Origin of the sequence: Streptomyces sp. NPDC057424, from assembly GCF_042803315.1 — a bacterium.
Classification (GTDB): Bacteria; Actinomycetota; Actinomycetes; order Streptomycetales; family Streptomycetaceae; genus Streptomyces.
In genome coordinates this window covers 9,607-52,917 of record NZ_JBHVCP010000052.1, presented here as the reverse complement: position 1 = coordinate 52,917, position 43,311 = coordinate 9,607, and the positions used below count along the sequence as shown (strand labels likewise).

38 protein-coding genes and 1 pseudogene are annotated in these 43,311 nt (G+C 71.1%); 16 read left to right on the top strand and 23 right to left on the bottom strand.

From position 1 onward, the window contains the following. Positions 1 to 15: 15 nt before the first annotated feature. The 3 genes from ACFU3E_RS30630 to ACFU3E_RS30620 are packed head-to-tail and all read right to left on the bottom strand — an operon-like array spanning position 16 to position 2,721. Positions 16 to 789: an amino acid ABC transporter ATP-binding protein gene (locus tag ACFU3E_RS30630; RefSeq protein WP_384165383.1), complete on the bottom strand. Its 774-nt coding sequence runs from the start codon at positions 787 to 789 to the stop codon at positions 16 to 18. Continuing rightward, positions 786 to 1,724 carry an amino acid ABC transporter permease gene (locus tag ACFU3E_RS30625; protein ID WP_384165379.1) on the bottom strand — a complete coding sequence of 313 codons (939 nt, stop codon included), beginning with the start codon at positions 1,722 to 1,724 and terminating at the stop codon, positions 786 to 788. Before ACFU3E_RS30625 ends, ACFU3E_RS30630 begins: the two co-directional genes overlap by 4 nt. Before the next feature lie 37 nt (positions 1,725 to 1,761). Beyond that, positions 1,762 to 2,721 carry an ABC transporter substrate-binding protein gene (locus tag ACFU3E_RS30620; protein ID WP_384165375.1) on the bottom strand — a complete coding sequence of 320 codons (960 nt, stop codon included), beginning with the start codon at positions 2,719 to 2,721 and terminating at the stop codon, positions 1,762 to 1,764. 625 nt (positions 2,722 to 3,346) lie between these two features. Between ACFU3E_RS30620 and ACFU3E_RS30615 the strand changes: the two genes are divergently transcribed. The 4 genes from ACFU3E_RS30615 to ACFU3E_RS30600 all read left to right on the top strand — a co-directional run bounded on the left by ACFU3E_RS30615 (position 3,347) and on the right by ACFU3E_RS30600 (position 6,740). After that, on the top strand, positions 3,347 to 4,579 hold the full coding sequence (locus ACFU3E_RS30615) for an NADP-dependent malic enzyme (RefSeq protein WP_384165372.1): 1,233 nt from the start codon (positions 3,347 to 3,349) through the stop codon (positions 4,577 to 4,579). A gap of 312 nt (positions 4,580 to 4,891) precedes the next feature. Continuing rightward, entirely contained in the window at positions 4,892 to 5,857 is a 966-nt protein-coding gene (locus ACFU3E_RS30610) for a zinc-binding dehydrogenase (RefSeq protein WP_384165369.1), read from the top strand. Positions 5,858 to 5,958: 101 nt separating this feature from the next. Further along, positions 5,959 to 6,168, top strand: coding sequence for an HTH domain-containing protein (locus ACFU3E_RS30605; protein WP_003992902.1), 210 nt, complete (start codon positions 5,959 to 5,961; stop codon positions 6,166 to 6,168). Beyond that, positions 6,168 to 6,740, top strand: a complete 573-nt coding sequence (locus ACFU3E_RS30600; protein ID WP_384165366.1) for a Clp protease N-terminal domain-containing protein — start codon at positions 6,168 to 6,170, stop codon at positions 6,738 to 6,740. The genes ACFU3E_RS30605 and ACFU3E_RS30600 overlap by 1 nt, the downstream gene beginning before the upstream one ends. An 11-nt stretch (positions 6,741 to 6,751) precedes the next feature. Here the strand turns inward: ACFU3E_RS30600 and ACFU3E_RS30595 are convergent, their stop codons facing one another. Both ACFU3E_RS30595 and ACFU3E_RS30590 read right to left on the bottom strand, forming a co-directional pair. After that, positions 6,752 to 7,819 carry a helix-turn-helix transcriptional regulator gene (locus ACFU3E_RS30595; RefSeq protein ID WP_384165363.1) on the bottom strand — a complete coding sequence of 356 codons (1,068 nt, stop codon included), beginning with the start codon at positions 7,817 to 7,819 and terminating at the stop codon, positions 6,752 to 6,754. Between the two features lies 1 nt (position 7,820). Further along, entirely contained in the window at positions 7,821 to 8,792 is a 972-nt protein-coding gene (locus tag ACFU3E_RS30590; RefSeq protein WP_384165401.1) for a DUF4097 domain-containing protein, read from the bottom strand. 148 nt (positions 8,793 to 8,940) lie between these two features. Here ACFU3E_RS30590 and ACFU3E_RS30585 point away from each other — a divergent pair, with 148 nt between their 5' ends. Continuing rightward, positions 8,941 to 9,771 carry a hypothetical protein gene (locus ACFU3E_RS30585; RefSeq protein ID WP_384165360.1) on the top strand — a complete coding sequence of 277 codons (831 nt, stop codon included), beginning with the start codon at positions 8,941 to 8,943 and terminating at the stop codon, positions 9,769 to 9,771. A gap of 40 nt (positions 9,772 to 9,811) precedes the next feature. On the opposite strand, the gene ACFU3E_RS30580 is transcribed toward ACFU3E_RS30585, so the two are convergent. The 5 genes from ACFU3E_RS30580 to ACFU3E_RS30560 form a co-directional block, all read right to left on the bottom strand. Further along, a complete protein-coding gene (locus ACFU3E_RS30580) occupies positions 9,812 to 9,991 on the bottom strand; it encodes a DUF6104 family protein (RefSeq protein ID WP_003992906.1) in 180 nt (59 codons plus the stop codon). Between the two features lie 87 nt (positions 9,992 to 10,078). Then, positions 10,079 to 13,888 carry a multifunctional oxoglutarate decarboxylase/oxoglutarate dehydrogenase thiamine pyrophosphate-binding subunit/dihydrolipoyllysine-residue succinyltransferase subunit gene (locus ACFU3E_RS30575; protein ID WP_384165357.1) on the bottom strand — a complete coding sequence of 1,270 codons (3,810 nt, stop codon included), beginning with the start codon at positions 13,886 to 13,888 and terminating at the stop codon, positions 10,079 to 10,081. Between the two features lie 281 nt (positions 13,889 to 14,169). Continuing rightward, positions 14,170 to 15,282, bottom strand: coding sequence for an ATP-binding protein (locus ACFU3E_RS30570; RefSeq protein ID WP_384165354.1), 1,113 nt, complete (start codon positions 15,280 to 15,282; stop codon positions 14,170 to 14,172). Then, positions 15,279 to 16,019 carry a response regulator transcription factor gene (locus ACFU3E_RS30565; RefSeq protein ID WP_030851757.1) on the bottom strand — a complete coding sequence of 247 codons (741 nt, stop codon included), beginning with the start codon at positions 16,017 to 16,019 and terminating at the stop codon, positions 15,279 to 15,281. Before ACFU3E_RS30565 ends, ACFU3E_RS30570 begins: the two co-directional genes overlap by 4 nt. A 135-nt stretch (positions 16,020 to 16,154) precedes the next feature. After that, positions 16,155 to 16,832 carry a spermidine synthase gene (locus ACFU3E_RS30560; protein WP_384165351.1) on the bottom strand — a complete coding sequence of 226 codons (678 nt, stop codon included), beginning with the start codon at positions 16,830 to 16,832 and terminating at the stop codon, positions 16,155 to 16,157. Positions 16,833 to 17,003: 171 nt separating this feature from the next. On the opposite strand from ACFU3E_RS30560, the gene ACFU3E_RS30555 reads away from it, so the two are divergent. The 3 genes from ACFU3E_RS30555 (at position 17,004) to ACFU3E_RS30545 (ending at position 21,111) form a co-directional block, all read left to right on the top strand. Next, positions 17,004 to 17,813 (top strand): rhomboid-like protein, encoded by an 810-nt coding sequence (locus ACFU3E_RS30555; RefSeq protein WP_384165398.1) that lies wholly within the window; start codon positions 17,004 to 17,006, stop codon positions 17,811 to 17,813. Positions 17,814 to 17,921: 108 nt separating this feature from the next. After that, positions 17,922 to 20,426, top strand: a complete 2,505-nt coding sequence (lon, locus tag ACFU3E_RS30550) for an endopeptidase La (RefSeq protein WP_384165348.1) — start codon at positions 17,922 to 17,924, stop codon at positions 20,424 to 20,426. A 193-nt stretch (positions 20,427 to 20,619) separates the two neighbouring features. Beyond that, entirely contained in the window at positions 20,620 to 21,111 is a 492-nt protein-coding gene (locus tag ACFU3E_RS30545; RefSeq protein WP_384165395.1) for a MarR family winged helix-turn-helix transcriptional regulator, read from the top strand. 100 nt (positions 21,112 to 21,211) lie between these two features. Here the strand turns inward: ACFU3E_RS30545 and ACFU3E_RS30540 are convergent, their stop codons facing one another. After that, entirely contained in the window at positions 21,212 to 21,997 is a 786-nt protein-coding gene (locus ACFU3E_RS30540) for a protein phosphatase 2C domain-containing protein (protein ID WP_384165345.1), read from the bottom strand. 368 nt (positions 21,998 to 22,365) lie between these two features. Between ACFU3E_RS30540 and ACFU3E_RS30535 the strand changes: the two genes are divergently transcribed. The 5 genes from ACFU3E_RS30535 to ACFU3E_RS30515 are packed head-to-tail and all read left to right on the top strand — an operon-like array spanning position 22,366 to position 28,374. Next, complete coding sequence (locus tag ACFU3E_RS30535) at positions 22,366 to 25,533, top strand: nitrate- and nitrite sensing domain-containing protein (protein ID WP_384165342.1); 3,168 nt, start codon at positions 22,366 to 22,368, stop codon at positions 25,531 to 25,533. After that, on the top strand, positions 25,530 to 26,054 hold the full coding sequence (locus ACFU3E_RS30530) for a roadblock/LC7 domain-containing protein (RefSeq protein WP_384165339.1): 525 nt from the start codon (positions 25,530 to 25,532) through the stop codon (positions 26,052 to 26,054). The genes ACFU3E_RS30535 and ACFU3E_RS30530 overlap by 4 nt, the downstream gene beginning before the upstream one ends. Further along, positions 26,051 to 26,470 (top strand): DUF742 domain-containing protein, encoded by a 420-nt coding sequence (locus ACFU3E_RS30525; protein ID WP_384165335.1) that lies wholly within the window; start codon positions 26,051 to 26,053, stop codon positions 26,468 to 26,470. Before ACFU3E_RS30530 ends, ACFU3E_RS30525 begins: the two co-directional genes overlap by 4 nt. Then, a complete protein-coding gene (locus tag ACFU3E_RS30520; protein ID WP_361301969.1) occupies positions 26,451 to 27,098 on the top strand; it encodes an ATP/GTP-binding protein in 648 nt (215 codons plus the stop codon). Before ACFU3E_RS30525 ends, ACFU3E_RS30520 begins: the two co-directional genes overlap by 20 nt. 13 nt (positions 27,099 to 27,111) lie before the next feature. After that, positions 27,112 to 28,374, top strand: a complete 1,263-nt coding sequence (locus tag ACFU3E_RS30515) for a styrene monooxygenase/indole monooxygenase family protein (protein ID WP_384165332.1) — start codon at positions 27,112 to 27,114, stop codon at positions 28,372 to 28,374. Here ACFU3E_RS30515 and ACFU3E_RS30510 read toward each other — a convergent pair. The 4 genes from ACFU3E_RS30510 to ACFU3E_RS30495 form a co-directional block, all read right to left on the bottom strand. Then, positions 28,338 to 29,594: an NlpC/P60 family protein gene (locus ACFU3E_RS30510; RefSeq protein WP_384165329.1), complete on the bottom strand. Its 1,257-nt coding sequence runs from the start codon at positions 29,592 to 29,594 to the stop codon at positions 28,338 to 28,340. The two genes, ACFU3E_RS30515 and ACFU3E_RS30510, sit on opposite strands and share 37 nt — an antisense overlap. Before the next feature lie 106 nt (positions 29,595 to 29,700). After that, positions 29,701 to 30,024, bottom strand: coding sequence for a hypothetical protein (locus tag ACFU3E_RS30505; protein WP_384165326.1), 324 nt, complete (start codon positions 30,022 to 30,024; stop codon positions 29,701 to 29,703). A gap of 10 nt (positions 30,025 to 30,034) precedes the next feature. Beyond that, complete coding sequence (locus tag ACFU3E_RS30500) at positions 30,035 to 30,688, bottom strand: TetR/AcrR family transcriptional regulator (RefSeq protein ID WP_384165323.1); 654 nt, start codon at positions 30,686 to 30,688, stop codon at positions 30,035 to 30,037. Between the two features lie 314 nt (positions 30,689 to 31,002). After that, positions 31,003 to 31,941, bottom strand: coding sequence for a diiron oxygenase (locus tag ACFU3E_RS30495; RefSeq protein ID WP_384165320.1), 939 nt, complete (start codon positions 31,939 to 31,941; stop codon positions 31,003 to 31,005). A 121-nt stretch (positions 31,942 to 32,062) separates the two neighbouring features. On the opposite strand from ACFU3E_RS30495, the gene ACFU3E_RS30490 reads away from it, so the two are divergent. Then, on the top strand, positions 32,063 to 33,175 hold the full coding sequence (locus ACFU3E_RS30490; protein WP_384165317.1) for a ferritin-like domain-containing protein: 1,113 nt from the start codon (positions 32,063 to 32,065) through the stop codon (positions 33,173 to 33,175). A 7-nt stretch (positions 33,176 to 33,182) separates the two neighbouring features. On the opposite strand, the pseudogene ACFU3E_RS30485 reads toward ACFU3E_RS30490, so the two are convergent. From ACFU3E_RS30485 to ACFU3E_RS30455, 7 genes and pseudogenes are all read right to left on the bottom strand, one after another. Next, positions 33,183 to 33,720: pseudogene (locus ACFU3E_RS30485) on the bottom strand (DUF3291 domain-containing protein). Positions 33,721 to 33,781: 61 nt separating this feature from the next. Next, on the bottom strand, positions 33,782 to 35,242 hold the full coding sequence (locus ACFU3E_RS30480) for a penicillin-binding transpeptidase domain-containing protein (RefSeq protein WP_384165314.1): 1,461 nt from the start codon (positions 35,240 to 35,242) through the stop codon (positions 33,782 to 33,784). Beyond that, positions 35,239 to 36,603 carry an FtsW/RodA/SpoVE family cell cycle protein gene (locus tag ACFU3E_RS30475; protein WP_384165311.1) on the bottom strand — a complete coding sequence of 455 codons (1,365 nt, stop codon included), beginning with the start codon at positions 36,601 to 36,603 and terminating at the stop codon, positions 35,239 to 35,241. The genes ACFU3E_RS30480 and ACFU3E_RS30475 overlap by 4 nt, the downstream gene beginning before the upstream one ends. 52 nt (positions 36,604 to 36,655) lie before the next feature. Beyond that, positions 36,656 to 37,036 (bottom strand): SH3 domain-containing protein, encoded by a 381-nt coding sequence (locus ACFU3E_RS30470; protein WP_384165308.1) that lies wholly within the window; start codon positions 37,034 to 37,036, stop codon positions 36,656 to 36,658. A gap of 111 nt (positions 37,037 to 37,147) precedes the next feature. After that, the gene (locus tag ACFU3E_RS30465) at positions 37,148 to 38,395 is read right to left on the bottom strand and encodes an ATP-binding protein (protein WP_384165306.1); all 1,248 of its coding nucleotides are present in this window, start codon (positions 38,393 to 38,395) and stop codon (positions 37,148 to 37,150) included. After that, on the bottom strand, positions 38,392 to 39,177 hold the full coding sequence (locus tag ACFU3E_RS30460; RefSeq protein ID WP_384165303.1) for a hypothetical protein: 786 nt from the start codon (positions 39,175 to 39,177) through the stop codon (positions 38,392 to 38,394). Before ACFU3E_RS30460 ends, ACFU3E_RS30465 begins: the two co-directional genes overlap by 4 nt. A gap of 208 nt (positions 39,178 to 39,385) precedes the next feature. After that, positions 39,386 to 39,889 carry a dual specificity protein phosphatase family protein gene (locus tag ACFU3E_RS30455; protein ID WP_384165300.1) on the bottom strand — a complete coding sequence of 168 codons (504 nt, stop codon included), beginning with the start codon at positions 39,887 to 39,889 and terminating at the stop codon, positions 39,386 to 39,388. Between the two features lie 119 nt (positions 39,890 to 40,008). Between ACFU3E_RS30455 and ACFU3E_RS30450 the strand changes: the two genes are divergently transcribed. Next, positions 40,009 to 40,812, top strand: coding sequence for a nuclease-related domain-containing protein (locus ACFU3E_RS30450; protein ID WP_384165297.1), 804 nt, complete (start codon positions 40,009 to 40,011; stop codon positions 40,810 to 40,812). Between the two features lie 380 nt (positions 40,813 to 41,192). Here the strand turns inward: ACFU3E_RS30450 and ligD are convergent, their stop codons facing one another. Beyond that, positions 41,193 to 42,074, bottom strand: coding sequence for a non-homologous end-joining DNA ligase (gene ligD, locus ACFU3E_RS30445; RefSeq protein WP_384165294.1), 882 nt, complete (start codon positions 42,072 to 42,074; stop codon positions 41,193 to 41,195). Between the two features lie 54 nt (positions 42,075 to 42,128). Between ligD and ACFU3E_RS30440 the strand changes: the two genes are divergently transcribed. After that, positions 42,129 to 43,157 carry a Ku protein gene (locus ACFU3E_RS30440; protein ID WP_384165392.1) on the top strand — a complete coding sequence of 343 codons (1,029 nt, stop codon included), beginning with the start codon at positions 42,129 to 42,131 and terminating at the stop codon, positions 43,155 to 43,157. The last annotated feature ends 154 nt before the right edge of the window (positions 43,158 to 43,311 follow it).

The window sequence follows — 43,311 nt, the reverse complement described above, 5'->3', positions numbered from 1 at the left end:
GGCCCGAACCGTGTTTCAGAGCACCTTGGACAGGAATGCCTTCGTGCGCTCGTGCTGCGGTTCGGTCAGTACGTCGCGTGGGTGGCCCGATTCGACCACCACACCACCGTCCATGAAGACCAGACTGTCGCCCACTTCGCGGGCGAAGCCCATCTCATGAGTGACGACGACCATCGTCATGCCGGACTCGGCGAGGTCGCGCATGACGTCCAGGACGTCACCCACGAGCTCCGGGTCGAGCGCCGAGGTCGGCTCGTCGAACAGCATCAGCTTCGGCTCCATGGCGAGGGCCCGCGCGATGGCGACGCGCTGCTGCTGGCCGCCGGAGAGCTGCGAGGGGTAGCTGCCCGCCTTGTCGGCCAGGCCGACCCGGTCCAGCAGCTCCAGCGCGCGCTGCCGGGCCTGGCCCTTGTTCACGCCCTTGACCTGGACCGGCGCCTCCATGATGTTGTCGACGGCCGTCATGTGCGGGAACAGGTTGAAGCGCTGGAAGACCATGCCGATGTCCCGGCGCTTGCGGGCGACCTCGCTGTCCTTCAGCTCGTAGAGCTTGTCGCCCTTCTGACGGTAGCCGACCAGCTCGCCGTCGACGTACAGGCGGCCGGCATTGATCTTCTCCAGGTGATTGATGCACCGTAGGAAGGTCGACTTGCCGGAACCGGAGGGGCCGATTAGGCAGAAGACCTCACCCTGTTTGACCTCCAGGTCGATGCCCCTGAGGACGTCGACGTGGCCGAAGGACTTGTGGACCCCCTCTGCCTTGACCATGACGGGGGAGGACTGTGTCATGCCGTGACTCCCTTCGGGCGGCGCGTAGGCAGGACGGTCGCCTTGAAGCGCTGCAGCGGCGTCGGCGGCAGGGTGCGGCTGGAGCCACGCGCGTAGTACCGCTCGATGTAGTACTGCCCGACGCTCAAGATCGAGGTCATGATCAGGTACCAGGCGGCGGCGAGGAAGTACATCTCAACCGTCGAGCCCGCGCCTTGTCCGATGTCCTGGGCCTGCTTGAAGAGGTCGTAGAACTGCACCGCCGAGACCAGCGAGGTGGTCTTCAGCATGTTGATGACCTCGTTGCCCGTGGGGGGCACGATCACACGCATCGCCTGCGGGATCACGATCCGGCGCAGCGTCTTGGCGTGGCTCATACCGAGGGCGTGCGAGGCCTCCGTCTGGCCTTCATCCACCGATAGCAGGCCGGCGCGGCAGATCTCGGCCATATACGCGGCCTCATTGAGGCCGAGGCCGAGAAGCGCCGTCAGCAGCGGCGTCATGAAGGACGACCAGTAGTCCTTGTAGATCGGCCCCAGATTGATGTATTCGAACACAAGTCCGAGGTTGAACCAGACGAAAAGCTGGACCAGAACCGGGGTGCCGCGGAAGAACCAGATGTAGAACCATGCGATGGACGAGGTCACAGGGTTCTTCGACAGGCGCATCACGGCGAGTAGGATGCCGCCTGCAATGCCGATCACCATCGACAGCACGGTGAGTAGCAGCGTGTTCAAGACGCCGTCGAGGATGCGGTCGTCGAAGAAGTACTCGGGGATCGCGCCCCAGTTGATCTTGCCTTGCGCGAAGGCGTAGACGACCCCGCCGAGGATGGCGAGTGCGACGGCTGCGGACACGTACCGCCCCGGGTGCCGGACCGGGATGGCCTTGATGGCCTCCGGCCCGGCGGGGGGTGCCGCGTCGGGACCGTCCATCTTGTTGACGTCAACAGTCACGGGTGGAGCCTTTCAGAGCCGAATCGAACGGGGCGGTTCAGGAGCCACCGTTGATCTTGGCTTCGGTGACCGCACCGTCCGCGACGCCCCACTTCTCGACGATCTTCTTGTATTCGCCGTTGTCGATGATGGCCTGGAGCGCCGCCTGCAGTGCGTCGCGCAGCTCGGTGTTGTCCTTGGCGACGGCGATGCCGTACGGGCCCGCCTCGACCTGGTCTCCGACGATCTCGAAATACTTGCCGCCTCCAGAGTTCTTCACGGAGTACGCGGCGATCGGGAAGTCGGCAGAGACGACGTCCGCGCCCTTGGAGCGCATGCGGGTCTCGGCCTCGGGGTTGGTCCCGAAGTCCTCGATCTTCAGGCTCTTCTTGCCGTCCTTCTTGCACTTCTTCGCCTGGTCGTTGGCGAGGTCGTGGGAGAAGGTGTTGCGCTGCACGGCGATGGTCTTGCCGCACAGGTCGTCCCAGGTCTTGATGTCCTGGTCATCGCCCTTGTTGGTGTAGAGCGAGACGCCTGCGGTGAAGTAGTCGACGAAGTCGACGCCCGCTCCGACCTTCTTGCCGGTCTCAGCGTCGATGCCCTCCTGGCGATCCTTGGTGTCGGTCATGGCCGACATCGCGATGTCGTATCGCTTGGAGGCGAGGCCGCCGATGAGGGTGTCGAAAGTGGCGTTCTGGAACTCGAACGTCACCCCCAGCTGCTTGCCCATGGCGGCGGCGAGGTCCGGGTCGATACCGACCGTCTTGCCTGCTTTGTCCTTGAACTCGACAGGCGCGTACGCGATGTCGGAACCGACCTTGATGACCCCCTTGTCATGGATGGCCTTCGGCAGCTTGTCGGCGAGCGGGGCCGAGGCCGTGGTGTCGCTCTCCGAGCCGCTGTCCTTGGTCTGGTCACCGCATCCGGTGAGTATCAGCGCGCCTGCGACCGCGATCGCACCGACCGCTGCTAGCCGGGAACGAGCGGCGGTCGTACGACGGGTGGAGCTTGCGGTCATGGTGGGTTCCTCCGGCGGATGGGTGGAGTTGCCGATGGGGCGGGCCGCAGCCGATGGGTTCGGTGCGGCCGTGGCACGCCGAAGGGCTCGGCCGTGCCGTGGGTTGACGAGAGCACACCTCTTCGAGTGTCGCGACCTCGTGTGATGACGGCATCTTGCCATTCGGACTGCGCCATTCTGGGCGCCAGTCATGTCAAAATCGGATAACGGGCGACCCCCGAACCGCATCACTCCGGTACATCACGGCCGGACCTTCTATGGGAATCACCCCTTCCGGCCGGAAGATCTTCGGAAAATCCCGGGATTTCGATACGGGAGCCGCGAGCTTTGCGGCTGATTGAGTGGTTGTGGCTGGTCTGTCCAGGCATTGTCCCGATTTTGGACGAAGAGTCAGGGTCTCGTCATGTGACCTTCGCGTTATGGACTCGTCGTCGATGCCGTCCGTCCGGTAAGAAGGGTCCTTACACCCCTCATCCGGGGCTCAGGGCGCGTGTGCGGCGCGCCCGTCGCGTACGCGCCCGTACGTATACACGTACAAGCACGACATGGGCCTGCGCGGTGCCCGCCCACCCCTCACCAGGAGTGGCCACCCTCAAAACAATGAAGATTTAAGGGGTAAAACGAAGTGGCAGCGGAGATCGTCAATCCTCGCAGCGAGAGCAAGACCGGCGATACGGACCCCGAGGGCAGTGCGGAGCCCCTCGACTCCTTCGACCCGGCCTTCGCGCTGCACCGCGGCGGCAAGATGGCTGTGCAGGCCACCGTGCCGGTCCGTGACAAGGACGACCTGTCCCTGGCGTACACGCCCGGCGTCGCGAAGGTGTGCAGCGCGATCGCGGAGCAGCCGGAGCTCGTGCACGACTACACGTGGAAGTCATCGGTCGTGGCCGTCGTGACGGACGGTACGGCCGTGCTGGGGCTCGGTGACATCGGGCCCGAGGCCTCCCTCCCGGTGATGGAGGGCAAGGCGATCCTGTTCAAGCAGTTCGGTGGCGTGGACGCCGTTCCGATCGCCCTGGACTGCACGGACGTCGACGAGATCGTCGAGACCGTGGTGCGGCTCGCGCCGTCGTTCGGCGGGGTCAACCTGGAGGACATCTCGGCGCCCCGGTGCTTCGAGGTCGAGCGGAAGCTGCAGGAGCGGCTGGACATTCCGGTCTTCCACGACGACCAGCACGGTACGGCCGTGGTGACGCTGGCGGCACTGCGGAACGCCGCGCGACTGAGCGGGCGGGCGCTGGGGGAGCTGCGGGCCGTCATCTCCGGCGCCGGTGCGGCCGGTGTCGCCATCGCGAAGATGCTGGTCGAGGCCGGGATCGGCGATGTCGCGGTGGCCGACCGCAAGGGTGTCGTGTCGGCGGACCGTGACGACCTGACGCCGGTGAAGCAGGAGCTGGCCGGTTTCACGAACAAGGCCGCGATCACCGGGTCGCTGGAGGCGGCCCTGGACGGCGCCGATGTGTTCATCGGTGTGTCCGGGGGGACGGTTCCGGAGTCCGCGGTGGCGACGATGGCCAAGGGCGCGTTCGTTTTCGCCATGGCGAATCCGAATCCCGAGGTGCACCCCGAGGTCGCGCACCAGTACGCGGCGGTCGTCGCGACCGGGCGGTCGGACTTCCCGAACCAGATCAACAACGTGCTGGCGTTCCCGGGGATCTTCGCGGGGGCGCTGCAGGTGCGGGCGTCCCGGATCACCGAGGGCATGAAGCTGGCTGCCGCGGAGGCGCTGGCCGCTGTGGTCGGGGACGATCTCGCGGCCGACTACGTCATCCCGTCGCCGTTCGACGAGCGGGTCGCGCCGGCGGTCACGGCCGCGGTGGCTGCGGCTGCCCGGGCCGAGGGAGTGGCCCGGCGCTGACCTCGACCCTGACGCTGGTGTGATGTGGCCCCGCCCGGGTTCGGGCGGGGCCACTCCATTTCCTCGCGCCGGATGTGGCTGTTCGGGTGGTGCTGACGGTGCCTCCGACGGTGGGGGTGCGGGTCTGCGCCTCCTCGCCGGGTGTGGGGCGGGGCCGTGCCGGGAGTGCGCGTGCGGGTGCCTTGGGGGTGGGCCGCCGGGCTGCGGGCCCCCGCCGGGCTGCCCAGCAACACGCCGCGCACCTGGCAAGAGGGCATGTCTCACAGGGCCGGATGGTTCCTTCGGCCCCTCGCGGAACCTATCGTCAAGGTCATGTTCGCTGTCTACGCCGCCCGAATCGACCGCGACCAGCCGCTGTCCGGCCTGGAGTTGGGGGAGCGTCCGGCTCCCGAGGCCCGCCCCGGCTGGAGTACCGTCACGGTCAAGGCCGCCTCCCTCAACCACCACGACCTCTGGTCCCTGCGTGGCGTGGGCCTCGCAGAGGACAAGCTGCCGATGATCCTCGGCTGTGACGCCGCCGGTGTCGACGAGGACGGCAACGAGGTCGTCCTGCACTCCGTGATCGGGCAGAGTGGGCACGGGGTCGGCCCGAAGGAACCTCGATCCATTCTCACGGAGCGCTACCAGGGCACCTTCGCCGAGCAGGTCTCCGTGCCGACCTGGAACCTCCTGCCCAAGCCCAGGGAGCTCTCCTTCGAGGAGGCTGCCTGTCTGCCCACGGCGTGGCTGACCGCGTACCGGATGCTGTTCACCAACGCGGGTGTTCGCCCCGGCGACTCCGTGCTGGTGCAGGGCGCCGGTGGTGGTGTCGCCACGGCCGCCATCGTGCTGGGCAGGGCCGCCGGGCTCCGGGTCTTCGCCACCAGCCGGGACGAGGCCAAGCGGAAGCGGGCCGTGGAGCTCGGGGCCGTCGATGCGCTGGAGTCCGGGGCGCGGCTGCCGGAGCGGGTCGACGCCGTGATCGAGACCGTCGGGGCCGCCACCTGGTCGCATTCCGTGAAGTCGCTGAAGCCCGGCGGCACGCTGGTCATCTCCGGTGCCACCAGTGGCGACCGGCCCTCGCACGCCGAACTGACCCGGATCTTCTTCCTCGAGCTCAAGGTCGTCGGGTCCACCATGGGTACCAAGGACGAACTGGAGGACCTGCTCGCGTTCTGCGCCGCCACCGGGGTGCGGCCCGTCATCGACGAGGTCATGCCGATGGGCCGCGCGCGTGAGGGCTTCGAACGGCTGGCCTCGGGCGAACAGTTCGGGAAGGTTGTGCTGACGAACACCTGACTCCTCTCAAGAGTGCGTCGACGGCCGGTCCGGGGTGGGCCGGCCGTTTTCGTATGTCAACTGTGGTTGACGTGGATGCGGCGTCAACGTAGGTTGACATCATGACGGAAGCAACCGATCTGGCCGAGCGTGCGGGTGACCGTGATCCACGGGTCGGCCTGCGGGCCGTCGCCGCGCTGCGTCGGCTGCTGGAGCAGCTGGAAGCCGTACAGGTGCGCAATGCGCGCAACCAGGGCTGGTCGTGGCAGGAGATCGCCACCGAACTCGGTGTGAGCAGGCAGGCCGTGCACAAGAAGTACGGGAGGCATTGATGTTCGAGCGGTTCACTAAGGACGCCCGGGACGTGGTGAAGAGCGCGTACGAGTATGTCGACGGGAGTGAGGGGGGCGGGCAGTGTGTGGAGCCGGAGCATCTGCTGCTGGCACTGCTCGACCGGGAGGGTGGTCGTGGCTCCTTCGCGCTCAGGGCCCTCGGGCTCGGGGAGCGGGGGGAGTCCGTGCGGGAAGCCCTGAGCGAGGCGCGGCGGCGGGCCGGACTGACGCAGGCCGAGACCGACGCCCTCGCCGGACTGGGGATCGATGTGCAGGAGATCGTCGCCCGGGTGGAGGAGGCTCACGGGGTCGGCGCCCTGGCCGGCGACCGGAAGGGCAAGCGGTGGTGGCCGGGGCGTACCTCCTTCGGCCGGGGGGCCAAAGAGGTGCTGGAGTGCTCCTTGCGGGTCGCCCTCGCCCAGCGGGACCGGTACATCGGGGACGAGCACATCCTGCTGGCTCTGGCCATGCGCCCCGGGGTGCCGGCCGAGGTACTCGCCGACCACGGGGTGACGTACGAGTCCCTGGTGCGGGTGCTGTACGGCAGTGGTGGCGAGGCCAAGGCCGGGTGAACGGCGCCCGGTTACGTCCTCGGGGTGCGCAGGAGCGCTCCTATGTGGGCCGCTGCCGTCGACAGGTGGCGGCGGGCGTCACTGAGCTGGTCGGGGGTGACGCCGTTGTCGCGGGCCGCGTCGCGGATGTCGTCCCGGAAGCGGTCGAGCAGGCGGTCCAGGTCGCGGGCGGGGTCGCCGGTGGAGTCTGCGGCGTCGTCGTGCGCCCAGGCCGGTTCGTAGGCGGCTGGGAAGCCCTCCGCGGGCTGTGAGGGGGCCGGCTCGGGAGCAGGCCTGCCCGTGCCGGTCCAGTCGAAGCCGAAGTCCTTGCCGTAGTCCTTGCCGTAGTCCTTTCCGAACTCGCCCATCTCCTTGACCAGTTCGCTCAGGCCCTCGCGCAGGCCCGTCGGCCAGTCGCCCCGGGCGAAGTGGTCCTGCACCTGCTCCTGGACACGGCGGGTGATGCGCTGCACCTGCTCCTGTGCCTGGGCGCGGGCCTGCTCCTGGGCCTCCTTCGCCTGGCGGCGGGCGCGCTGGGCGTCCTCGCGGGCGCGACGGCTCTCGTCCTTGGCGCGCCGGGCCTGCTCCTTCCACTCCTGCCGGGCGCGGCGCATCTCCTCCTTGGCGATGCGCCAGGCCTCCTTGTCGCCTCCCTGCGAGAAGTCGCCGTAGGGGGCGCCCGAAGGGCCGTCGGTCCGGGCGCCGGTGTCCCGGCGGGCCTCGGTCGCCGCCGCGCGCATCTCGCGGCGCAGGTCCCCGGCGGCTCCGCGCACGTCGGCCTGGATCTCGGCGGCCAGTTCCGCGACCGACTCCCGGATCTCCAGTTCCAGGTCGGCCAGCTCGCCGCTGCGGTCGGCCAGTTCGGCGCGGCCCGCGTCGGTGATCGAGTAGACCTTGCGGCCGCCCTCGGTGGTGTGGGTGACCAGGCCCTCGGCCTCCAGCTTGGCCAGGCGCGGGTAGACCGTGCCGGCCGACGGTGCGTACAGCCCCTGGAAGCGCTCCTCGAGGAGGCGGATCACCTCGTAGCCGTGGCGCGGGGCCTCGTCCAGGAGCTTCAGCAGGTAGAGGCGGAGGCGGCCGTGGGCGAAGACGGGGGGCATGTCAGAGCACCTTCTTGTCGGTCGTGCCGTCGGCCGGGACGGTGGTGGGGTCATCGCCCGGGCCGGAGACGGAATTGTCTCCCGAGCCGTCCCGGGGGCCGCTCGCCGGGGTCGCCGCCGCGCCGCTGCCGCCGGGCGGGGTGTCCCATGGCTCGCCGGGCTCGTCCTCCCCGGCCGGGCGGCGCAGCAGGGCGATCGAGCCGGAGACGGTCGTGGCCCGCAGCTTGCCGGTACCCGCCCCGAGCCGCCCCGTGATCTTGTGGGCGCCCCACTGGCCGTGCACCCGCAGGCCGTCGAAGGCGTTGGAGACGGAGCCGCTCGCCGTGTTCGCCTCGACCTCCGCGTCCGCCGGGTACGGCAGCCGGATCGCGATCTCCCCCGAGACGCTGGTCAGCCGGACGTCCGTCGGGCCGTTCGGGTCGAGGTCGACGATCATCGAGCCGCTGACCGATTCCGCCCGCACGGAGGGGCCGGAGCCCTCGACCACCGTGAGGTCGCCGGAGACCGAGTTGAACCGCAGATCGCCGGTCACGTCCTGGGCCTCCAGGCTGCCGGAGACCGTGTCGGCGCGGATCGGGCCGGAAAGGCCCACGAGTGTCGTGTCGCCGGTGACGCCCTTCACCACCGACGGGCCCTGGATCCCCGAGATCACGGCCGCCGCCCCCACCACGCCCACTTCCACGCGGGTGCCGGCCGGGACGGCCAGGGAGACCACCGCGCTGCGGCGCCAGCCCTTGCGGTCCAGCCACTTGAGGAACCCCTTCCAGGGCAGATCCTCGTAGGCCACCGTGAGGATGCCGTCCTGCTGGGTCACCACCAGGGGCGGCCCCTCGATCTCGGAGATCTCCAGGCGGGCGGAACCTTCGTCCGTGCCCACCACGTTCACCGTTCCGTTGACGAGTCGCACGTGCAGATCGCTCACGGGCTCGTCGAAGGTGAGCTTCTTCGGTTCCGCGACGGACCACTCGGACATGGTGCAGACCTCCCCGAATCGACGCGCCATATCGCGTCCTCTCGTATTCACGATATATCGCGGTCGGGGAAAGTCAAGACACCCGTTCTGGGGACGGCCGGACGGCCACAGGTGCTCAAAGCGGGACGATTCGGCCTAGCGTGTGAGCATGCCGACGGAAGCTGCCCGCACCCCTCCCGCGCCGGGGGCGCTGCTGCTGTGCCGGGCGGCACCCGCGTCCGTCGCCCCCGTCGCCCACCTGCTGCGCGAACCGATGCAGCTCACGCGCGCGGGCGACGCGTGGAGCGTCCTCGTCCCCGAGGGCGGGCCCTGGCGGGACGGCGCCGAGCCCGTGGACCGCGTGATCACCGGCTGGGCCACGGCCCTCGCCGTCGGTGCGCCCTGGCCGGTCCTCGCCCTGTGGTGGGACACCGATCACGCGGGATTCACACTCGCGTCCGGCTTTCGCCGCCCGGTCGGCTTCGTATGGCTCGCGAGCGGCGTCCCGGTCGGGGAGGACGAGGCGATGCGCACCTTCGCCGCCCGCATGGGCCTCGACCCCGTCCTGGACGTCCAGGCCCTCGACCGGCTGACCGAGCCCGACTCCGCTGCCGACGCCCGCACCCGCCTGCGCGGCCTGCTCGCGGTCCTCGCGCACGCGGGCGTCTCCCTGCCCGCCGACCTCGCCCCCGGTGAACCCGCCGGCCGCCTCCGGGAAGCCGCCGCGCGCCGGCCGGACAGCCTGCCCGTCGAGTGGCCGGGCTGGCGCGAGGCGGTCACGGAACGCGACACCGTCGACCACAGCCGCCTCGGCCCCTGGATGCCCTGGACGGGCGGCCCCAGGGCCCGCGCCCTGGCGTTGGCACAGGTGGCGGCGGGCCTGCCGCTCCTGGTCCGGGGCCTGCGGCGGCGCGGCGGCGGCTGGGCCACGGCCGGAGCCCTGCTGCTCGCGCACGGCGCCCTGGGCCTGACCTACGACTTCACACACCCACGCGACTGACGCGTCCCACCCGCCTCACGGGCCGGCGGTGACGGGTCTCCTACTCGTCGTCCTCGTCGTCCAGCCGCGCCAGCCACGTCGCCAGCCGCTCCACCGGCACTTCGAAGTCAGGGTTGAGATCGACGAACGTCCGCAGCTGCTCGGCGAGCCACTCGAAGGTGACTTCCTCCTCGCCGCGCCGCTTCTCCAGTTCCTCGATGCCACGGTCCGTGAAGTACATGCCCCCAAGGATATGTGCGCGCAAACGGCCGGGCCGCACCCCCGAAGCGGGGATGCGGCCCGGTCACGCGGGACACGCGAGGGCGGTTTACGCCTCGAACACCTCACGCACCAGCTGCTCCTGCTCGGCCTGGTGCCGCTTCGCGGAGCCCACCGCCGGGGACGAGCCGTGCGGGCGGGAGATGCGCCGCAGACGCTCGCCGTGCGGGACCTCCGCGCCGACCGCGAGGTCCAGGTGGTCGATCAGGTTGAGCGCGATGAACGGCCAGGCACCCTGGTTCGCCGGCTCCTCCTGGGCCCACAGGTACTTCTCGGCGTTCGGGTACTTCTTGATCTCCGCCTGGAGCTCGGTACCCGGCAGCGGGTACAGGCGCTCGATGCGGATGATCGCCGTGTCCGTGACGCCACGCTTCTGACGCTCGGCCTCGAGGTCGTAGTAGACCTTGCCGGCGCAGAAGACGACCTTCTTCACCTCGGCCGGGTCCATCGACGCGTCGCCGATGACCGGCTGGAACTGGCCCGTGGTGAACTCGTCCGCCTTCGCCGCCGCGGCCTTCAGGCGCAGCATCGACTTCGGCGTGAAGACCACCAGCGGCTTGTGGTGCGGGTTGTGCACCTGCCACCGCAGGAGGTGGAAGTAGTTCGACGGCGACGTCGGCATGGCGACCGTCATGTTGTTCTGGGCGCACATCTGGAGGAAGCGCTCCGGGCGGGCCGAGGAGTGGTCCGGGCCCTGCCCCTCGTAGCCGTGCGGCAGGAGCAGGACGACGCCGGACGTCTGGGCCCACTTCTGCTCGGCCGACGAGATGAACTCGTCCACGACCGTCTGCGCGCCGTTGACGAAGTCGCCGAACTGCGCCTCCCACATCACGAGCGCCTCGGGGCGGGCCAGCGAGTAGCCGTACTCGAAGCCCATCGCGGCGTACTCGGAGAGGAGGGAGTTGTAGACGTTGAGCCGCGCCTGGTCCTCGGAGAGGTACTGGAGCGGCGTGTACTCCTCGCCGGTGCTGCGGTCGATGATGACCGCGTGGCGCTGGCCGAACGTACCGCGCTGCGAGTCCTGGCCGGCCAGGCGGACCGGGACGCCCTCCAGCAGGAGGGAGCCGACCGCGAGGGTCTCGCCCATGCCCCAGTCGATGGTGCCGTCCTCGACCATCGACGCCCGGCGCTGCAACTGCGGCAGCAGACGCGGGTGGACGGTGATGTTGTCGGGGATGTTGACCTGGGACTCGGCGATCCGCTTGACGACCTCCGTGGTCACCGCGGTGTTCACGGCGACCGGGAACTCGGCCTGCGGGTCCGAGGGCTCGACCGTCGCCGGCTGGGACGTGGCCTCACGGACCTCCGTGAAGACCTTCTCCAGCTGGCCCTGGTAGTCCTGCAGCGCCTGCTCGGCCTCTTCCAGGGTGATGTCGCCGCGACCGATGAGGGACTCGGTGTACAGCTTGCGCACCGAGCGCTTCTTGTCGATCAGGTCGTACATCAGCGGCTGGGTGAAGGCCGGGTTGTCCGACTCGTTGTGACCGCGGCGGCGGTAGCAGATGAGGTCGATCACCACGTCCTTGTTGAACGCCTGGCGGAACTCGAAGGCCAGCCGGGCCACGCGGACCACGGCCTCCGGGTCGTCGCCGTTCACGTGGAAGATCGGGGCCTCGATCATGCGGGCCACGTCCGTGGCGTACATGGAGGAACGCGAGGACTCGGGGGCCGCGGTGAAGCCGACCTGGTTGTTGATGACGATGTGGACCGTGCCGCCGGTGCGGTAGCCGCGCAGCTGCGACATGTTCAGGGTCTCGGCCACCACGCCCTGGCCCGCGAAGGCCGCGTCGCCGTGGATCGCCACCGGCAGGACGGTGAAGTCCGTGCCGCCCTTGTTGATGATGTCCTGCTTGGCGCGCGAGACGCCTTCCAGGACCGGGTCCACCGCCTCCAGGTGCGAGGGGTTCGCGACCAGGGAGACCTTGATCTGCTCGCCGTCGAGACCGGTGAAGGTGCCCTCGGCACCCAGGTGGTACTTCACGTCGCCGGAGCCGTGCATCGACTTCGGGTCGAGGTTGCCCTCGAACTCGCGGAAGATCTGCGCGTACGACTTGCCGACGATGTTGGCGAGGACGTTCAGGCGGCCGCGGTGGGCCATGCCGACGACGACCTCGTCCAGGCGGGACTCGGCGGCCGAGTCCAGCACGGCGTCCAGCAGCGGGATGACGGACTCGCCGCCCTCCAGGGAGAAGCGCTTCTGGCCGACGTACTTCGTCTGCAGGAAGGTCTCGAAGGCCTCGGCGGCGTTCAGCCGGCGCAGGATGCGCAGCTGCTCCTCACGCTCCGGCTTGGTGTGCGAGCGCTCGATGCGGTCCTGGATCCACTTGCGCTGCTTCGGGTCCTGGATGTGCATGAACTCGACGCCGGTGGTGCGGCAGTACGAGTCGCGCAGCACGCCGAGGATGTCGCGCAGCTTCATCAGGGACTTGCCGGCGAATCCGCCGACGGCGAACTCGCGCTCCAGGTCCCACAGGGTGAGCCCGTGCTCGGTGATGTCCAGGTCGGGGTGCTTGCGCTGCTGGTACTCCAGCGGGTCGGTGTCGGCCATGACGTGGCCGCGGACCCGGTAGGAGTGGATCAGCTCGAAGACGCGGGCGGCCTTCGTGACGTCGTCGTCGTGCGACGCGTCGATGTCCTTGAGCCAGCGGACCGGCTCGTAGGGGATGCGCAGCGCCTCGAAGACGTCGTCGTAGAAGCCGTTCTCACCGAGGAGGAGGTTGGCGACGATCCGCAGGAACTCGCCGGAGGCGGCGCCCTGGATCACCCGGTGGTCGTAGGTCGACGTGAGCGTCATGACCTTCGAGATGCCGAGCTTGTTCAGGGTGTCCTGGGAGGTGCCCTGGAACTCGGCCGGGTAGTCCATGGAGCCGACGCCCATGATCACCGACTGTCCGGGCATCAGACGCGGCACGGAGTGGACGGTGCCGAGGCCGCCGGGGTTGGTCAGGGAGACCGTCACGCCGGTGAAGTCGTCCATGCCCAGCTTGCCGTCGCGGGCGCGGCGGACGATGTCCTCGTAGGCCTGCCAGAACTCGAAGAAGTTCAGCGTCTCGGCCTTCTTGATGCCCGCGACCACGAGCTGGCGGTCGCCGTTGGGCTTGACCAGGTCGATGGCGAGGCCGAAGTTGACGTGCTCCGGCTTGACCAGGGTCGGCTTGCCGTCCTTCTCCGCGAAGGAGTAGTTCATCGACGGCATGGCCTTGATGGCCTGCACCATCGCGTAGCCGATCAGGTGCGTGAAGGAGATCTTCCCGCCCCGGGCGCGCTTGAGGTGGTTGTTGATGACGATGCGGTTGTCGAAGAGCAGCTTCACCGGGACCGCGCGCACGGACGTGGCCGTGGGCACCTCCAGGGAGGCGTTCATGTTCTTCGCGACCGCTGCCGCGGGACCGCGCAGCACGACCTGCTCGGGGCCCGAGGGGGCCTCACCGGCGGGCTCGGCCTTCTTCGCGGCGGCCGGCTTCGCGGCCGGGGCGGCCTGCGCCGGAGCGGGGGCCTGGGCCTGCGCGGCGGGCTTCGCCTGGGCCGGAGCCGAGGCGGGAGCCGGAGCGGCGGCGGGCTTCTCGGCCGCCGGGGCGGGGGCCGGGGCGGGAGCCGCCGGAGCGGCGGTCTGAGCGGTGGTGGTCCCTGCGGCCTCCGCGGCCGCGGTACCCGCCGGAGCCGGGGCGGCGGCCGCCCCTGGCTTGTAGTCGGCGAAGAAGTCCCACCAGGCTCGGTCTACCGAATTCGGGTCCTGGAGGTACTGCTGATAGATCTCGTCGACGAGCCACTCGTTGGCACCGAACGACGCGGCAGGGTTCTTCCCCGCTTGGTCGGTGTCGGTCGAGATGCTCGAGTTACTGGGGGACTGTGGCGACACGGCGGCAACCGCCCTCTTCCGCTTCACAAGATGATGGACAGCGGGAATCAAGGCTACGCCCCCTGGACGGGGAAGGTCAGGTCGGGCCCGTGCAACGTCGTGCAAGTCACATCTGGAACTGTGTTTCGGGGCTTGAAATGGCGGGAAACAAGCGTGGTTCCGCTTGAGAAGGGAAGAGCGGGGCGGGGCCCCGGGCGCCGATGGCGCGGGCCTGTGCCTGATCACACGTGTCCGTCAGTGCGGACGCCCGTGGATCTTGTGGCTCCGCTTCGAACTTTACGTCAACTTGGCACAGATGACAGTCCCGGAAGAGTGACAAGAATCCGGCAACCTCGCTCGGATTCGGCCACTCCGATCTTGCCCCCGTGCAGGTCCACCGCCCAGCGGGCGATCGCCAGGCCGAGACCCGTGCCGCCGTCGCTGCCCGGCCCCTGCGGCCGCTTGGCGTTGCCGCGGTTGAACCGCTCGAAGACGCGGTGCCACTCGGACTTCGGAATGCCGGGGCCCTCGTCCAGGACCTCCAGCTCCAGGGACTCCGGCAGGGCGCCGCGCCGCGCCTTGACCGTCACCCGGCCGTGCGGCGGGCTGTGCTTGACCGCGTTGTCGATGAGATTGGCGACGACCTGGTGGATGCGCTCCGGGTCGGCGTGCGCGGTCAACTCCGGCGGGGAGACGTCGAGGTGCAGGTGGACGTCCGTACGCGTGTGACTGCCCGAGCCGGTGGCGATGCCCGCGCGCACGGAGGCGACCATGTTGGCCTCCTTCAGCACGCCGGACAGATACGGCCACACCTCGAACCGCCGCTGTTTCAGCGGTACGACGCCGCTGTCCAGGCGGGACAGGTCCAGCAGCGTCTCCACCAGCCGCCCGAGGCGCTCGGTCTGCTTCAGCGCCGTACGCATCGTCTCCGGGTCGGCCTGCGTGACGCCGTCGACGATGTTCTCCAGCACCGCGCGCAGCCCCGCGATGGGCGTGCGCAGCTCGTGCGAGACATTCGCCACGAGTTCCTTGCGCTGGCGGTCCTGGGCCTCCAGCTCGTCGGCCATGGCGTTGATGGTCACGGCCAGGTCGCCCAGCTCGTCACGGCGGTTCTCCCGCGTGCGGCGGGTGTAGTCGCCCTGCGAGATGGAACGGGCCACCGCGGTCATCTCGTCCAGCGGTGCCGTGAGCGAATGGGCCACGAACTGCGTGATGAGAAGAGTGGCGATCATCGAGAAGACCGTGATGAAGCGCAGCTCCGTCTTGGTGTGCACCGCGATCACCGACAGGCCCGTGGTGATCAGCACCGAGATGACGACGAGCGCGCCCAGCTTGGTCTTGATCGAGAAGGGGCTCACCCCGCCCCAGGGATCCGGCTCCCCGGGGTTTCTCCGTCCGGCCGGCCCACCGCTCATGGCGTCGGGGTCTCCAGGGCGTAACCCACGCCGTGCACCGTGCGGATCCGCTCGGCGCCGATCTTCCGGCGCAGTGCCTTGATGTGGCTGTCGACCGTGCGGGTACCGGAGGCGTCCGCCCAGTCCCAGACCTCGGCGAGCAGCTGCTCACGGGAGAGCACCGCACGCGGGGTGTTCGCCAGGCACACCAGCAGGTCGAACTCGGTGGGCGTCAGGTGGACGTCCTCGCTGCGCACCCGTACGCGGCGCTGCGCGTGGTCGATCTCCAGCTCGCCGAGGCGCAGGATGCCGGAGCGGGGGGTGGCCGCCGCGATGGCGGCCCGCTCCACCCGGCGCAGCAGGACGTGCACGCGCGCCGCGAGCTCCCGCATCGAGAACGGCTTGGTCATGTAGTCGTCGGCTCCGACGCCGAGCCCGACCAGCATGTCGGTCTCGTCGTCGCGCGCGGTGAGCATCATCACCGGCACCGGGCGGGCGGCCTGCACGCGCCGGCAGACCTCCAGGCCGTCGAAGCCGGGCAGCATGATGTCGAGGATCAGCAGGTCGGGCTGCCAGGCCTCGGCCGTGTCGACCGCGGCCGGACCGTCACCCGCTGTTTGCACGAGGAATCCCTCGGCTCGCAGGCGGGTCGCGATGGCGTCCACGATCGTGGCGTCGTCCTCGACCACCAGGACCCGGCGCTGTGCGCCCGGAGTAGCCGTCGCCGAACCGTTGTGGGAGGTCTGTGTCTGCTCCATCGCCCGCCCCTGGGGTGTGCTTTCCGGAATCAGTGGGGTGATTCCTTCTGACTGGCTATGCCTGCGCATGGTTGCGATTGACGCTTGAATGATCGGCGTCAGGGGAGCAGCGTACGGGGAGTGAGCACACCTTTGCTATCCAGGGCGGATGCCGAGGTGCACGACGTCGGGAACGCCCCGGGCAACCGGGATCTCATCGGTACGCACCTGCTGGAACCCGGCATTCCGCAAGGTTTCTTCGAATTCCGGAGACGGCCGGGCGGACCAGACGGCGAGAACTCCGCCAGGTCTCAGCACCCTTGCGCAGCTGGCCAGTCCGGCCTCCCGGTAGAGATTTCCATTGCCCTCCGTGACGGTCCAGCCCGGTCCGTTGTCGATGTCGAGGCACAGGGCGTCGTACGTGTCGGATGTCTCATTGACGTGGGCGACCAGATCGGTCTCGACGATGGTCGTGCGGGGGTCCGCCAGGGCCCGGGCGGACAGTGCGGAGAGCGGGCCGGCGAGGTGCCATTCGACGATCGCGGGCTCGCGTTCCACCACCGTGATGCGTCCCCAGCGCGGATCCGCCGCGGCGTGCGCGAGGGAGAAACCGACGCCGAGTCCGCCGATCAGGACGTCGGGGCGGTCCCGGCCGGCCAGGGCGTCCAGCGCCGCGTCGACCAGCCGCCGCTCCGAGCGGCCGTCGGAGGTGTCCATCAGGAAGCAGCCGTTGGCGATGATCTCCAGCCGGTCACCGTGCCGCCGCAGCACCACCTCACCGTGCGGGCCCTCGCGACGGTCCAGTACATCGGGGATGTCGTACGAGGCAGGCATGGGGGCATCCTGGCAGGGACGGGGAGCGCGGCGCCCGGCATTTACCCGGGGCCGGGGCGGGACGCGGGACGCGGCTTTCGGGTTGCTGTGAATCGGCCCTCGCACGGCGCGGGTCACAGACAGCGGGGTGTCCGGGGCGAAGACTGGGGCATGACGGAAGGAGCGCCCGTGGTGGAACGCACCGCGCCGCCCCAGGAGACGGCCACGCCGACGCCGGCGGGCGCGCCCGGCTCCGATGTGCCGGGGCTGCTGGACGGGGTGCCGCGGCAGCGGAGCCCGCGCGAGACGGCGGCCCCGGGAGTACGGGAGCCCGTCCCGGCGGCCGTGCCCCGGCTGCGCACGCTCCGCCCCTGGCGGCTGCTGCCCACGCCCCCCGGCACCCCGTTCACCTTCGGATACGCGATCCTCCTCTGCGCCACCTCACTGTTCTCCGCGTGCGCGGACCCGGCCCTCGTGCACGCCCTGCTCCAGGGCTCCAGCACGGACGTGGCGCACCTGGTGCGCACGCCGGAACTGGTGCTGATCGGCAGCGCGCTGTGGGTCGCGGGCGGGGTGACCTCACCGTTCGCCGTCGCCTTCGTGCTGGTGCTGACCGCGCTGGAACGGCGGATCGGCGGTCTGCGCACGGCCGGTGTCTTCCTGCTCGGACATGTCCTCGCCACCCTCGCGACCGAGGTGCCCGTGGGCCTCGCGGTCCTGGCCGGGCACCTCCCCGGCTCCTCCCTGCACCGCCTCGACTACGGCGTCAGCTTCGGTGTCGCGGCCGGCATCGGCGCCCTGGCCGGTCTGCTGCCGCTCCCGCTGCGCGTGCCGCTGCTGGCCGGCTTCGGCTGGATCCTCCTTCAGGACCTGCTCGCCTTCAGTGACCCGATGACGAACTGGGGGCACCTCATCGCCCTGGTGATCGGCGTGGCGACCTGGCCTCAGGTCCGGCGGTGGCGCGCCGGGCGACGTCTCGTCCAGGCCTCTCACCAGGCGTAACCCGCTTCCTCGCGCTGGATCGCTCACAGCGAACACGTCCCGGGGAACATCCCGCCCCCCTCCAGCATTGAGTCGGCGTAGCTCAACTTGACTGCCGAAGGGGAGATCATGGCTTCGACGTCCACACCGCTCACCCTGCCCGTGCTGCCGCTCGACGGCGAGGTCGTGCTGCCCGGGATGGTGGTCCCGCTGGACCTGAGCGACTCCGAGGTCCGTGCCGCGGTGGAGGCCGCCCAGGCCGCTGCCCGGTCAACGCCCGGAAAGCCCCGGGTACTCCTGGTGCCACGCATCGACGGGACCTACGCGAACACCGGTGTCCTCGGCACCGTCGAGCAGGTCGGCCGGCTCGCCGACGGCGACCCGGGCGCCCTGATCCGCGGGCGTAGCCGGGTGCGCATCGGCGCGGGGACGACCGGTCCCGGCGCAGCCCTCTGGATCGAGGGCACCCGCGTGGACGACACCGTTCCGGACCCTCTGCCCGGCCAGGTCGCGGAACTGGTCAAGGAGTACAAGGCCCTCGCCACCGCCTGGCTGCGCAAGCGCGGCGCCTGGCAGGTCGTCGACCGGGTCCAGGCCATCGACGACGTCTCGGCGCTCGCCGACAACTCCGGCTACTCGCCGTTCCTCACCACCGACCAGAAGGTCGAGCTGCTGGAGACCGCCGACCCGGTGGCCCGGCTGAAGCTCGCCACCCAGCAACTGCGCGACCACCTCGCCGAGCAGGACGTGGCCGAGTCCATCGCCAAGGACGTCCAGGAGGGCGTCGACAAGCAGCAGCGCGAGTTCCTGCTGCGGCGTCAGCTGGAAGCCGTCCGCAAGGAGTTGCGCGAACTGGGCGGCGAGCAGGAGGGCGAGGAGTCCGACGACTACCGCAGCCGCGTGGAGGCCGCCGACCTGCCCGAGAAGGTCCGCGAGGCCGCGCTCAAGGAGGTCGACAAGCTGGAGCGGTCCTCCGACCAGTCGCCCGAGGGCTCCTGGATCCGCACCTGGCTCGACACGGTCCTGGAGATGCCGTGGAACGAGCGCACCGACGACAGCGCTTCCGCGTACGACATCCGGGGCGCCAAGGCGGTCCTGGACGCCGAGCACTCCGGTCTCGAGGACGTGAAGGAGCGGATCACCGAGTACCTGGCGGTGCGCAAGCGGCGTGACGGCCGGGGCCTCGGCGTCGTCGGCGGGCGGCTCGGCCACAGGCCGGCGCGAAGCGCCTCGGCTGAGGGCGCTGGTGGGCGACGGGACGGCGGTGCCGTGCTCGCGCTCGTCGGACCGCCCGGCGTCGGCAAGACCAGCCTGGGCGAGTCCGTCGCCCACGCGATGGGCCGGAAGTTCGTGCGCGTCGCCCTCGGCGGTGTTCGTGACGAGGCCGAGATCCGCGGGCACCGGCGCACCTATGTCGGCGCGCTGCCCGGCCGGATCGTGCGGGCCATCAAGGAGGCCGGGTCGATGAACCCGGTCGTGCTGCTCGACGAGATCGACAAGGTGGGCTCGGACTTCCGGGGCGACCCGGCCGCCGCCCTGCTCGAGGTGCTCGACCCGGCGCAGAATCACACCTTCCGGGACCACTACCTGGAGGTCGAGCTGGACCTGTCGGACGTGGTCTTCCTCGCCACCGCCAACGTCCTGGAGGCGATCCCGGAGGCCCTGGCCGACCGGATGGAGATCGTCCGCCTGGACGGCTACACCGAGGACGAGAAGGTCGTCATCGCCCGTGATCACCTGCTCCCGCGCCAGCTGGAGAGGGCCGGGCTCGACGAGGACGAGGTGACCGTCGACGAGAGCGCGCTGCGAAAGATCGCCGGGGAGTACACGCGTGAGGCGGGCGTGCGCACCCTGGAGCGGTCCGTCGCACGGCTGTTGCGCAAGGTCGCCGCCCAGCACGAACTGGGCGAGCGGAAGCTGCCGCTCACCGTGACGGCGGACGACCTGCGGGACCTGATCGGCCGGCCGCACCACGTGCCCGAGTCCGCCCAGGACCCGGCCGAGCGGCGGACGTCCGTGCCGGGCGTGGCGACCGGGCTTGCGGTGACCGGAGCGGGGGGTGACGTGCTGTTCGTCGAGGCGTCGCTGGCCGACCCGGAGACGGGCGCGGCCGGGCTGACCCTGACCGGTCAGCTGGGTGACGTGATGAAGGAGTCCGCGCAGATCGCGCTGAGCTTCCTGCGCTCCCGCGGCGCCGAGCTCGAACTGCCGGTGGCCGACCTGAAGGACCGGGGCGTGCACATCCACTTCCCGGCCGGTGCGGTCCCGAAGGACGGCCCGAGCGCGGGCATCACGATGACCACCGCCCTCGCGTCCCTGCTCTCCGGCCGGCTGGTCCGCACGGACGTGGCGATGACCGGCGAGGTCTCGCTGACCGGGCGGGTCCTGCCGATCGGCGGTGTGAAGCAGAAACTGCTCGCGGCACACCGGGCGGGTGTCACCACCGTGATCATCCCCAAGCGCAACGAGCCCGACCTGGACGACGTCCCGGCGGAGGTGCTGGGCAGGCTCGACGTCCACGCCGTCACCGACGTCCGCCAGGTCCTGGAGCTGGCGCTCGCGCCCGCGACCAACGGGGCGGCGCCGGAGGTTCCGGAGCGGGCGCTCATAGCGAAAGGACCCCTTAGGCACTGAGGGAGGACGCGACCGGATGAGGGAGGCCCGGGTGCCCGTGCGGGAGGCCCGGGCCTTCACCGTGTGGTGGCCCTGTGGACACGGACGCCCTGACCTGCGGAATACTTGCCGAACTGCGGTGATGACGCCAGGTGGCGGAAAATCCCAGTACCGGAATTGTCACGACCGGGCGACGACCGAGGCAGGGGCTGACGTGCACGAGGGCGGCAACGACGACGGACACCGCAACGCCGGTGTGGCCGGAAGCGGTGTGGATCAGCCCGCCTTCCTGGCACTGGAGCGCGAGCTGACCGTGCTGCTGCGGCGCGCCCGGGCCAGCCAGGGCGAGATGGCCCGCGAGGTCCACCCCGACCTGGAGTCCTCCGCGTACGGCCTGCTCGTCCGGCTGGACGAGTGCGGAAAGCAGCGGGCCACCGAGCTCGCCGCCTACATCGGGGTCGGCAAGGCGACGATGTCCCGTCAGCTGCGCGCTCTGGAGGAACTCGGGCTGGTCGCGCGCGAACCCGATCCCGCCGACGGACGCGCCTGGCTCGTCGCCCTCACCCAGGAGGGCCACGACCGCGTCCGCCGGGTCCGGGAGGCCCGCCGCGCCCGGTACGCCGGCCGCCTGGCCGACTGGGACTCCCGCGAGGTCACGGAACTGGCCCGGCTGCTGAACCAGCTCAACCGCGGTATGGAGAAGTAGGACCGGGCACAGCGCGGGCGTCCGCCCGGCACGCCGAGAGCCCGCACCGGACGCCGCGGGGCCCGCCCTGCAGGGGCCGACGCGACGTCTGCCGGCACCCTCAGAACTCGACGTACACGGCCGTCGCGTCGTCGTGCCGCTTGCCGCGGCCCGGGGGCGTCGTGGCGGCGTCCGACCGCTCCAGCGTCCGGACGCGGTCCACCAGCGCCTGCGGACCCTCCTTGCGGAGCAACTGGAAGTAGTCGGTCCAGTCGCCCTCCTCGAATCGCTCCACCCAGCGGGTGGCGCCGTCCGTCAGCGCGGCCAGGGCACGGACCCGGCCGCGGGGCACGGTTCCGGTCACCGCCCGGGCGGCCACCGCCGGGTCGGCGGCGGCCGTGAAGAAGCCGCCCTCCCTGTTGCGGAGGGTGGAGTCCACCAGAGCGTCCGTGGCCAGCGCCGAGCGGGGGAGCAGGGCCAGCCGGTCGTCGAGGACGGGTGTCACGACGCCGTCCGGGGACTCCAGGAGAAGAGCCGAGTCGGACAGGACCAGGTACTCGACCACGTCCGGGTTCCAGCGGACGGCGACCGCCGTGGCCTGCGGTGTCCGGGGGTGAGAAAGGTCACAGGTTGTGGCGTGTGCCTCGGAGGTACGCACGATGGCGCGGGACAAGACGCCGACGAGGGGTACATCCGGGAGCGAAACGGTCAGCTCGGTCAGCGCTCCACCGAGGCGTGCGGTGAACCAGGGGACGGGATGCAGACAGCCCGTCCCGGTCTTCGGCGGTGTGACCCCGTCCAGGACGACGACCGAACCACCCTGTCCGGAGGCCGGTAGCCCGACACTGGCGAAGTCCTCGTTGGGGCGGCCGGCGTCTCCCGGCTCCGAGGCGAGTTCCGTACGCATCCAGCCAGTCTGCACGAGCCCTTCACAAGGTCCGCAAGAGGCTGGCAATGGTTGCCTGGCCGGCGCAGCCACGCAGGTCAGGCGCCTGGTTTGGGCAGGAATGATTTGTTCCGGGAAGGCGTGGTGGCGAATACTGCCACCGCCCGCCGTCATCGTCCAACCGGCGTGCCGCGCAAGGTCGCTGCAAGGGCCCGCGGAACTTGCCCCTCAACTCCCCTCCGAGGTTCACTCCTTCGGGTGGCGGGTCAGGTGATGCGCGTGCGCTGCCCACCGGCGCTGGGAGGGTCGGGAAGTGTACCGGGAGTACGCACCAGTTGACGGAGCGTCATCCGGGCCCAAGGGTTCACGAGTCAGGAATGCGAGCACCGGTGCAGAAGACGCGGCCTCGTCGCACAGGCAAGCAGACGGCCCCTGTTCAGGGCGCTGAGCCGACACCCCCCACCGGCAAGGGCCGCCCCACGCACGTACGCAACCGGCTGATCGTGGCCGTGGCCGTGGTCGCCGCGGCCATCGCCGGCGTCGGCGCCCCGTCCGTTCTCGCCGCCTCCGGGCAACTCCACGACTCCCAGGAGCTCGTGACGCTCGCGGAGCAGACGCAGGACGCCCTCGCCCTCGCGCACTCCCTCGCCGACGAGCGGGACGACGTCACCTCCTACATCGCCGCCGGGCGCCCCAAGTCGAAGGCGCCCTCCGAGCAGCGCAGCGCCCGCGTGGACCGGCAGGTCGAGGAGCTGCGGGCCGACACCGACACGCCTGCCTCGCTGCGCTCCGACCTCGACGGCATAGCGGCCGTGCGCAGGGCTGCGCTCACCGGCAAGAGCAGTGCCCTGGAAGCACACCAGGCGTACTCCTCCGCCATCACCGAACTCCACGGGCTCGCCGAACAACTGGCGCAGCAGACGCCGCCGCGTGCGGGTGCCGGCGGCTATGCGCTGGCCGAGCTGGACTCCGCCGTCCAGCAGGCGGCGGCGGCCCGTGGGCTGCTGCTCGCCGCGCTGAGTGTGCCGCGCAGCACCGAAACGGTCATCGACCCCGTCACCGGCCTGCCGACCGAGACCGCCACCTCCTCGGACGAGGACACCCGGCAGCGCGACGCCCTCAGCGCCGCCGCCCAGCAGGCCCGCCTGCGCTCCGACGCGGCCCTGGCCGACTTCCGCGGCACCGCGCCCAAGCCGTCCCGCGCCTCCTTCGACTCCACGGTCACCGGCACCGAGGTCAACTCCGCCGACAAGTACCTCGCCACCCTGACCGACCAGCCGACGCTCTCCAGCAGCGACCTCGCCACCAGCACCAAGCGGCTGGACGTGGCCCTGTCCGCCCGCGTGGACCTGATGCGCGGCGTGGAGTCGGCCCTCTACGACCGGCGCACCAAGGACCTCGAGGCGCTGCGCGACGACGACGTCACCGCGCTGGAGATCCGCATCGCCGTCCTCGGCGCCCTCATGCTGCTCGCCGTCGGCGTCGCCACGGGCATGGCCCGCAGCCTCACCCGACCGCTCGCGGTCCTGCGCCTCGGGTCGAAGCGTCTCGCCGAGGCCGACGACCCGGTGACCGAGGAACCGGTGAAGTTCACCGGCCGCAACGACGAGTTCGCCCAGGTCGTCCGCTCCGTGAACGCCCTGCACGCGCATGCGGCCGCCCTCACCGAGCGGATCACCACGCTGGAGTCCGACCGCAAGCACCTCGTCGGCCAGCGCCAGAAGATGGCCGACGCACGCGAGGAACTGCGCGGCGAACTCGCAGAGTCCGCCGCCCAGCTGGAGCGGTTGCGCACGGCCATCGGAGGGACGTTCGTCAATCTCGCTCTGCGCACCCTCGGCCTCGTCGAGCGGCAACTGGCCGTCATCGAGAACCTGGAGGAGCGCGAGCAGGACCCGGACCGGCTCGCCACGCTGTTCAAGCTCGACCACTTCGCGACGGTCATGCGCCGGCACAGCGAGAACCTGCTGGTACTCGCCGGTACCGAGCACGTCCAGCACGCCGCCGGGCCCGTGTCGCTGGTGGACGTCGTCCGCGCCGCGGTGAGCGAGATCGAGCGGTACGAGCGGGTCCGGATCGCCGCGCTGCCGCCGCACGCGCACATCGCCGGGTTCGCCGCGGACGACCTCTCCCACCTGCTGGCCGAACTCATGGAGAACGCCACCTCGTTCTCCCCGCCCGACATGCCCGTCGAGATCTCCGGCTGGCTGCTGGAGAACGGCGAGGTCATGCTTTCCGTCCAGGACGAGGGCATCGGCATGACCGAGGACCGGCTGGAGCGCCTCAACTCCCGCCTCACCGACTTCGACCCCGAGGCGCCGTACGACCAGGAGGGCGAGGACGGTCTCGGTCTCGGCCTCTACGTCGTGGCCCGGCTCGCCCACCGTCACGGCGTGCGCGTCCAGTTGCGCGAGCAGAAGCAGGGCGGTGTCGCGGCCGTCGCCGTCCTGCCGCGCACGCTCCTCGCCGCCGCCCCGCCCGTGGCCGTCCCGGCCTCCGGCCCCCTCGCCGGCACGACCCAGTCCTTCTCCTTCCCGGGCGCCGACGCCGAGGCCAACTCCAACGTCCTGCACGGCCGCGCGGCCGGCGACGACCCGCTGGTGGCCCTGGCGGAGAAGGCGGTACGGCAGGACGAAGCCGCGGACCCCACAGCCGCCGCCCAGCACCCGGAACCGGCCGCGTCGCCGGAACCGGCCGAGGCGAGCGCTACGCCCGAGGCGACAGCCCCGGCGCCGTCCCCGGAGACATCCGCCGACCCGGCTGCGCACGCCGGGCCGGCCGCGTACGACGACCCGGCGGCGTACGACGAGCCGACCGCCCACGACGACCCGGCGACGCACGCCGGGCCGACCGCCCGCGACGACCCGGCGGCGTACGCCGGGTCGGCCTCGTACGACGACCCGGCCTCGTACGACGAGCCGACCGCCCACGACGACCCGGCGACGCACGCCAGGCCGGCGGCACCTCCCGGCCCGGCCGCGTACGTCACCCCGGCGCCACCCGTCACCCCGGCGCCACCCGCCGACTCGGCGCCCGCGCACGTCGACCCGGCCACACCCGCCGCCCCGGCGGACCCCGTCGCGCCCGTGGAGTCGCCCGCGGAGACCACGATGGAGCTGCTGATCCCGGTGCAGCCGGGGGCGTCGGGCCCGGACGGGCGCGAACCGGAGGCCGCCGATGGCGGGACCGGCCCGCAGGGGCCGCCCACGCCCGAAGACGCGACCCGCACGGGCGGGGCGGACGGGGACGAGAGCCCGCAGCACGAGCGCGCACCCGACGAGGAGGAGGACCGCGTCACCGACAAGGGCCTCCCCAAGCGCACCCCGAAGATCACCGAACCGACCACCGCCTCGCGCCAGCGCAGCGGCTCCGTCGACGCCGACGCCCTGCGCCGCCGCCTCGGCGGCTTCCGTCAGGGGGCGCAGGCCGGCCACCGCGACGTGGAGGCGGAGATCGCCGAGAGGACGGCCTCGCACCAGCGGCCGGCCACCGGCGCAGCAGGACCAGCTGAACCCGAAGAAGCCACGGGGGGCACAGTCGAGGAGGCAAGCAGTTGACCGCTCCCAGTACCTTCGGACTGATCGGACTGAGCAGTGAGGCCCGCAACCTGCACTGGCTGCTGACCAACCTCGTCGAGGAGGTACCCGGCATCCTCTCGGTCGCGGTGGTCTCGTCCGACGGACTGCTCCTTCTCTCCTCCGACGACCACCGCAACAAGGAGGCGCGGCAGGCCCTGCAGGCCCGCGGGACCCGGCGCACCGGACCGCGCGGATCCGCCGCCGACCTGGCCACCATCGTCTCCGGCATCGGCAGCCTCACCATCGGCGCCGCCCGGCTGATGGACTTCGGCGGGGTGCGGCACACGATGATCGCGATGGACGAGGGCAGCCTGTTCGTGATGTCGATCAGCGACGGCTCGCTGCTCGGCGTCCACGGCTCCGCGGACTGCGACATGAGCGTGGTGGCGTACCACATGGCCCTGTTCGTCGGCCGCGCCGGTCACGTCCTGACGCCCGAACTCCGCAGTGAACTCCGTAAATCCCTGGAGGATTCCCAGACGACGGGGAGTGCCCGATGAGTACGCCGAAACATCACCTCCCGGTCCGCGGCGGCGACCGCAAACCCGCCCGGGTCCGCCCCTACTCGCTCACCGGCGGCCGCACCCGCTTCGGCCACGTCCTCCTCGTGGAGACGTTCGTGGCGAGCACGGCCGCGCTGGACGCCCCGGAGGAGCGCAGGGAACTGACGAACGGCTCCCTCTCCACCCGCGTCATGCCGGAGCTGCGGGCCATCGTCGAACTGTGCCGCCGGATGCGTACGGTGGCCGAGATCGCCGCGCTGCTGAAGATGCCGCTCGGCGTGGTCCGCGTGCTCCTCAGCGACCTCGCGGACCAGGGAAAGATCCGTGTGTACGGAACGGGCACCGGCCATGGCACGGGCCGCCCGGACCGGGCTCTGCTGGAAAGGGTGCTGAGTGGACTCCGTCGTCTCTGACGTCGCTCACGGCGTCTCTGGTTCATCCCCGTTCGTCCAGCCCGGCGAGAGCATGCACGCCTGGGAGACGGACCGCACCCGGGCCCCGATCGCCACGAAGATCGTGGTGGCGGGCGGCTTCGGCGTGGGCAAGACCACGCTGGTCACCGCCGTCTCGGAGATCACGCCCCTGCAGACCGAGGCGCTGATGACCGAGGCGAGCGAGGCGACCGACGACCTCACCGCCACACCGGGCAAGTCCACCACCACGGTGGCGATGGACTTCGGGCGCATCACGCTCGACGACGACCTGGTGCTCTACCTGTTCGGCACGCCGGGCCAGCAGCGGTTCTGGTTCATGTGGGACGACATCGTGCGCGGCGCGATCGGCGCCGTCGTGCTGGCCGACACCCGCCGTCTGAAGGACTGCTTCCCGGTCCTGGACTACTTCGAGAGCTCGGGACTGCCGTACGTGGTCGCGGTCAACCACTTCGACGGCAGCGAGCTGTTCGAGCCGGAGGACGTTCGGGAGGCCTTGACCATCCCGCGACACATACCTGTCATGATCATGGACGCGCGTCGCCGGATCTCCGTGATCGAGACCCTCCTGGCCCTCGTGGGCCACGCGCTCGACGAAACCCCCGAGTAGAGGACAGCCCCGCATGCGGAAGATACTCGTCGTCGGAGCCGGTCAGTCCGGGCTCCAGATCGCTCTCGGCCTCCAGTCGCAGGGGTACGAGGTCACCCTGATGTCCAACCGGACGGCGGACGAGATCCGCACCGGCCGGGTCATGTCCACGCAGTGCATGTTCCACACGGCCCTGCAGCACGAGCGCGATCTCCAGCTGAACTTCTGGGAGTCCCAGGCCCCGAAGATCGAAGGACTCGGCGTCTCGGTCGCCGCCCCCGGCTCCTGGGCCGAAGGCCCCTCCGCCCGCGCCATCGACTGGCTGGGCCACCTCGACGGATACGCGCAGTCCGTCGACCAGCGCGTGAAGATGGCCGGCTGGATGGAGACGTTCGCGCAGCGCGGCGGCCAGCTCGTCATCCACGGCGCCGCCGTCGGCGACCTCGACTACTTCTCCCGCACCTACGACCTGGTGCTCGTCGCGGCCGGCAAGGGCGAGCTGGTCCAGATGTTCGGCCGAGACGCGGAGCGCTCCCCGTACAGCGAGCCGCAGCGTGCCCTGGCCGTGGCGTACGTCCACGGGCTGGGCCCGCGCCCAGAGCACCCCGACACCGAAGGGGTCCGCTGCAACCTCGTGCCGGGCGTCGGCGAACTGTTCGTCATGCCCACCCTGACCACCTCCGGCCGCGCCGACATCCTGTTCTGGGAGGGCATACCCGGCGGCCCGCTCGACGTCTTCAACGGCGTCAAGGACCCCGCGGAGCACCTCTCCCTGACCCTGGAACTCATGGAGCGGTACGTCCCCTGGGAGTACGCGCGGGCCACCAAGGTCGAACTGACCGACGCGGGCGGCACGCTGGCCGGGCGCTACGCTCCCACCGTCCGCAACCCGATCGGCCGTCTCCCCGGCGGCGGACTCGTGCTGGGCGTGGCGGACGTCGTCGTGGCGAACGACCCGATCACCGGGCAGGGGTCCAACTCGGCGTCCAAGTGTGCCGCCGCGTACCTCTCCTCGATCGTCGAGCACGGTGACAAGCCGTTCGACGAGGAGTGGATGCGGGCCACCTTCGACCGCTACTGGGACACCGCCCAGCACGTCACCAAGTGGACCAACACGATGCTCGCGCCGCCGCCGGAGCACGTCCTGAACCTCATCGGCGCCGCCGGTGGGCTCCAGCCGGTCGCCGACCGCTTCGCCAACGGCTTCAACGACCCGTCCGACTTCGAGAACTTCTTCTACGACCCGGACAAGACCCAGGCCTACCTGGCCGAGGTGTCGGGCGCGGGCGCCGCGTAACCCTCGAAGCCCTCGTCCGACCCGTCCGTGGCGCCTTCGGGGAGCTCCGGCGGCTCGTACCGCCGCAGGGGCTTCCCCGTCGGGTCGGGGCGCACGGCGCCCAGGACCGGGTTGGCCGCGATCGGTGACACCTTCACCTTCGCGCCCGGGCGGGGTGCCTGGACGACCATGCCGTCCCCGAGGTACAGCGCCACGTGCGTGGCCTTCGGGAAGTACACGACGAGGTCGCCCGGGCGCAGCTCGTCCAGCGGGATCCTCTCCAGTTGCTTCCACTGCTCCTGGCTGGTCCGGGGGATGGGTGTCCCGGCCTCGGCCCAGGCCCGCGAGGTCAGCCCCGAGCAGTCGTACGTCCTCGGGCCCTCCGCGCCCCACTCGTACGGCTTGCCGAGTTGCCGCACGGCGTAGCGCACGGCCCGGCCGCCCTCGGCCGACGGGGCACGGACGCTGCTGTTGCTCCCGCCGCTGCCGCTGTTCTCGCCGCTCCCGCCGGTGTCTTCGGCGTTGTTGTCTTCGGTGTCTTCGGTGTTTTCGTCGTCTTCGCCTTCTTCGCTGCTGAGCGCGCCGGACGCCATGAACTCCTTCTGCGCCTTCGCGATGCCGGTCTGCTCGAACTCGGTGAGGTCGGTGAGCTGGTCGCGGCTGAGGGAGGCGAGCAGTTCCTCGACGTCGTGGAGGCGGGCGCGGACCTCGTCCCGTTCCTTCTTGCGCCGCTCGGTGAGGGCGAGCCGCCGGTCGAGGGCCGTGCGGGCCTTGCGGGCCAGCTCGTGGGCCTTGCGCTCGTTGCCGGTCAGCCGCCCGATGGTGTCGGCTCGCTCCTGCGCCAGCCGGCCGATCACGTGGCCCTGCTCGATCGCGTGCTGCGGGTCGCGGGCCAGGAGCAGGCGTACGTAGGGGGAGATGTCCGAGCTGCTCTGGTACTGCTGCCGGGCCAGCCGGCCTGCCGCGCCCCGGCTGTCGTGCAGGGAGAGCCGGGCGCGGGCGAGGGCGCGGTCCAGGCGGTCGGTCTCGGCGCGCTGCTTCTTCAGCTTCTCCTCGGTGGCGTTGTAGGCCTCCGTGGCCTCTTCGGCTTTTCTGTACAGCGTCTGAAGGTCAGTCAGGAGCTCGGCGATGTCGTGCTGTTCCGTGTCCGGCTCGGGGACGGCCGTGGCCGGGACGGGCGCCAGGGCGGTTCCGGCCGCCGTCGCCGCGATGCAGACCAGACGCAGAAGCCTTCCTGACATGCCATCACCTCCGTTGCGGGGGCGGCGTGGTGCCGCCGGACATCGTGAGGATCAGGCGTGTGCGGGCGGTGCGCGCGGTGGGTGTGCGCGGTTCGGCGCAACGAGGTCACCCGTCGGCGTCGTCCCGCTTGCCGGGCGGCGTGGCGTCTGGATTGCCGCGGGGCGTGGCGTCCGGCTTGGACCAGGGCCAGTTGAGCCGGCGGGCCGGGACGCCCTCCGGGGCGTACGCGTACTTCCAGCGGTTGGTCAGGCCGACCTTGCCCGGTCCCCGGGGGACGCGGCGGTAGACGAGCACGGTCTCCGGTCCGCCGTCGGGGTCCGGGACGGGGATGCGGTACGTCTTGGGCGGGTGGCCGGTGATGCCGACGAGGACGGGCAGGACTCTGCCGTCCATGGGGCCGCCCTCGAAGGGGGTGTCTTCGCTCTTCACGGGACCAGTGTCAGACATCCTCGGCGAGGGCCTGGACCAGGGCGTCGGTCTGCGGGTCGCGGCGGGCGGTCACGGTCAGCATCGCCACGAACTGCTCGACGAGCCAGTCGCGGAGCTCCTCGGCGGAGGGCTGCTTGTCCTCGTCGAGCCAGATGAGCGACGACGCCTCCACAGCGGTGATCCACATGCGGATGGTCATGCGCAGACTGGGGCCCGGGCCGGTGACGCCCAGGTGGCTGAGGATGTGCTCGGCGGCGACGCGGCGGACGCCGTCGACGATGGCGGTGGTACGGGAGGTCTCGACGACGCTGCCGCCCTGGAGGAGGGCGCTGAACCCGGCGTCGTGCTGGTCGACGAAGGTGAGGTAGCGGTCGAGGGCGCGGGACAGGCGGGGGAGGAGGGGGCCCTCGCGGGGTTCGTCGAAGCAGTGCTGGAGCTCGTCGGCGGCGGAGCGCAGGGCGGCCTCGTAGAGCTGCTGCTTGCCGCCCGGGAAGTAGCGGTACACCAGGGGCCGTGAGACCCCGGCCGCCTCCGCCACGTCGTCGAGGGACACCTCGTCCGGGGCGCGGTGGGCGAAGAGGTTCAGCGCGGAGGTGAGCAGCTGGCTGCGGCGTTCCTCGACGCTGAGTCGCCGGTAGGCGGGGGTGGGGGCGGCTGGTGTCATGCTTCGCAGCGTAATCGGGGTGCCGGGGAGCTGCGTAGCGGTGGGGTGCGGGTGCCTCCGGCGGTGGGTGCGGGCCTGCGCCTGTTCGCCCGGTGTGGGTCGGGGCCGCGTCGGGGGGGCCGTCCTCGGAACGGCGTGATGGGGTTGCGTGCCGACTGACTGTCCGTTGACGCGCCAACCTCTGCGGGCGGACACCCCCCGCCCCGTCCCCTTCTCGCTGTACGCGGGTGCGGGCGCGCGGTGCCGAGCCGGGCGAAGCAGTGACACCGCGATGCCCCACCCGGATCCACCGAGTGGGGCACCTGATCCTCCCCCTACGCCAGCAGCCCCGACGACTTCCACAGGCGTCGTCCGACTCCCCGCAGCACCCCGATGTCGTCGAGGAAGTCGGTCAGGCGCTTGGAGCCGTTCTGCATGACCTCCCGGCGGTGTCCGCTCGCCCGTACCTGGGCGAGGGCCTCCCGTTTGTCCAGGCCCACGTTCGTGTAGACGTCGGGGTTCACGAACGCCACCGAGAAGACGCGGGCGAACTCGCCGGAGGTGATGCGGGTGAACTCCTGGGACCACTTGGGGGCCGTCACCATCTGGCGGCGGAGTTCCTCGCGGGCGTAGCGGACGTGGCGGGCCTCCTCCACGACGTGGATGCGGGTGACGCCCCGGATCAGCGTCTGGACGCGCTCGTCGGGGAACGTCAGGCGCTGCATCCAGTCGAGGACCTCCTCGCCGAGCAGCGTCGCCGTGAAGGAACCCGGGGTCGTCGAGATGGTCTTGAACAGGCGGCCCAGATGCTGGTGGACGCGGCCGACCGGGTAGGAGGGCGTGCCGCCGTGGGAGATCAGCCGGGCGAACATCTTGGAGTGCCGGCACTCGTCCTCGATCTCGGTGAGCGCGTAGCGGACGTGCGCGCTCGTGGCCGCCTTGTCGTAGATGTGCCGCACCAGGAGCTGCATCAGGATGATCTCGAACCAGATGCCGAGTGAGGCCAGGGCCGCCGCCTCGTGCTGGGAGAGCAGGATCCGCTGCTCCTCGCTCATCCGCTTCCAGAGCGGCGTGTCGTAGAGCGACACCAGCTCCGGGGGCCAGAACCACTTGCCCTCCTCGAAGGGGGCGTCCCAGTCCAGCTCCTTGTCCGGGTCGAAGGAGTGCTTGGCGGAGGAGTCGAGCAGCCGCTGGGCCACCTGCTCCCGGTCCTTCAGCAGGCCGAGGGCATCGCGCAGGCCGTCGAGCGTGTCGGCTTCCGTCAGGGTCGTCATGGCTGCCCACCTCGTTGTGCACACGTCACTGTCTCTCTTATGAGACTGCCTGTCAGCAAGCTCGTCAATCCCCTGCGCGCTACTTGTTGACCCGGTGTCTACCTTCTGTGAGCCTGCGGGCATGCCGACCTTCGACCTGTACACCAAGGAACCGGAAGAGCCCGTCCGGCAGGTGCCCGCGAGCGGCGCGGCCCGTTTCAACTGGGAGTACGACGACGGCCGCGACCGGCTCCTGGCCCTCTACCAGAAGGGCAAGGACAAGCAGTGGGACGGCCAGAAACGGATCGACTGGGAGCTGGAGGTGGACCCGTACGATCCGCTCGGGACCCCGGACGAGGCGATGTCCCTCTACGGAACCAGGCACTGGGCGAAGCTGACGGACAAGGACAAGGGCGACCTGCGCCGGCACTACGCCTCCTGGCAGTTCAGCCAGTTCCTGCACGGCGAGCAGGGAGCGATGATCTGCGCCGCGCGGATCGTGGAGTCGGTCCCCGACCTGGACGCGAAGTTCTACTCCGCGACCCAGACCATGGACGAGGCCCGGCACGCCGAGATCTACGGCCGCTTCCTGCACGAGAAGATCGGTCTGCTGTACCCGGTCAACGACAACCTCCAGTCCCTGCTGGACGACACGCTGCGCGACGCCCGCTGGGACATGCCGTACCTGGGCATGCAGGTGCTGATCGAGGGCCTCGCGCTGGCCGCCTTCGGCATGATCAGGGACACGACGGACAAGCCGCTGCCCAAGCAGATCCTCGCGTACGTCATGCAGGACGAGGCCCGGCACGTGGCCTTCGGGCGGATGGCCCTGCGCGACTACTACCGGCAGCTCACGGACGCCGAGCTGAGGGAGCGCGAGGAGTTCGTCATCGAGGGCTGCTACCTCATGCGCGACCGGCTGCGGGGCGTGGAGGTCCTGGAGAACTTCGGGATCCCGAAGGCCGAGGCGGAGGAGTACAGCGAGCAGTCCGAGTTCCTCACCCTGTTCCGCAAGCTCCTCTTCAGCCGCATCGTCCCCTGCGTCAAGGACATCGGCCTGTGGGGCGAACGCCTCCAGCAGGCCTACGTCGACATGGGCGTCCTGGAGATGGGCGACTCCAGCCTGGACCTGCTGATGTCCGAGGACGAGGAGATCGCCGAGCGGCTCGACGCCGAGCGCTTCGCCGCGGAGGAGAAGGAGCGGGTCGCCGAGGTGCAGGGAGCGATCGACGCGGGGCGGCGAGCCGTGGAGTGAGCGCCCGTCAGAGGGCGCAGCCCAGCCCCTCCGGCACCGCGCCGAGCAGCGGCGTCGCGCCCTGGGGCGGGAACTGCGTCCGCAGCGTGAAGGCGTACGGGGTCGGGCCGTGGGCGCGGATGTGGAGGAGGCGGGACTCCGCCTCAGCGACCGTTGGGCGGTGGCCCGCCGGTACCCACCACAGGGTGATGGCCTCCTCGATGCGCTCGAACCTTTCCCACTGCCTCAAGGGCGTGGGGGACCCCCACGCGACGGCGAGCGAGCATCTCCCGATGTCCGCCCTGGTACATGTACGCCGTCAGCGAGTCGGCATCGCGCCACACGGACATGGTGAGGATCAGCCAGGAGTCGCCGAAGACGGACGCGTCCGTGGCGGTGCCGGTGTCGCTCCGCAGGCGCCAGACGAAACCGTCGGCCGCGTCGGCGTCGGCGTTCACCGGATCCAGGTCGTCGACGAAGTCCGTCAGCTGCGGGGAGTCCAGCGGTGCCTTGAGGCGGGCGATGTTGACCTCGGCGAGTTCGTACGCGGCAGCGGGCTCAGTCATGGACCGAACGTCAGGTCGGAGTTTCCGCCGCGGTAGTCCCGTCTCACCAACTGGGCAGTCGTCACCGGGACCTGAGGACCGCCTCCATCACCGCCCGCGCGATCGGCGCCGCGTCCCCGCCCCCGCTGATGTCCCCGCGGTCCGCCTCCGCGTCCTCCACGACGACCGCGACCGCCACCCGCGCCGCCAGGTCGCGGTCACCCTGCGCCCAGGAGACGAACCAGGCGTACGGCGTGCCGGAGTTGCCGCGGCCGTGCTGGGCGGTGCCGGTCTTGCCGCCGACCTTGGCGCCGCGGATGGCGGCGTTGCGCCCGGTGCCCTTCTCCACGACGTCCCGCATCATCGCCCGCAGCCGGACGGCGGTGGACGGGTACATCGCCTGGCGGATCGCCCGCGACCCGGCCGTCGCGAGGGTGCTGCCGCCCGGCCGGGTCGTGCGCTCCACCAGGTAGGGGTCCCGGACCTGGCCTCCGTTGGCCACGGCCGCCGCGACCATCGCCATCTGCAGCGGTGTGGCGCGGGTGTTGTACTGGCCGATCGACGACAGGGCCAGCTGGGCCTTGTCGAGGGTGGTGTCGAAGGTGGACCGGGCCACCGGGAAGGGGATTCTCAGCTCCCCGTTGTTGAAGCCGAAGGCGTGCGCCGTGGCCGTCATGTCCGTCACGCCCACCTCCACACCGAGCTTGGCGAACACCGTGTTGCAGGAGAAGGTGAAGGCCTCCCGCACGGAGGCGTCCGCGCAGCCCTTCGAGGCGTTGGTCAGGCGCGTCCGCGTCCCGGGCAGCCGGTAGGGGTCGGGGGAGTCGGTCGGCGCTTCGAGGTCCTTGACCACCCCGGCGTCCAGCGCGGCGGCCGCGGTGACGACCTTGAAGGTGGAGCCCGGCGGATACGTCTGCCGCACCGCCCGGTTGAGCATCGGGCGGTCCTCGTCCGCGTTGAGCCGCTTCCAGGCCCGGGCCGCCGCCGAGCCGTTGCCGGACAGCGGCTGGGGGTCGTAGGACGGGGCGGACACCAGGGCCAGGATCCGGCCGGTCGACGGCTCCAGCGCCGCCACCGCGCCCTTGCGGCCCGCGAGCCCCTTGAACGCGGCCTCCTGAGCGGCCGGGTGGAGTGTCGTGACGACGTCTCCGCCGGCGTTGCGCGCACGCGTGAAGTCGTTCCACAGCGGGAACGGTGCGAGCATCGGATCCGCCCCGGACAGCACGCCGTCCTCGGTGCCCTCCAGGAGCGTCGTCCCGTACAGCTGCGAGGCGAAGCCGGTGACCGGGGCGTACATCGGGCCGTCGGTGTAGGTCCGTTCGTAGCGCAGGTGCTCGCGGGTGTCCTTGGAGCCGGTGACGGGCCGCCCGCCGACCAGGATGTCCCCGCGCGGCTGCTCGTAGCGGGTGATGTCGGGGCGCCGGTTGCCCGGGTTGCGGTCGTACGACGGTGCCTGGACGACCTGGACACGGGCCGCGTTCACCAGCAGGGCCACCAGCAGCAGGACGCAGAAGTATCCGGCGTGCCGGATGTGCCGGGTCACCGGGCGTCCTGCCCGTCGTAACTCCGCCGGGCCGAGTCGCTCACGCGGACCAGCAGCGCCACGATCGCCCAGTTGGTGACCACCGACGAGCCGCCCTGCGCCAGGAACGGCATCGCCATGCCGGTCAGCGGGATCAGCCCGGTCACGCCGCCCGCGATCACGAACACCTGGAGCGCCACCAGCGAGGCGAGGCCGACTGCCAGCAGCCGGCCGAAGGGCTCGCGCTGCGCGAGGCCCGCGCGGAAGCCGCGTTCCACCAGCAGGCCGTAGAGGAGGAGGACGGCGGAGAGGCCGGCCAGGCCGAGTTCCTCGCCCGCGGTGGCCAGGATGAAGTCCGACTTCACGGCGAAGCCGATGAGGAACGAGTGGCCGAGTCCGAGGCCCGTGCCGAGCATGCCGCCCTCCGCGAAGGCGAACAGCGACTGTGCGAGCTGGTTCGCGCCCTCGCCCGCCTCGATGGAGGCGAAGGGGTGCAGCCAGGTCTCGATCCTGCTGTGCACGTGGGGCTCCAGCCGGCCCACGGCGACCGCGCCCAGCGCCGCCAGCAGCAGGCCGACCGCGATCCAGCCGGTGCGGCCGGTGGCGACGTAGAGGAGGACCACGAACAGGCCGAAGAAGAGCAGCGAGGTGCCGAGATCGCGTTCCAGGATCAGCACGCCGACGCTCACCAGCCAGACGGCGACGATCGGGCCGAGGACGCGGCCGGTGGGGATCTGGAGCTTCCAGATCTGGCGGCCGGTGTAGGCGAGTGCGTTGCGGTTCGCCGCCAGGTACGCGGCGAAGAACACCGCCAGCAGCACCTTCGCGAACTCGCCCGGCTGGATGGAGAACCCGGCGATCCGGATCCAGATGCGGGCCCCGTTCACGGCCGGGAACAGGATGGGCACCGTGAGCAGGACCAGGGCCGCGACCACGCAGACGTACGTGTAGCGCTGGAGCACCCGGTGGTCGCGCAGCAGCAGCACGACCAGGATGAACAGCCCCACGCCCAGCGTCGACCACACCAGCTGGGCCGGTGCCGCCCGGTCGCCCGGGGTCTCCAGGTCGAGCCGGTAGATCAGCACCAGGCCGAGCCCGTTGAGCAGCACTCCGATGGGCAGGAGCAGGGGATCGGCGTACGGGGCCCGCAGGCGTACCGCCAGATGGGCCAGCAGCGCCAGGACGCCGAGGCCGGCGCCGTAGCCCGCGGCACCGGGCGGAAGTGCTCCGTGCCGGGCGAGGCCCACGGCACAGTAGCCGTACACCGACAGCAGGACGGCCAGCACGATGAGGGCGAGTTCGATGCCCCGGCGCCGGGGGAGGCGGCGGACGGCGGGCGCGGGCGGGTCCGCCGTCGCCACGGTGATTCCGGCCTTGCTCATGTCCGGAACCTACCCAAACAGTGCATCTTGTGTGCCTTTGGGTGACCGAGTGTCAGCACCAGCGTGGCGCGGGGCCGATGTTGTCGATGTAGCGGGCCGCGCCCCAGGCCCAGGTGCCGTCCGTGAGCAGGTACCAGAGGGGGTTGCCCTTCACGGTCTCGCCGCCGGTCTTGCAGAAGATCTTGACGATGTCGCCCTTGTGGGCGTACCGGATGATCTGCGAGCCGCGGTTCGGGGCGCTGCGCAGCGCCAGCGTGTCCGCCGTGACGACACCCTTGTAGAGGCGCTGGTCGTGGTGGCCGTGGTGGTGGCCGTTGCCGTTGCCGCCCGTCGGGTCCCAGTCGTCGTGCGCGGCGGCGGCGGGCGTGACGGAGGCCGCGGCGGCGAGGAGCCCGGCGGCGGTGGCTATGGAGAGGCGGGTGCGCAGGGACATGGGGTTACCTCCATGTGGGGGCGAAGGTGCCGAAGCTGACTAATCGCCACATTAGGAGCGCCCAGGAGGTGCCGCCCCTCATGCTGGGCCATAGGAGAACGCGCCCCGAGCTCACTCCGCCGCGAGTCTCAGGGTGGCCACGGCACCGCCCTCCGGCGCGTTCGCGAACTCCAGCCGCGCCCCCAGCACCTCCGCCTGCCCCCGCGCGATGGTCAGCCCCAGCCCGTGCCCACGCGAACCGCCCTCCGTGCGGAACCGCTGCGGCCCGTGGGCGACCAGGTACTCCGGGAACCCGTCCCCATGGTCGCGAACCGTCACCACCGGACCCTCCACGGTCAGCACCACAGGCCCCCGCCCGTGCTTGTGCGCGTTCGCCACGAGGTTGCCCAGCACCCGCTCCAGACGCCGCCGGTCCGTCTCCACGGACACATCCCGTACGACCCTGACCTCCGTGCCGTTCCCCGCTGCCCGCACCGCCCGCTCGGCCAGCGGCCCCAGTCGCTCGGTGTCCAGCTCCACCCGCTCCCGGCCGGTGTCCAGCCGGGAGATCTCCAGCAGGTCCTCGGTGAGGGTGCGCAGCGCCGCGACCCGGTCGCGGACCAGTTCCGTCGGGCGGCCCGGCGGCAGCAGTTCCGCCGCCGCGTGCAGCCCGGTCAGCGGGGTGCGTAGCTCATGCGCGACATCCGCCGTGAACCGCTGCTCGGCCAGCAGCTTCCCCTGGAGCGAGGCAGCCATGGAGTCCAGCGCGGCGGCGACCGCGGCCACCTCGTCCGGCGGGCCGGCCTTGGTGCGCGGACCTGTGCGGGGGTCGTTCACGCGCGCGTCCAGATCGCCCGCGCTGATCCGCCGCGCCACCAGCGCCGTGGTGTGCAGCCGCCGCGTCACCCTGGTCACCGAGAACGCCCCGACCAGCAGCGTCGCCCCGATCGCCAGGCCTGACGACCACACGATCGCCTGGTCGAGGCCCTCGATCGTGCGGGCCTGCTGCGAGTAGTCGACCGCCACGGCCAGCGCACGCCCGCCGTCGACAGGACCGGCCGCCCACATCGTGGGGCGTCCCGCGCGGTCGGCGACCATCGTGCCGCGGCCCCCGGCCACCGCCAGCTCCCGCAACTCCCCGGGCAGCTGCGGCGGATCGACCCCGGCGCCCTGCCGCAGCGTGTCCCCGGCCTCGTACCGCTCCGCCGCCTGCGTCAGCCGCTGCAACGCCTGGTCACGGGCCTGGCCGACGGTCTGGTTCGTCACCTGTACATGCACCAGGACGCCGAGCAGGGCCGCCAGCGCGCAGCACATCACCGTGATGAAGGCGGCGGCCTTCGCGGCGAGCGTCCCGGACCACTGGGGGAGTACAGGTCTCATCCGCCACTCGCCGAGGGGGAACCGGGCGCGGAGAGGGACGGGGGGCCGGGTGCGGAGACGGACGGGGAGGCGGTGGGGGAGGCCGACGGGTGCCGGGAGTGCTTGCGCGGGGCGGTGCGCAGCATCTCGTCATGGGTGAGGAGCATGGCCCGCTGATCCCGGTCCCAGGTCCACTGCAGGCGGTACTCGTAGCCCGCGACCTCCGACGGAGAGCGGATGACCAGGGACCGCCCGGCCAGCTCCACACCGCTCAGCGCGTCCTCCCACGCCATCACCTGCACGAGCCGGTGCTTCTCGACGGTGTAGACGCGGACCGCGGTCGTCTTGCCGGGCAGCAGCGGGAAGCCCAGCGTCAGGTCGTCGTGCCCGTCGCCGGTCAGATCCCGGTAGTACGGCCGGAGCACCGGGCACTTCCCGTGCCCCGGGCCCTTCGCGCAGTCGGCCATCCGGCGCTCCGTGCCGCGGTAGGGCGCGTTGTCGCCGTCGTAGTCGCCCGGGGTCCGGGCGATCTCGGCCCGGACGATCTCGACCGGGTCCACCCGGCGGATGTCGTCGCCGGGGACCTTCACCCCCTTGACCACCTCGGTGTTCACCTCGCCGATCTCGAAGGCCGGGCTCGCCGCCGGGGTGAGCTCCGGCCAGAGCCGGGCCGGCCTCTGTGCCGTCGGGGTCGCCCCCGCGCCCTCCAGCCCGCCGGCGTCCCCGCAGGCCACGGCGGCGGCCAGCAGGAGGGCGACGACGGCGAGGCGACGGGCGGCCTGTCCGGGGCGGCTGCGGGGCACTGCACTCCTGACGGTTCGTGGGCGATCACACGGGCGGACGCGACCGTCGGCCGCGTACACCTTATTCGCAGGGAAGTCCCATTTGCGCGAGAGGGCAGCCGGATGCGTGCAGCCGGACGGGTGCGGCCGGATGCGCGCAGCCATCCGTGCGGTCGTACGCAGTCGGCCGTACGCGGGCGACCGTACGCGTACGGCCGCAGCCTGCTGTCTACTCGGTGAGCTCCTCCAGCAGCCGTGCCGTGGCCAGTCCGGCCCGCAGGTACTCGACGAACAGGTCGTTGTGGAGCGCCCAGGGGGAGCGGCGGGCCCGGATCAGCCGGATCGCAGCCTCGGCGGAGCTGCCCTGACGCATCAGGGCGTGCGCGACCACGAGACCGGAGCGGTTGTACCCGTGGTAGCAGCGGACGAGGACCCGGCGGCCCTCATCCATCGCCTCGCACGCGGCCTCGGCCAGCCGGATCACCCCGGCGAGCTGCGTCCCGTCCAGCGGCCCGTCGGGGATGGGCCACACATGGTGCCGGACACCGGGATCGGGCCCGTGCCCCGGCAGCCGCAGCAGCGTCTGCACGAGATCGAACTCGTTCCGTACGACGGCGAACTCCAGGTGACCCAAGGCCCCCGTGTACTCGTGACCGCCCATCCAGAGCCCGGGGACGACCTCGCTCCACGGACTCTCCGGAGCGGGCACGTCGGGTTTACTGCGGGTACGCAACGGCGCCTCCCCACCATCACCGCCCGAGGGTCCGCGGGCAGGCCCAACTACTCTCAAAGGTAACCGGGTTCTTGCCCCCGCCGCACCCCGCCTGTTCCCATGGACTGGGGTGATGGTGCATGAACGGACTGCGCGTCATACCGACCTGGCGGCACGGCCGGGAGCGGCTGTACGTCTGCCTCCCGGACGGCAGGAACATCGCCTGGTACGACCGTGAGACGGCCCGGGTGAACCTGCTCGGCGAGGACCGCGAGGACGACGTCCTGAGGGCCCTCGGGCCCTTCGTCACCGGCCCCGTGACGGTGGGGCCGCCCCCGGTGCCGACCCCCGCCGAACTGGCCCGCCTCACCCTCCACCCGGACGACGACCTGGCCCCCAACCGCCCCGGCGAGGCCCTCATCGTCGCCCTCGAGGGCGACCCCGGCCCCACCCGTCGGCTGCGCCCCGACCCACGCCGCAGGGCCCTGACGGCCGAGCAGACCGTCGGGGACGCCCTGGACCGCCTCGACGGCGCCGGCTGGCACGCCCTGCACTCCGTGCCGCTCCCCGGCGGCGACCGCATCCACCACCTGCTGATCGGCCCCGGCGGCCTCTACGCCGTCCACACCCTGCACGCCCGCAAGCAGCGCGTCCGGATCACCGACCCCATGATCATCCTGGGCCGCCGCGACCCCCACCCTCTCCTCCGCCGCCTGCGCACCGACGCGGACCGCGTCTCCCACGCCCTGACGGCGGAGGTCCGCCCGGTTCTCGCCCTGGTGGACCCGGCGGCGCTGTCGATCCCGACCGCCCCCCGCGGGGTGCACGTCCTGACGGCCCCGGAGATGGAAGGCCTGTCCCGACGGGGCGGAGTCCTGAAACCGGCAGACGTGGAGGCCCTGCACGCGATGGCCCGCGACAGGAACACGTGGGCGCAGGTGTGAGGGGTGCGACCAGGGCCGGCCGGGCGGGTCGAGGACGCCCGGGGGCCGGAGCGGACCGAACGGGTACCGGCCGGCCGTGCCCTGACACCGAGCGCGCTCGCGGGTCAGCGCGACTGCCCGCCGGCTGAGCGGCTCCCGAGCACGTCGACCGCCCGTTCGTGCGGGGCCGTACGGTCCGGTGACGGGTGGATGGCCCGGGTCGGCGCGGGTGGACCCGGCGTCCGGCTACGGCAGCGTCCTCACCTCGTCCGCGTCGAGGGCCGGAAGAGTGGGCGGGTGGCCGTGGCCTTGCCGCCGTGGAAGCCGTCCGGTCCGGTGGCGGATGGGTGGCCGGGGCCGGTCGTGGCCGCACCCCGTACCGCAGGCGGCCGGTCGTCCGGCTACGGCAACGTCCCGGCACCGGCCGCGTCCAGCAGCGGAGCGAGCAGGTCCCCGTGGTCCCGGATCCTCGGGGCGATGTCGACCGCGTGGAAGTCCAGCCGGCCAGGCACGCGGCACTCCTCGATCTCCTCCCAGGTCACCGGGGCCGAGACGGTCGGCTCCGGGCGGGCCCGGAGGGTGTAGGGGGCGGCCGTCGTCTTGCGGGCGGCGTTCTGGCTCCAGTCGACGAAGACCTTCCCCGGGCGCAGGCTCCTGGTCATCCGGTGCAGCGCGAGCCGGGGCATGTCCTTCTCCGCTTCGACGGCGAGTGCCCTGGCGTACTCGGACACCCGCTCGGAGGACGCCCCGCGCACGGCGGCGAGCAGATGCAGCCCCTTCGAGCCGGAGGTCTTGGCGCAGGCCTCGATGCCGTCGCGCGCGAGCCGTTCCCGCAGCCACAGCGCTACCTCGCAGCACTGCACGATGCTCGCCGGCGCCCCCGGATCGAGGTCGAACACGATCCGGTCGGCCTCGTCCGGCGTGTCCACGAGCCACTGGTGGGTGTGGAACTCGGCCACGAGGTTCGCCGACCACATCAGGCTCGGCAGATCCTGCACCAGGACCATCCGCGAGGGCCCCTCGACCCGTGGCACCTCGGCGGTGGTGACCCACTCGGGCGTACCCGGCGGCACGTTCTTGGTGAAGAACACCTGCCCGTCCGGCCCGTCCGGATACCGCAGGAAGGACACCGCCCGATCACGCAGATGGGGCAGCAGGACCTCGGCGACCGTCGCGTAGTAGTGCAGCAGCTCGCCCTTGGTGAAGCCGGTGGCGGGATACAGCACCTTCTCCAGATTGCTGAGAGCGAGCCGTCGCCCCTCCACCTCCGTGATAGGCGCCATACGATAAGAATCCCACGCAAACCATGACGAACACTCCCGAGCGTGACCGGAAGGGTGCTGCACGTGAGATCCATATGGAACGGCGCCATCTCGTTCGGCCTGGTCAGCATCCCGATCAAGCTGGTGAACGCCACCGAGAGCCACTCGATCTCCTTCCGCCAGATCCACACCGAGGACGGCGGCCGCATCCGCTACCGCAAATTCTGTGAACTCGAGGACCGCGAGGTCACCCAGGGGGAGATCGGCAAGGGCTACGAGGACGCGGACGGCACGATCATCCCGATCACCGAGGAGGACCTGTCCAGCCTGCCGCTCCCGACGGCCAAGACGATCGAGATCGTCGCCTTCGTCCCGGCCGACCGGATCGACCCGCTCCAGATGGACGCCGCGTACTACCTCCAGGCGAGCGGTGCCCCGGCGGCGAAGCCGTACACCCTGCTGCGCGAGGCACTGAAACGCAGCAACAAGGTGGCGATCGCCAAGTTCGCCCTGCGGGGACGGGAGCGCCTGGGCATGCTCAGGGTCGTCGGCGAGGCCATCGCCATGCACGGCCTGCTGTGGCCGGACGAGGTCCGCGCCCCCGAGGGCCTGGCCCCCGACACCGACGTCACCGTCCGCGACCAGGAACTGGACCTGGCGGACGCGCTGATGGACACCCTGGGCGAGGTCGACCTGGAGGACCTGCACGACGAGTACCGCGAGGCCGTGGAGGAGGTCATCGCCGCGAAGGCCGCCGGCGAGGCCCCGCGCCAGGCGCCGGAACCGGCCACCGGCGGCAAGGTCCTGGACCTGATGGCGGCCCTGGAGAGCAGCGTCCGCGCGGCCCGCGAGTCCCGGGGCGAGGAGGCCGAGCACGCCGAGGTGAAGTCACTCCCGCAGCGCAAGACGGCCCGGGCGGCACCCAAGCAGACCGGCGGCAAGAAGTCGACGTCGACCGCGAAGAAGACGGCTGCCAAGAAGACCGCGGCGGCGAAGAAGTCGACGGCCAAGTCGGGCCAGGGGACGACCAAGAAGACGGCGTCGAAGGGCGCCGCGAAGAAGACGGCCGCGAAGAAGTCGGCATCCCGCAAGCGCTCGGCCTGACCCCCCTCGGCCACAGGCCCCGGCATCCGGGGGAGACCGGAGGGTACCGGCACTCCGGGCAGCCTGCGGATCACCACGATTCCGGGCGGTGGCACTTTGGGCAGCCTGCGGATCACCACGATTCCGGGCGGTGGCACTTTGGGCAGCCTGCGGA

Coding starts and splice junctions, on each gene's coding strand:
- ACFU3E_RS30630 (WP_384165383.1), bottom strand. CDS start 789: ATGACACAGTCCTCCCCCGTCATGGTCAAGGCAGAGGGGGTCCACAAG.
- lon (WP_384165348.1), top strand. CDS start 17,922: ATGGCTTCGACGTCCACACCGCTCACCCTGCCCGTGCTGCCGCTCGAC.
- ACFU3E_RS30565 (WP_030851757.1), bottom strand. CDS start 16,019: ATGGAGCAGACACAGACCTCCCACAACGGTTCGGCGACGGCTACTCCG.
- ACFU3E_RS30610 (WP_384165369.1), top strand. CDS start 4,892: ATGTTCGCTGTCTACGCCGCCCGAATCGACCGCGACCAGCCGCTGTCC.
- ACFU3E_RS30590 (WP_384165401.1), bottom strand. CDS start 8,792: ATGTCCGAGTGGTCCGTCGCGGAACCGAAGAAGCTCACCTTCGACGAG.
- ACFU3E_RS30490 (WP_384165317.1), top strand. CDS start 32,063: ATGCCGACCTTCGACCTGTACACCAAGGAACCGGAAGAGCCCGTCCGG.
- ACFU3E_RS30495 (WP_384165320.1), bottom strand. CDS start 31,941: ATGACGACCCTGACGGAAGCCGACACGCTCGACGGCCTGCGCGATGCC.
- ACFU3E_RS30580 (WP_003992906.1), bottom strand. CDS start 9,991: ATGTACTTCACGGACCGTGGCATCGAGGAACTGGAGAAGCGGCGCGGC.
- ACFU3E_RS30525 (WP_384165335.1), top strand. CDS start 26,051: ATGAGTACGCCGAAACATCACCTCCCGGTCCGCGGCGGCGACCGCAAA.
- ligD (WP_384165294.1), bottom strand. CDS start 42,074: ATGGCGCCTATCACGGAGGTGGAGGGGCGACGGCTCGCTCTCAGCAAT.
- ACFU3E_RS30605 (WP_003992902.1), top strand. CDS start 5,959: ATGACGGAAGCAACCGATCTGGCCGAGCGTGCGGGTGACCGTGATCCA.
- ACFU3E_RS30470 (WP_384165308.1), bottom strand. CDS start 37,036: ATGTCCCTGCGCACCCGCCTCTCCATAGCCACCGCCGCCGGGCTCCTC.
- ACFU3E_RS30450 (WP_384165297.1), top strand. CDS start 40,009: ATGAACGGACTGCGCGTCATACCGACCTGGCGGCACGGCCGGGAGCGG.
- ACFU3E_RS30515 (WP_384165332.1), top strand. CDS start 27,112: ATGCGGAAGATACTCGTCGTCGGAGCCGGTCAGTCCGGGCTCCAGATC.
- ACFU3E_RS30500 (WP_384165323.1), bottom strand. CDS start 30,688: ATGACACCAGCCGCCCCCACCCCCGCCTACCGGCGACTCAGCGTCGAG.
- ACFU3E_RS30570 (WP_384165354.1), bottom strand. CDS start 15,282: ATGAGCGGTGGGCCGGCCGGACGGAGAAACCCCGGGGAGCCGGATCCC.
- ACFU3E_RS30600 (WP_384165366.1), top strand. CDS start 6,168: ATGTTCGAGCGGTTCACTAAGGACGCCCGGGACGTGGTGAAGAGCGCG.
- ACFU3E_RS30620 (WP_384165375.1), bottom strand. CDS start 2,721: ATGACCGCAAGCTCCACCCGTCGTACGACCGCCGCTCGTTCCCGGCTA.
- ACFU3E_RS30540 (WP_384165345.1), bottom strand. CDS start 21,997: ATGCGTACGGAACTCGCCTCGGAGCCGGGAGACGCCGGCCGCCCCAAC.
- ACFU3E_RS30465 (WP_384165306.1), bottom strand. CDS start 38,395: ATGAGACCTGTACTCCCCCAGTGGTCCGGGACGCTCGCCGCGAAGGCC.
- ACFU3E_RS30560 (WP_384165351.1), bottom strand. CDS start 16,832: ATGCCTGCCTCGTACGACATCCCCGATGTACTGGACCGTCGCGAGGGC.
- ACFU3E_RS30585 (WP_384165360.1), top strand. CDS start 8,941: ATGCCGACGGAAGCTGCCCGCACCCCTCCCGCGCCGGGGGCGCTGCTG.
- ACFU3E_RS30595 (WP_384165363.1), bottom strand. CDS start 7,819: ATGCCCCCCGTCTTCGCCCACGGCCGCCTCCGCCTCTACCTGCTGAAG.
- ACFU3E_RS30510 (WP_384165329.1), bottom strand. CDS start 29,594: ATGTCAGGAAGGCTTCTGCGTCTGGTCTGCATCGCGGCGACGGCGGCC.
- ACFU3E_RS30475 (WP_384165311.1), bottom strand. CDS start 36,603: ATGAGCAAGGCCGGAATCACCGTGGCGACGGCGGACCCGCCCGCGCCC.